The following is a 56,948-nucleotide window of genomic DNA, read 5'->3' on the forward strand; positions in this document are numbered from 1 at the left end:
GGCCGGTCCGCGGCGGGGTGTGGCCGTGGCATGCCCGGCTCGGCAACCTGGTGATCGCGCGGCGATTGCGTCGCCGATATGGGTTGCCCGTGCACGATATCGGGCCCATGCGGGTGGCGCGGCGGTCCGCACTGCTATCCCTCGGCCCGCTGCACAATCGCTCCGGATATCCGCTCGAGCTGCTGATCGGCGCGGCGGGTTCGGGGTGGCGCGTAGTGGAGCGCGATATCGCGTATCGACCACGGGCAGGCGGGGTTTCGAAGGTATCCGGTTCGTGGCTCGGCACGCTGCACGCCACCCGGGACTTCTTGGGAGTGCTGCGATGAGCCGCCTGTCCCCGGTGGCCGCGACACTGTTGGTGCTGGCCAAAGCGCCGGTCGCGGGATTCGCCAAGACCCGGTTGACGCCACCGCTCACGCCGCACGAAGCGGCCCGGATCGCGGCGGTTTCGTTGCTGGATACGCTCGATTCGATGTCGCGCAGCCCGGTCGCGCATCACGTCGTCGCGTGCACCGGAGCATTGGCGGAGGCCGAGTACGCCGATGAATTGGCCAGGGCACTTGGCGATTTCGAGGTGGTACCGCAACGCGGCGGGTCCTTCGGCGAGCGGCTCGCCAATGCCCACGCCGACGCCGCCCGCCACGGACTTCCGGTGCTGCAAATCGGCATGGATACCCCACAGATCGGCCCGGACGTACTCACCTGGGCCGCCCGCGAATTGGTACTGCGCGGCGACGCCCTCCTCGGCCCCGCCGACGACGGCGGTTGGTGGGCTCTCGGGCTCCCGACCCCGCAGGCGGCGCGCACGCTCGTCGATGTCCCGATGTCGACCGACCGCACTGGCGAACTCACTCGAAATGCCTTGCTGCACTGCAATCTTCGAGTCCGCTCACTGCCCCGCTACAACGACGTCGACACGTTCGCCGACGCACTCCAGGTGGCCGCCGAATCCGATGGACGTTTCGCCAGGATGATTCACCAGCTACGACGCGCGTCCCTGGCAACCCGATGAACAGCGCGGATCGGAGCCTCGGGTGAGTGGTATCGACATCTTCGACCTGGCGCTGGCGGGCGAAGACTGCTGGGTGCGGGACGCGGATGGACCTCGTCATCGGCTACGGACCCGGCGCTGGCTGGGTTTCGACGACGCCGATCGGCCGGCCGATATGGCGCTGACCTGCTGCTGCGACGGTCCCACGGTGGACTTGGGCTGCGGACCCGGACGGCTCGTGACGGCGCTGCTGCGACGCGGCATCATCGCGCTCGGCGTCGACATCTCGCCAATGGCCGTGGCAACCACCAGATTCCGCGGCGCGCCGGCACTCCAGCGGGACCTGTTCGGACCGCTGCCCGGCGACGGCCGCTGGTCCTACGCGATCCTGGCCGACGGCAATATCGGCATCGGCGGCGACCCGGTGCGCGTACTGGCCCGCACCGGCCAGCTGCTTACTCGCGATGGCATCGCAGTGGTCGAATTCGCGCGTCCCGGAAGCGGTTTCGTATCACAGCCGATTCGACTGGAGACGAAATCCCGAGTCGGCGACTGGTTTCCGTGGGCGCGCGTCGGCGTCGATCGCGCCGAAGAACTCGCCGCAGCAGCCGGATTCCGGCTGCTGGCCGCCACCGAGGTATCCGGCAGGCATATCGCTTGGCTGCGTTGGAGCGGACGTCAGACAGCTTCGATCGCCGAGTGGGCGTCATGAACGGCGCGCTGGTCTCGCGGATCACAGAGGGGCTCCGGCCGACACCCGCGCGCGGACCCGAGGTCGCCAGTCGCGTGGGGATCGCCCTCGGCACCGCGATCCTGATCTGCTTCCTGACCGGTCTACTGAGCCACTGGATTCAACACCCGCCGAGCTGGTTCTGGTGGCCCGCCCATCCTGTATGGCTGTACCGCGTCACCCAGGGCGCCCATGTCATTTTCGGAGTAGCCGCGATCCCGTTGCTACTGGTGAAGCTATGGGCCGTATACCCCAGGCTCTTTCAGCGCCCGATCATCGGTTCGCCCCTGCGCCTGCTCGAACGCGGTTCCATCGCAATCCTGGTGGGCGCGACGATCTTCCAGCTATCCACCGGGCTGCTCAATACCGCCCAGTACTACCCATGGAAATTCTTCTTCCCCACCGCTCACTACGCAATGGCCTATGTCGCTGTTGGCGCACTCGCCGTGCATCTGGCCGTCAAACTGCCCGTCATCCGCGATGCGCTACAGCGACCGCTGGCCGGGCCCGATATCTCGGCCCAGAGCCAGGCACGGCCCGGAGTCGGCTCCGGGGCCCAGCGCAACGCACCGCCCGCCGGCTCCGGAGCGGAGAGTGGGACGGAGCCCCAGATCCGCCCCCATGCCCAGGGCAGGACCGAGCCCAAATTTGATCCTCAGGCCCAGGCCGGGAACAGGGCGGGGCCCGGTATCGGCCCCGGGGCTCGAGGCGAGGCGAGGCCGGACGTCAGCTCGCGGGCACATGGCGGGACCGAGCCCAACTTCAACACCCGGCCCCAGCGCGAGACGGAGCCCAACGTCAACACCCGGCCCCAGCGCGCGACTGAGATTGAGATCGACAACCGGGGTCAAGGCGAGATAGCGCCTGCACTGATCGCCCAGTCCGAGGTCCATCCTGTGGCCAGGCATACGGAGAGCACCGGAGCCAGCACAGAACGCCGAGCTGCCAAAGCTGATGTTCGACCCCATGTTTCACGACGAACAGTCCTGACGGGCGCAGGCATCGCCGCCACAGTCGCGGGCTTATCCGTTGCCGGACAAACCATCCCATTCCTGCGCTGGGCCGCCGTCCTAGCACCCCGCAGCGGCCACGGGCCACAAGGGCTCCCAGTCAATCGCTCCGCCGTCGCGGCAGGTGTCGGCGACCTCGCGCGCGACCCCGCGTACCGACTGACCATGCTGGTAGGCGACCAGAAACACCAATTCACCAGGGCCGACCTACTTTCCCTCCCTCAGACACACGCCAGCCTGCCGATTGCCTGCGTCGAGGGCTGGAGCGCCGGAGCGGACTGGTCCGGAGTCCGCCTACTGGACCTGCTCGCGGCGGTCGGCGAATACCCCGGCGGCGACGTCCGATTCCGCTCCCTGGAACGCACCGGCATCTACGGCAGTTCCGTTCTCCCCCAACGCCATGCGGTCGACCGGAGCACCCTGATCGCCCTGACCCTCAACGGCGAAACCCTCGACCTCGACCACGGCTACCCCTGTCGCCTCATCGCCCCCAACCGCCCCGGTGTCCTACAAACCAAGTGGCTCTCCGAAATCGAGGTCCTGCCATGACCGCGGCCCGAGTCTTCCTACTCCTGACCGGCCTCTGGCTCGGCTGGCTGGGCATCACCGCCCTACTCGACCTTTCCCCCACCGACCTCGCGTCCATAGCCATCTGGTTCACCGGCGGAATCCTGCTCCACGACGCCCTTTTCGCCCCACTATCAGCCGCGGTCGGCCGCACCACCCGCCACCTCCTCCCACCCACCTGGTGGGCCCCCACCGCCTGCGCCGCCATCTGCACCACCGCCCTACTCCTCATCTCCCTCCCAGTCCTCAACCGCCACAACGCCATCCCCACCAACCCCACCGTCCTCGACCGCAACTACCCCCTAGCCCTGACCCTCACCCTCCTCCTCATCTGGACCGCAGTCCCCCTCGCCCACACCACACGCCGCATCAGCCGCGGAAGACACCCTGAACCCACAATCGCACGGCCACCGAAGGCCGAAGCACCAGAATCACCAAATTCCTGAATATTGCTATACCAACGATGCATCTACGCATCGCGTGCTTATTGCCGACGCGTGTCGAGCGCACGCCTGATCAATCCGCGCGCCTGCTCACCCGTTGCCGCCAGTTTGGCCAGCGCGTCGAATGTGCGCCCATAGATCGCGATTTCGCGAGGCTGCGTAATAGTGAGCTCTGCAGTTATGCCTTCTACCAGGACTGTTCGCGTGTCATACATGACGAAGTTCATCGACGGTGCCGGGCAATATGCATTTGCCGGTACTATTCCGAACGCGACTCTTGGCAATCCCATCACGGCCAGCAGCCTGTCCAGTTGGCCTACCATTACATCATCGTCCGCCACGTCGGTAGACAACACTTGCTCTGCGATGAGGATATGGAATCGGTGGCCACGCCGATAGAGAATCTGTTGCCGTTCCAGCCGCGCCGAAATTCCATCATCGAGATCATCGGGTATCGAATAGAATTCGATCGCTTGCCGGAGGATGGCTTCTGCATATTCGGCGGTTTGCAGAATCCCGGGGACAACATATGGCTGATATATCCGCATCAGTCGGGTTTCCGCTTCGAGTTTTGTCAAGCCGTGCTGCGCGCGTTTCGTACCGGCGCCGAGTAATCGTCGCCATTCAACGTAGGCGCTGTCGATATGACGGAGAGTGGCTAACAGGTCGGGGAGTTCGTTGCCTGCACCCAGGTGCTCACAATATGTCCTGACATCGGCTTCCGAGGGTGGCCGCCTCCCATATTCCAGTTTAGATATCTTGGATTCATGCCATCCGGCCAGCTCGGCGAGGTTGCGCCCGGATATACCTGCGGCTCGGCGGATCTCCCTGAGCCGCTGTCCGAGCGCTTCCCTTGCTTCCTGAATGCTACTGGTCACGGTCAGTTGTGCGTCGTCGCCTGGTCGACATAATCCGCATATGGTATCGCCAAGTCCCAGAGCCGTTGTTTGACAGTGCGGCAATAGGCTGCGATGTGGGGATCGGTGGTTATTGCCGCACCGACCGACCTCCCGTTCTCGTCAACAAGGTTGTAAGCCACTATTTCGCCATCGAAGAGCCACCAATCATCGGGCGGCACGTCCCCGGCGAGATGACGCGGTAAGTACCGAATATCTTCGCCAGCGTCGATATTGTGCGCGGTTACAGCAAAACCCCAACGTTGGTAGTCGGTGTGCGGAACGGTGACGATACGGACGCGACTCATTGTAACGCCACGTCTAGTTATTTCCCGCGTTTGCTCGTCCCATTCTTGGAACCACTCGTAATCATCGGGCTCATTGTCGAGGAAGCGTCGGAACGGCTCGGATTCCATAGGCACCGCGTAATCGTCTCTAACTTCGAGATGGAACGCTTCATACTTGCATTCACGGAACAAATTAGTCCATGTGTCGCCTGGCCGCAGCAGCACCGTAGAACGTCCTCTCTGACTTCGGTACCTCGATAGCCGTCTCATCGTCGGCTAGGTCCAACTGGGTGAGTGTTTCGTGGTCAACGATCGGTCGGCCTGTCAGTTCAAAGGTACCGCGTCCTGTATCGATCATCATGGCCCCGATGAATGTATCCGGCTCAGCGAACCCGAGTAACAGATGTGGAATTTCAACCGTCTCAGGTCGGCCAGTTCGCCAGCCCTGTATCAGAAAGCTGTCTTGGTCGGTGGCGTACAAGGTCGGGCAGTTATTGACTTGCGAGCCGCCCTTGCCGAGGAATGTCAGGTGCATGGTCTTACCCCCTGCCTAGCCGTTTTGCGCGGGTCTTCCCGTGCCGATCCATCGTCCTGCACGTTGCCACATTTTGGCTATCAGATGGCCGAACTTGGACAAGTTCAGCCAAACTGCTGGAGTCTCACGAGGCTCGATTCCTAGCGTTGACCTTGGCGCTTGGGACCGGCGCCAGCCGACCTGGTCCCGAGCTGCCACCCAACGCCGACGCCAGGGAGTCACCGTGCCGCTCACCGAGACACAGGTCAAGGTCTTGGCCGCTCTGGCTGGACTTCTACCCACGGAGGCGCTGACAGTGCAACAGCTGTCCAGCAGAACAGGTTTCGCCGCATCGACCGTGCGAGCAATACTCGGCTCGCATTCGTACGACGGGTTCGCGTCCGGCTCCCGTAGGCGCCCGGTGGTGTGGCGCATTACAGCGCGCGGACGGTCGCTGCTGTGCGCACCCGGATACCGCGACTTTCTGCCGTATCAGGTCACCACCACGAACGGGGCGAAGCGATGAGGCCACAGCCGACCGCAATCGGATACCTGCGCCGGGATGTTTCCGGCATCTCGCAGACGTGGGATGAGATTCAGATACGCAGCATCGCAAAGCGACTCGGATATGACCTTGCCAAGACAGTGGCGTTCGGTCCCGAAACCGACCATCCCCAGAGCCGCCTACTGAACGTGATTCGAACGATGGACGTAGATGCCGTGATCGTGCCGAGCGCCGCACATCTCGGCGGCGATATCCCCGATCCCTTGGTCCAGGCATGCGACGTGATCACGGTGTCGCCTGAGAACACATACGCGAGATGGGCGGTGCCGTTCCCCGGCATGCGTATCGACGGCGCGTAGGCCCCGCACAACAACGACGCTGGAAGGGAGGTGATCAATAATGAGACGTGGGCCGGACGGCAACAACCATGATCTCTGGAATCAAGACCCCTGCCACGAGCGAGACTGTCAAGCATGACCTGAAGCCCGGGTAGTTCGATGGGCTCGAGTGCGAGCAGGTTTCACGCGCCGCGGGAGAAGAGGCGGACTGGGGGTGGGATTCGGTAGCCGAAGGCTTTTATGAAGCGGGCGCCGACTCTGCTTTGGCGGTCTTCGAGGGCTTGGGCGCCGACCGTGTTCATTACTCGGTTGATGACGTTGAAAAGGGTTGCTACCCAGATGGCTTCGTCGAAGGCTGTGGCGGAGACGCCGGATGCGCGGAGTTTGTCGGCATCGCCGGGGGTCAGGGCGTCGGGGTCGCGGACCATTTTTCCGAGGAAGTCGAGCATGGCGCGGGCCTCGGGGCGCAGGGGTGAGCCGTCGGCCAGGGCTCGGTCGACGACGTCAGTGGCTACGTAGGCGCCGGCGATGCCGCGGTGGGCCGAATGGCAGAAGGGGCATTCGTTGGATTGCGATGCGCGGGTCGCGAAGATCTCGCGTTCGGCCACTGTCCAGAACGATGGGCCGCGCATCACTTCTTGGATGAGGTCGGAGAAGGGGGTGCCGAAGAAGTGGTGGCGGTAGCAGAGGACCTTCAGCACTGCGGGGACCTCGGTGCCACTGAGCCGTTCCATGCAGGCGAACATGATCCGGGCGGTGCGGCCCTGGCCGGATTCGAGTGTCTCGAGCCACATTTCAGAGCCCTTCCCAGGAACGGCGGGCCGCGCGATATCGCCTATCGGCCGCACCGTAGGCCGCGACAATGGCCGCCTCGAGGATCTCGTCGTCGCTGCGGCCCGCCTCGGCCAGCAGCGCGATGCTCTTCTCGGTGATCCGATACGAGCGGTCGGCGACCAGGTCGACGAAATTCGCGAGATCATCGGGCACTTCCTCGCCTCGCGTCGCATCGTCCTGGGCGGCCCGCTCCCGGATCAGCCGCCGCACCTCAGTCGGCAGTCGCCCCGGCGCACTCTCCAGATGCGCACCGAAGTCCCGCCATTTCTCGCCCATCGCACGGCGTCCCATGGGCTCATTCTTACCGAGCCACGCCGTCACCGCCGGGCAAACGTAGATCAGATTCCGCCCTCGCCGTTGAAATCTCGCCGGACGAAGTTGGGGCGCAGGTCGGGCTCGGGTTCGTCGTAGTAGCGATGGAAGGTCGGGGTCAGACCGGCGGAGATCGGGGGGTTGACCCAGCTCCAGTCGGTCGGGCAGGTGCGGCCGGCGGCCTGCTCCCGGTTGACGTGATCGCAGAACTGTTTGGCGACGGTGTGGTGGTCGACGATGTACACCCCGGACTTGCGATAGCTGTGCAGCACTGCGCGATTCAGTTCGACCAGCGCCCGGTCCCGCCAGAGCGAGCGCTCATGTCTGGTGTCCAGGCACATCATTTCGGCGATGAGCGGCAGCATGTTGTAGCGGGTGGTGTCGCTGAGGTTGCGCGCACCGATCTCGGCGCCCAGATACCAGCCGTTGAACGGCGCGAACGGGTAGGTGATGCCGCCGACCTCCAGGTTCATATTCGAAACGGCGGGCAGCGCATGCCATTTCAGGCCGAGTCCGGCGAACCAGTCGAACTCGGGATGCTCGAGTTCGACCTCGTGCGTCAGTTCGGCAGGCACGTCGAACCAGCGGATCGGCTCGTCCGGCGTACTGATGAGCACCGGCAGGATGTCGAACGGAGTGCCTGCGCCACGCCAGCCGAGTTTCATCGCGAATTCGGTGATCGCGATGTTGGCGGCGTCGCCGGTGACGGTGCCGTCGCCATTGCGGTAACCGGCGTAGCGGATGAGTTGTGGACTCACGATGCGGAATTCGCGACCGTCAGCCTGGCGGGGCGGCCCGACGGTGATCATCGATTGGATGGCGCCGCCGTTGGTCGCCATATGCATGTGCTGCCAGCAGACCTCGGCGAGGTCGCGGGCCGAGCGCACCCGCCGTGCGTCGAGCAATTTCAGTGATCGCCAGTGTTTTCGCCCGACGCAGCGGGCGTGGTTGCGCCACGCGAGCTTGGCGCCGATGAGGATCTCCTCGGCGGTCTGCACGTAGCTGCCGGTTTGTTGGAGTTGTTCCAATGCGGTGCGGCGGCGGTGCGGGGACAGGTGCGCGAGTTCGGGCAATCGGAAGAAGTCATCGCATTCACGCATCCGCCTTTTCAGATCGCTGCTGAAAGGCTTTGTGTCAGCGGTACTTTCGAGCGACACGACAGGTAACGCTTGATTCACGGTATTTCTCCGGTCGGGCATCAGGTACTGCGGCTAAACAGACAGGCATCGATCGAGCAGAGAATTTCGCGCGTGGAGCGCAGCTGACACCGGGCCGTGCCGGAGGTCCGCGAGTTAGCCTCTGCGTTGCGGGGGGACCGGAGACGGCAGCGATATCAGGGAATGGAGGTGAGCAGGCTGTCCGGTTGCCCTTCGCGCACACAGCGGCGTGACCTGGCTGCTGATGTTTGCTGTCACCGATCATGCTCGTCCCAATCGACGCCTGAAAACGCCCGTACAGAAGGGTAAGACCGGCGTGCTGGCCATGTGCCCGAATTCGACGTAATACCTGTTCGGAATCTGTTGGCGAGTGATCACTTAGCGAAATACGCACTGGTAACTGTTTGCTGGGCATTGAAATCCGACCGACCTGTATGTTGGCGCGGCAGTACGGTTGTTCGGTCGGTTCATCCAGAAAGTGGGGGTTGGCTCGTGCGCAGCGTTGTCGGTATGACGGTGACCGTTCTGGCACTGCATGGCCTCGGCTGGGGGACTCTGCTGTTGTTCGTGGTGCCGGGGCACCACGTTGTGCAGGGCGCGGTATTCGGTGTCGGCCGAGCACGGAAAGCGCAAGGTGCAGACCGTCGGCTGCTGGTTCGCCCTCGGCCATTCCAGTGTGGTGTTCGTCCTGGTCGCATTCTTGGCCTTCGGCGTGCGGGCGCTCGCGGCGAATCTGGATAACGAGGATTCGGGGCTGCAGCGGTGGACCGGACTGTGGGGAACCAGCGTTTCGGGCACCTTCCTCATCCTCATCGGCCTGCTGAATCTGGCATCGCTGCTCGGCATTTGGCGCGTCTTCCGCCGGATGCGCAAGGGCGACTTCGACGAGGCGCAGCTCGAGCGCGAACTGGACCGCCGCGGCGTGCTGAACCGGGTGCTCGCGCCGGTCCTGCGGCTGGTCCACAAGCCGTGGCAGATGTATCCGGTGGGCCTGCTGTTCGGGCTCGGGTTCGACACGGTGACCGAGGTCGGTCTGCTGGTGATCGCGGGCGGCGCGGCCGCCACCGGATTGCCCTGGTATTCGATTCTCGTACTGCCCGTGCTGTTTTCGGCGGGCATGGCGCTGTTCGACGAACTCGACGGTTCGTTCATGAGCTACGCCTACGACTGGGCTTTCGCAAAGCCGGTCCGCAAGATCTACTACAACCTGGTGATCACCGGGCTGTCGGTGGCGGTGGCGCTGCTGATCGGTGGGCAGGAGATCGTGTCGATCCTCGTCGACAGACTCGGGGTCGAATCCGGGATCGTCGCATGGATCGGGAACCTGGATCTAGGTGATCTGGGGTACATCGTAGTCGCGTTATTCGTGGTGACCTGGGCGATCGCGGCCGGGGTGTGGCGGTTCGGCGGAGTGGAACGCCGGTGGCAACGGGATCTCGCCGCCGAGTGACATAGTGGTGTCGCAGAACGCAAACCGACCGCCGTGTTTATCGCTGGCAAGCCTGGCATCGCTTTTCTGGCAGGATGGGCGACATGCTGTCTCGGCGCGAGGTGCGGCGTTGGGTCTCCAGCGCGATTGTGAGCGGCGCACTGATTGCCGGTGCGGCGGTGTTCGGGGCTCCGCAAGTAGTGGCAGCTCCCGGCCCGGGGCCTCGGCCGAATACTGGCTCGGCGGAGAGTCCTGATCCCGCGGCGCCGACCGTGCCCGGCGTGACGCGGGCGTCGATCGATCACATTGTTCCGATCAACGACCGCTGGCTGCGGGTGTGGGTGAACTCGCCCGCGATGCAGCGTGCCGTCGAGGTGCAGGTGCTGCTGCCGCGCGAGCAGAAACATTCGCGACCCACCGTCTACATGCTCGACGGGCGCAGCGCCGAAGCGGAGAGCAACAACTGGACCACACTCGGGCACGCGGACCGATTCTTCGAGGACAAAGACGTCAATGTGGTGCTGACGGTCGGCGGCCCGGCCAGCTTCTACACCGACTGGCAGCGCCCGGATCCGGTGCTCGGCACCAATATGTGGGAAACCTTCCTGACCCGCGAATTACCGCCGCTGATCGACGCCCAATTCAACGGCAACGGACGCAATGCCGTCATAGGAGTCTCGATGGGCGCCGAGGCCGCGATGATGCTGGCCTTCCGGCAACCGAACCTGTACACGGCGGTGGCTGTGCACAGCGGATGCTTCTCCATGGGAACCGATCTTGGGCAGGCGCAGGCCCGCGCGGTAGTGGCGACCTACAGCGGCGCGCCGAACAATATGTTCGGCGATCAGAAGGATCCGGCCTGGCTGGACCATGACGTGCTGCTGCATGCGGAAGCGTTGCGCGGCAAGGCGATCTATATGTCGGTCGGCAGCGGCCTGCCCGGCAAATACGACACCCCGGACACCCCGGATATCGTGAGCGTCATCGGTTTCGGCGGGCCGCTCGAGGCCGCGACCAACGTCTGCACCCGCCGCTTGGCCGACCGGCTCACCGCGCTGGGGATTCCGGTGACCGCGCACTTTCGGGCCACCGGGACCCACTCCTGGCCGTATTGGTCCGACGAGTTGAGCAGGTCGTGGCCGACGATCTCGCAAGCGTTGGTGTCTAGCCGCTGATCGCGAACCGCGCCAACACTTCCGGATCGGTCGCGAACCGCAGGAACTGCTCGTTCTCATGCGGATCACCGGTGGTCACCCGCACACCGTCGGTCCCGTACGGCCGCAGCAGCACCCCCGCCTCCGCGCTCACCTCGCCGTATTCGGCACTGCGCTCGCCCAGCGGCAGCCACAGGAAGTTCGATTCGCTCGGCGGCACCTCATAGCCTGCCGCGAGCAGCACGGCACGCACCCGATCGCGCTCGACGACGAGATTGTCGGTGCGGTCGAGCAGTTCGTGGTGCGCCTCCAGCGAGGCGATCGCGGCGGCCTGTGCGATCCGGTTCACGCTGAACGGGATGTGCACCTTCATCAGCGCGGTGATCACGGCCGGATCGCCGACCGCGTAGCCCACGCGCAGTCCCGCTAGACCGTAGGCCTTGGAAAAGGTCCGCAGCACAACGACATTGGGCCGATTCCGGCCGAACTCAACGCCGTTCGGGCGCTGCTCGGGGGTGAGCCGCAGGTACTCGAAGTAGGCCTCGTCGAGCACGATGAGCACATGTTCCGGGATCGCGTCCAGGAAGCGGATCAGTTCGGCCGCGCCGATCGCGGTGCCGGTCGGGTTGTTCGGATTGCAGACGAAGATCAGCTTGGTGCGCTCGGTGACCGCGGCCGCCATCGCGTCCAGATCGTGCACATGGTCCGGGGTGAGCGGCACTGGCACGGCCGTCGCATTGCCGACCTGGGTGACGATCGGATACGCCTCGAACGAGCGCCACGCGAACAGCACCTCATCGGTAAGTGCGTCACAGGTGATCTGCACCAACTCCTGGCACAGCGCGACGCTGCCGCAGCCGACCGCGACGTTCGCCGAAGAGACGCCCAGAAAGTCCGCGATGGCCGCACGCAGCTCGGTGACCTGATTGTCCGGATAGCGGTTCGCCAGTTCGGCGGCCTCGGCGATGGCCTTCGCGGCGGCCGGGAGCGGACCGAAGGTGGTCTCGTTGCTGGCGAGCTTGACCGCGCCCGGATGGTTGCGGCCGGGGACGTACGCCGGGATCGAATCGAGGTCCGGCCGGATGTGCGCTGTCACGCGTCAACCATATGCCGCGTACCGGAAATTCTGGCCGTCAGGGCCGCTCACGTGCAATTTCTCGCGAAGATCAGCAGATCCACATACCCTTGTTCCATGTCGGGCATTTACGACGATATTGCGCCGCTACGTAGTCGCGACGAGATCATTTCCGGTTCGCACCCACAACCATCGGTCGACGACCGGCGTCGGACCGCCAATACTCAGGTGCCCATCACGGTGGCCGAACCGGAGGGCAACGCGCGGGGCGGAATCGTGGTGCTGCACGAATCCCGGGAGTTCACCGGATCATTGCTGGAACTCATGAGAGCCCTGGCGACCGAGGGCTGGACGGTGGTCGCGCCCAATCTGTTCCATCGCATCAACGGCGAGCCCGTGCGCGAGGTCTTCGGCGACGAACTCTTCGACGACTTCGACGCCTGCTTCGACTGGCTCACCCGACGCGGCGTCTTCCCGGACTGCATCGGTGTGCTCGGCTTCGACCATGCGGGCACGGCGGCCTTCCTCGTCGCGACGAACCGCCCGGTCGGAGCCGCGGTCAGCGTCGCCGCACCCGGCATCGTGGAACCGCTCACCGACGAGGCCGACGCACTCATCCGCGCGGCCCCGAACCTACAGGCGCCATGGCTCGGCCTCTTCGGCGCCGATGACCCGGACACCCCGCCTGCCCAGATCGACCAACTGCGCGACGCCACCGCCCGCGCCGCGGTCGCCAGCCTCGTGGTGACCTACCCCGGCTTGCACCACCGCGCCGACCGATCCGGCAGCGACGACGACTTCGATCTCGTCGATTCCCAGACCCGGATCTTCGACTGGTTCGACAGCAATCTTCGGTGATTACCAGGCGTTTTGCGATCTGGACGTCGGCTACTGTAACCTTCCTGTTCGGCGGTTCGAAAGGACCGGTGCCCTCGAAGAGAAGGCTCCAGGAGGCGTGCCAGAGCGGCCGAATGGGACTCACTGCTAATGAGTTGTCCCTTCACGGGGACCGGAGGTTCAAATCCTCTCGCCTCCGCCACACCCCGGTTCGCCGGGTACAACTGAACACAGGCATGCGCCCGTAGCTCAACGGATAGAGCATCTGACTACGGATCAGAAGGTTAGGGGTTCGAATCCCTTCGGGCGCACATAGGTAGAAGGCCCCTTCCGGGATTTCGGGAGGGGCCTTCTCGCATCTTGACGACACTGGTCATCGGGACAGCCGGCTGCTCCAGGTGCCCGTGATGATGGCGGACCAGCAACGCCAAGAGCAAGGTCCGCTGCACTCGTCACGCCGCCATAGAACCGGACGTGCGACCCGCACCCGAATCGGCCGCAGCCGGCAGCGACGATGCCCATGGCGTGGAACCGATAGCCGAGGTGCTCGAACTCCCTTGCCTCCGTTGATATTTCGCATCTCGCCAGCCGAGCGGGCGACGACACCATCGTATACGTAATGGTGCACGCGCATGAGAATCTTGCGCATGCAGGCTTGTCGAGTTAGATAAAGCCACAGTTAGATGGCGTCGTTAGTCGCCAGCTCGATTTCACTCATTCGTATACTTATCTACGTATACGATGAATAATGCAACACTCCTCAACCGCGACGTCTCTCACGGATTCCTTTGCGGCGAGGAGACCGGAGCATGGACCAGGAGTATGCGATGAGATTCCGTCCAACCGCATTCGCATGGATAGACCTTGATGCCAGCCCGGCTCCGGAATGGGACCGCGCTCAGACGTGCCGGTTGGCAAGGCGTTTGGGATACACCCTCATTTGGCCGCCGGAGGTATCTCTGGTGTCGCTGGTCGATCAGGTGCGCGCCGCCGACGTGGACGCCGTGATCGTGCCATCGCTGGAGCATCTGGATGCGCTCGTACTCCATGCACTTATGGGTATCGCCGACGTGGAAGCCATCGTCCCGCGCATGTCGTTCGCTCGCTGGGCGACGGTACCTCCTACGACGAGGCTCGTATGAGCGGCCGGCCCGGTAGATTGCCTCTGACCTGCGCAGACCTCATTTACGTATACGAAGTTAGGTATATTGGAATGTGCTGGTCACTGTGATGGTGACGGGCGGATCGAAGGGATTGTGCTCAAATGGCGGAACCGGCTTACGTCTCGATTGCGGGCGAATACGCGCGGCGAATTCGCAGCGGCGAACTACCCCCGGGCATCCAACTTCCGAGCTATGCCGAGATCGCCACGCGCCACAACGTCTCGGACATAGTCGTTCGAAAGGCTGTGGAGTTGCTGCAGAGCCAGGGCCTCGTCCGGTCTGTTCGGCGGCGCGGTGTCTTCGTAGCCGACCGCCCCAACCTCGTCCGGATATCGCCGGAACGCCAGATGGAGGATCCCGAAGCGACCTTCGGAAACGAGTCCGACAGAAACATTCGAATCAGTCGAACAACCGAAAGGGTCACCGCTACCGAAGAACTCGCAGAAGCATTCGGAGTCTCGGCGGGTCAAGCAATCACGCACATCTTCACTTGTGCCAGCGACGACGGCCGTCCGATCTCCGTCTCCGATACCTTTCAGCCTCTCGATGTCACCGACACATCCAACGCAGCCGTCCTCGAGGAGACCGTCTCGGATCGGCTCCCGGCACCGTCTCATGCCACCTGGCTGCGGACTACGGCTGGAGATCTCGTGAAGACGATTCACCAGCGGTTCATCACCTCGGAAGGTCGAGTGATCATGGTGTCCGATGTTTCCTATCCACGGGATCGCTACGACGCGTTCGTCTTTCGGATGGCGTTGAATCCGGCGACAGACACCAGCACCGGGGCATAGCGGGCGATCTCGTTCCCCGCCAACCCAGCCCGCGCTATTCGGTCAGGTTGGCATTCATCACCGCCGAACCCAGCCCTGTGCACGGTCCGCCAGATTCCACCACGAAATAAACTGTGCGTCTTCAGTTTTCAGCTCCCAGCCAGCCAACAGCGCATCGAAGAACGCGTCATCACCGGTCTTCCCGCCTTTCGGCTCCCCGATGTAAACCACCCGCTCGCCACCCGCAGCCTCGAACACGGCAAGTGCATCCGACGCCATCGTGTTTCCCCAGCCGGGGGGCCAGCAGAGGAACAGCACATCCCCCGCTCCGCCCCTGGGCCGTGCAGCGAACTCATCAAGGTCACCGACGCTGTGCCACACATCAGTTTGCCCCGCTGCCTGGAGAAACGAGACGTTCTCGGTTCGGCCCGGAGGTTCCGAGTCGTACGCCTCGACACTCACACCCGCATTCGCCAACTGCGCCGCCCAATACCCCCGCCCGGCTCCCAGCTCGACCACCGCGCGGCCATCGCAAAACCGAGACACCCAGTCGATCGTCTCCGGCGACGGAATCGCATACGCGTAAGCCGCCTGCAAGATCGTCTGCGCAAAGCCAAGTCGCGCACTGCCGTTGACGCGGCCACCGTTCACCACCCGCCGGCCCTCATGCTCGACCACCGACGGCGCAACAATGTCCCAGTATGGATTCGAGCTGTCCGAGCGCCGCCCGGTCATGTAATGCACCAACCGCAGATCGAACGCGGCATCCGCATTCTCGTTCCCAGTCCCCGACAACATCGGCGCAGTATCCAGATACTCCGCCACCTGCGGATACTCAGCACGAAGACGCTGCTCATCCCCCAGCAACGCGGCCAGTTCATCACGACGGTCCGCCGTCAGCACAAGCTCAGCCATGTCTCCGATTCTGGTCGGACACATCCCGATTCGCGAACACTTCAGCCGAATCGTTGAAACACAAGCCCAGTTCGCCGCGACCAACCCCAGCCACTTCGCAGCCAACTCCGTGACGTGCACCGGAGGCGTGGGGCTTCCGACGTACCGCGCCTACGCGTTGATCTGCCGTGCCCGTGAAGTTCCTGAGCGCCAACCAGGTCGAGCGACCTTCGTGAATGGTAGGCGGTGACAGACCCTGCGTGATCGAGGGGTCTGATCTGGCTGGTTAGTCGGTCGTTGGTTAGTCGTTGGTGGGTCCGCACAGAGTTGGTGTCGAGCCGTCAAAAGGCTGACATCGATTCGCAAGATGGGAACCATCATGAAGATCACCTACCGGGCCAGTGCCATGCGTCGTCTGGTCCCGCTCGCCGCGGCCGTGTTGACGCTCGGCGCGGGCGCTGCTGTCACGATGATCTCGGCTGCCCCGGCATTGGCAGCACCGGGCTATGACTGCCCGGGCGGAGTGTTCTGCGGCTGGGACGGTCGGGACGGGACGGGCAGCATGATCGTGCAGGTCGATGCGAGCTGTGTGCTGCACGACATCGGTAATGGCGGCGTCGGCGACCGATTAACGTCGTACTGGAACCGCACCGGCCGGACCGTGGGGGTATACAACTGGACGGGCGAGCGCTGGCAACTGCTCGCGTCCGTCGCGAACGACGCTCGGGGCACCCTGCCGCCCGGCGCGGACAACAGGGCCGACGCGGTCAAGGTCTGCGACTGAGCCTCGCCCGCACCTAGTGGGTAGAGATGGGAACCAATGGATTTCGCCGTTGGTTCCCATCCCATATCGGTGGTGCGATCATCGACCGAACCTTCGACCCCACCGGGCAATACTCCCGGCCACGGAGATTTTCGTACACTCTAAAAGCGCGACAACCGCTCGCCGAATTCAGCGTGCCTGAGCCCTGTACCGCGGCCGAGCGGGTCGCGCACAGCTCGATGCCCGGAGATAACTGATACGGCGATTGACGGTAGCAACCGGCGTACCCTCCTCAGTATGGGCCGAATCGCCCTGGTCCGGCTCGTGACCTCGACGAGCAAGGAGACCACCATGACTGCTATGCACGGCTTCGATACCGAAGCACTGCGCCGGGGCATCGAGGGCCGGGATGCGACCGCATTGCTGTCGCTCTACGCGGATGACGCCGAGATCCGCATGGTCGATCATCAGACCCAGCCCAGCCACCCCAGGGTCATGCACGGACGGTCCGCCATCTCCGAGATGTTGAACGACGTCTACAACCGAGACATGACCCACAAACTGGAGAGCGTGGTGGTCGACGGCGACCACGTAGCCTTCATGGAATCCTGCCGATACCCCGACGGTGTCCGCGTACTGGCCAGCTCCGTCGCAGACCTACGCGACGGCCGCATCGTCGACCAGACCTCGATCCAGGCCTGGGACGAATAGGACCCGAAACCGTTGCGGAGACGGAGGGATTTGAACCCCCGGTCGCTCTCGCGACGCTCGCTTTCAAGGCGAGTGCATTCGGCCGCTCTGCCACGTCTCCAGATCCACGAGAGTACCTGCCGCAGCGACGCTCTTGCCGATCGGTAGGGGGTCGTGGGGTCAGGTGGCGCTGCCGTCGATCGCTCGGTCTACTCGGGTGAAGACGTCGCCGACGATCTCGAGTTGTGCGGGATCCAGCAGATCGATGAAGTTGCGGCGGACTGCCTCGACGTGGCCGGGGGCGGCGGCCTCGAGGCGGCGCATGCCTTCCTCGGTGAGTTCGGCGAGTACGCCGCGGCCGTCCTCGAGGCAGGTGTTGCGGCGGACCATTCGCTGGGTTTCCAAGCGGCGGATCTGGTGGGTGAGTCGACTGCGGGAGGACAGGACGCCGTCGGCCAGTTCGCTCATGCGCAGCGAACGATCGGGGGCCTCGGACAGCAGGACCAGGATCCGGTATTCGGCGAGGGTGAGGTCGGAGTCGCGTTGCAGCTGACGGTTGAGCGCCGCCGCCAATCGCTGATGCCCGTCCATATAGGCCCGCCAGGCACGCTGCTGCGACGGTGAGAGCCAGCTCGGCTCGACGGGCGCGCGACTGCTCGGTTCGGGATACACGTGCTCCATTCTAAGCTGGTCTGAACTGGGAAAACGCCGGGCCCAACCGGTCACAGCGGGACGCGGCCCGCGACTCAGCGAGCTATCGAGATGAGCGATCGGTCCAGTTCAGCTGGGCTCGCGCAGCCGGACAGTCCCAGTACGGAGTCGAAGTCGGCGAGCAGCACGCGCAAGGCGTGGCGCACGCCTTCGCGGCCCGCGATGCCGAGGCCATAGGCCCACGGTCGTCCGTACAGCACCGCCTTCGCGCCGAGTGCCAGCGCGATCAGCACGTCCGAGCCGGTGCGGATGCCGGAGTCGAACAGCACGTCGGCGCGGTCGCCGATGGTGGCGACCACGGCGGGCAGGGCGTCGAGGGCGGCGATCGCGCCGTCTACCTGACGGCCGCCGTGATTGCTCACCACCACCGCGTCGGCGCCCGCGTCCACCACCTGGCGGGCGTCGTCGGGGTGCAGGATGCCCTTCACCGCGATCGGCAGATCGGTCCACTCGCGCAGGTGGGCCAGGTCGGCGGGGCGCAGCGCGTGGTTGCCGAACAGACCGGACCAGGTGAGGATCGCGGCCCGCATCGCATCCGCGCTCTGCTCCGGCGGTGTCGAAAGCTTCGCGCGGAACACCGGATCCGACAGATAGTTGGCGATGCCCTTGCCGTGCAGGAACGGCAGATGCGCCACCGCGAGATCGCGGGGCCGCCAGCCCAGACTCGGGGTATCGACGGTGACGACGATCGCCGTGGCACCGGCACGCTCCGCACGCTCGACGAAGGATCTGGCCAACTCGTCGTCGGCGGGCCAGTACAGCTGATACCACCAGCTCCCGGCCGCCGCACCGACATCCTCGATGGTGGACGAGGCCGCCGTGGACAGCACCGTACCGACGCCGAGTTCCTTCGTGACCTCCGCGACGATCACCTCGCCGCCCGCACACAGCAACTCCAGCACCCCGACCGGCGCGGTCAGCACCGGCGCCGCCAGCCGCGTGCCGAGCACTTCCACCGACAGATCGCGCGCACCCGGCCCAGAAGTGCCGCGCAGCATCCGCGGCACGATCCGATACCGGTCGAACGCGGACCGATTCGCCGCCGCCGTCCGCTCACCCGACGCGCTCCCCGCCACATACGCGAAGGCCTGCGCATCCAGCACCTCGCGCGCCCGCTCTTCCAAACCCGCCGCCGTCAACGGCAATTCGGGCACGGCGCCACCCAGACCACCCAGGTAGATCTCGTTCTGGAAGTCGACAAAGCTGCTCACGCCCGGAACGCTAGTCCGCTCCCCCGCCTTTTGCGGGTCTTTGCCTGCCTGGATCGTCCGCCGGGTTCGCCAGGCTCCGACAGACCCAGGACGTGAGTTGGCGCAGGCCGGGGCGGTGTAACGGGCCGGGAGATGGGGTTCGGGTGCGGGCAGGTAGGGGGCGGGGGCAGGATGGAACGGTGCGCGCTATCAAGCTGAATGGTTTCGGTGGTCCCGAGGTGATGGAGTGGGGCGAGGTCGCGGACCCGGCGCCCGGGCACGGGGAGGTGCTGATCGAGGTTGCCGCGGCCGGGGTGAATCGCGCGGATCTGTTGCAGCGGCAGGGGTTCTATCCGCCGCCGGCCGGGGGCAGTGAGGTCTTGGGGTTGGAGTGTTCCGGTGTCATCGCCGAAGTCGGTGATGGTGTGCGGGATTGGCAGGTCGGGGATCGAGTGTGCGCGCTGCTGTCGGGCGGCGGGTACGCGGAGAAGGTCGTGGTGGCCGCGACCCAAGTGCTGCCGGTGCCCGACGGGCTCGACCTCGCGGCCGCGGCCGGGCTGCCCGAGGCGGCCGCGACGGTGTGGTCGAACCTCGTGATGACCGCCGGACTGCACGCGGGGCAACTGGTACTGATCCACGGCGGCGGCAGCGGAATCGGTACGCACGCCATTCAAGTCGCGGTGAGTCAGGGCGCGCGTGTCGCGGTCACCGCGGGCTCGGCGGACAAGCTGAAGCGGTGCCGCGAGTTGGGCGCGAGCGTACTGATCAATTACCGCGAGGACGATTTCGTGGCCGCGATCCGTGCCGAGGAATCCGGTGTGGGCGGTCCCGGCGCGGACATCATTCTCGACATCATGGGCGCCGCCTATCTCGCACGAAATGTGGAAGCGCTCGCGCAGCACGGCCAGCTGGTCGTGATCGGCATGCAGGGCGGTGTCACCGCCGAGCTGAATCTCGGTGCGCTGCTGTCCAAATGGGGCACCATCCACGCCAACAACGTGCGCAACCGCCCCGCCACCGGCGCCAACAGCAAGGCCGCGATCATCGCCGAGCTGCACCGCCACCTCTGGCCGCTGATCGCCGACGGCACCATCGTCCCGGTCATCCACGCCGAACTTCCGATCACCGAAGCCCCCGAGGCTCACCGCCTTCTGGACGCATCCGAAATCTTCGGCAAAGTAGTCCTGAATATCCACGACGCGTAACCCCCACGCGCCCAGGCACTTCGACCCGAGTCGAATGGTCGCTCGCGAGCAACCACCATTCGACTCGCCTCGACGATCCGAAGGCAGCGCTCATGGAGCATTGCCGCCTGCGCGATTCGGAACCCAGCGAGCGCCCGCCGCTCACTCCAAGGCGGCGAGGGCCCTACCCAGCTGGTCGATTTCGAAATTCGTTGTGTACGGGGCCAAGCCGACGGTTACGGCGCCGCCCTCGTCGTTGACACCGAGGGCGTCGAGTAGGCGGCTGCCGCCGTGGACGCCGCTGAGGGTACCGATGCGGGCGTCGGCGAGTTTGGCGGCGACCTTTTCGGCCTGCATACCCGCCATGGTGAAGCTGACGGTCGGGATGCGGGTGGAGGCGCGGCCGATCACGGTCAGGTTGGAGATCTTGTCGAGCACGTCCATCAGGTGCTCGAAGAGTTGATCATGGTAGTCCTGCAGCGAGGTGATCGAGATTTCCAGGCGCTCACGGCGGGTGCCCCTGGCCCGCTCATCCATACCCGCGAGGAAGTCGATGGAGGTGGTCAGCCCGGCGAGCAGTGCGTACTGATGGCCGCCGACCTCGAGGCGTTCGGCGCCTTTCGCGTACGGGTTCAACGACATCGACGGAATCCGGTCCAGGAAGGCCGGGTCGCGGAAGACCAGCGCGCCGATCTGTGGACCGCCCCATGCGGGCGCGCTCAACGCGATCACATCGGCATTGAGTTCGTCGATATCGATGAGCGCGTACGGCGCGGCGCCGAAGCAGTCGGCGACGAGTAGGCCGCCGACTTCGTGCACCCGATCCGCCGCGACCCGCACCGCGGGCGCGGAACCGACGATCGGCGACGCGGCGGTCAGCGCGACCAGCCGGGCGGTCGGGCCGATCAATTCCTCGAACTGCCACGACGGCATCTCACAGGTCTCGATCTCGACCTCGGCCCAGCGCACGTGTGCGCCGTAGCGGTTCGCGATCCGCAACCACGGCGCGACATTGGCCTCGTCGTCCAACCGCGACAGCACGATCCCGGTGCCGAGGCCCAGGCGCGAACTCAGCGACTCCGCCAACCAGGCCAACAAGACCGCACGGTCCGGTCCGAGTACGACGCCCGCCGGATCACCGCCGACCAGATCCGCGACGGCCTCCCGGGCCGCGTCCAGGATCGCGGCGCTGCGCACCGCGGCGCCATTGCGGCCGATATGAGAAAAGGAGGAGGTCCGGAAACCTGTTGATACGGCACGAGATACCGAATCCGGGACCAGCATTCCGGCCTGCGGGTCGAGATGGATCCAACCGTCGCCCAGGGACGGTATCAGGCCCCGAACCCTCGCGACGTCGTAAGTCATGTTGGCCACTCTAAGGGCAGCGGGCGAGCCTGTGTAACCGCGTTCCCCAACACCGGCGGGCGGGGGTGCAGTGAACTGGGACTCAGCATGGCAACCGACTTTCAACAAATCCGAACCACACGACCCGAACAGAATAGACGCCACCTCGTGGCCGTGGCAGCGGCCCGGTGACCTGAGCGATACGGCCGCACAGCGTCCCCTCGACTGCCCCGCGAAGGCCACCGACTTAGCGCGTTCGCGGCGGACGCGACATGATAGGGATCATGACGCAATCGGATGGTGCACCCGAATCCATTGTCGTGATCGGACCCGACGGCAGGCCGCTGTCCATCCCGGTGGAGTCCGGCTCGAACACGCCCTTCACGGCGCAGGTCGTCACCGACAGCGACCAGAAATCCGACAATGCGGACAGCAAGGACGACGTCGAGGAATCGCTGGCCGATATGGTCGAGCAGCCCGCGAAGGTCATGCGCATCGGCACCATGATCAAGCAGTTGCTCGAGGAGGTCCGCGCGGCGCCGCTGGACGATGCCAGCCGGACCCGGCTGCGCGAGATCCACAAGTCCTCGGTGCGTGAGCTCGAACAGGGACTCGCGCCGGAACTGCGCGACGAACTCGAGCGGCTCACGCTGCCGTTCACCGATGACGCCATCCCCTCCGATGGCGAACTGCGCATCGCCCAGGCCCAGCTCGTCGGCTGGTTGGAGGGTCTGTTCCACGGCATTCAGACCGCACTGTTCGCGCAGCAGATGGCGGCGCGGGCGCAGCTGGAGCAGATGCGTCAGGGTGCGCTGCCGCCCGGCATCCACGCGACCGACCCGCGTACGGGCCAGTCCAACTCGGCGACCGGCGGCTCCGGACAATATCTCTGAGTAGGAACCTGGTACGTGCCACCCGGGTCCATCGGAATTTGCGAGGGTAGTGTCGTGCACCGTGCCGTCCGCTGCCGCTCGCCCCGACTCGGTCTCCGATGTGACTACGGCGCGTCCCGAAGAGAGCCCAGATCGTCCTGAAGAGAGTTCAGTGCGTTCAGATACCAGCCATGCGCGTTCCGACGAGAGTTCCGAAGAGACCTCCGTGCGACCTGACGAGAACACCGCTCCAGCGGATGAAACCCCGGTCGACCAGCCGACCGAGCCCACCGTGACCCCGATTGTCTCGGACTCGCAGACCTTCGGGCGCGCGTTCAAGGACTTCCGCGGCGGCTTCGCCCAGCGCGAACTGTGGCTATCACTCGGCTGGCAGGACATCAAACAGCGCTACCGCCGCTCGGTGCTCGGTCCGTTCTGGATCACCATCGCGACCGGTGTGCAGGCCGCCGCGATCGGCATTCTGTACGCGGCGCTGCTGGATCAGTCGATCAAGGCCTATCTACCGTATGTAGCCGTCGGCATCATCGTCTGGAATGTGATCCAGGCCAGCATCCTCGAGGGCTCCGAAGTCTTCATCGCCAACGAGGGGTTGATCAAACAGCTGCCATCGGCGCTGAGCGTGCACGTTTATCGCCTGGTCTGGCGGCAGTTGCTGTTCTTCGCGCACAACATGCTGATCTATCTGGTGGTGCTGATCGCCTTCGGCGTCTGGGAAAAACTGCACTGGACCGCCATTTTCGCCATCCCCGCGCTCGGGCTGCTGTTCCTCAACTCGATGTGGGTTTCGATCGTGTTCGGCATCTTCAGCACGCGCTACCGGGATATCGCGCCGATCCTCGGCAGCCTCACGCTGATGCTGTTCGTGCTGACGCCGGTGATGTGGAATACGAAAAGTCTGGAATCGCAGGGTGGTCAGGTGAGCGAGCGCGCGAAGCTGGCCGAAATCATCCCGACCTTCCATTATTTGGAGATCGTCCGGGCACCGCTGCTCGGTGATGACCAGCATCTGTATCACTGGGTGATCGTCGGCGCCATCACCGTGGTCGGCTGGATCGTGGCGATCTTCGCGATGAAGCAGTACCGTTCGCGCGTGCCGTACTGGGTATAGGAGATCGGGCCGATGACCGACCATGTGAGTATCGAAACCCGCCAGGCGTGGGTCGAGTTCCCGATCTTCGACGCCAAATCGCGATCGCTGAAAAAGGCGTTCCTCGGTAAGGCGGGCGGCGCAATCGGCCGCAATCAATCCGATGTGGTGGTGGTCGAGGCATTGCGCGACATCACCCTTTCGCTGAAAGAGGGCGACCGGATCGGCCTGGTCGGACATAACGGCGCGGGCAAATCGACACTGCTGCGGCTGCTTTCGGGAATCTATGAACCCTCGCGCGGCAGTGCCCGCATCCGCGGTCGGGTGGCGCCGGTATTCGACCTCGGCGTCGGCATGGATCCGGAGATCTCCGGCTACGAGAACATCATCATCCGTGGGCTTTTCCTCGGGCAGACGCGTAAGCAGATGCTGTCGAAGATCGATGAGATCGCCGATTTCACCGAGCTCGGTGAATATCTGTCGATGCCGCTGCGCACCTATTCGACGGGTATGCGGGTGCGCCTGGCGATGGGCGTGGTGACCTCGATCGATCCGGAGATCCTGCTGCTCGACGAGGGTATCGGCGCGGTGGACGCCGAATTCATGAAGAAGGCGCGGATCCGGTTGCAATCACTGGTGGCGCGCTCGGGCATCCTGGTGTTCGCCAGCCATTCCAACGAATTTCTCGCTCAGCTCTGCGATACCGCCATGTGGATCGACCACGGGCAGATCCGATTACGCGGCGGTATCGAAGAAGTGGTGCGTGCCTACGAGGGTCCGGAGGCGGGCAATCACGTCGCCACCGTGCTGCGTGAATTGGAAGCGGAACGGACAATGGAAGCCGAGCGAGAATTGGAGACGAATCAGGCATGAGTGAGCCGACCGGGCACGACGCCCCGATCGCCGGCGGGCCCGCGGCCCCGATCGACCCCGCGGCCCCGATCGACGCAGGGCGGGAGGTTCCGATCGACTCGGCCGAGGACGACGGTCCGTCGCCCGCGCAGATCGCGGCCGCGCGCACCCCGGCGGGCACCGGACCCGATGCCAAGATCGTCGCCGTCGTGGTCACCCACAAGCGCCGCGAACTGCTCGCCGAATCCCTGAAGATCCTCGCCTCCCAATCTCGCCCGGTGGACCACCTGATCGTGGTCGATAACGCCAACGAAGCCGAGGTCGCCGACCTGGTCGCCGAGCAGCCGGTCGAATGCACCTACCTCGGCTCGGCCCACAATCTCGGCGGCGCGGGCGGTTTCGCACTCGGCATGCTGCACGCGCTGAGCCTCGGCGCGGACTGGGTCTGGCTGGCCGACGACGACGGCCGGCCCGATGGCCTGGAAGTGCTTGCCACCCTGCTCGATTGCGCGGGTAAGCACGGCCTGGTCGAGGTTTCGCCGGTGGTCTGCGATATCGAAGAACCCGATCGCCTCGCCTTCCCGCTGCGCCGCGGCGTGGTCTGGCGGCGGCTACGTTCCGAGCTGGGCGACGAGGATTTCCTGCCCGGCATCGCCTCGCTGTTCAACGGCGCGCTGATCTCCGCGAGGGCCGTCGACCTGATCGGCGTCCCGGATCTGCGCCTGTTCGTGCGCGGCGACGAGGTCGAGGTGCACCGCCGCCTGGTCCGCTCCGGCCTACCCTTCGGCACCTGCCTACAGACGGCCTATCTGCACCCCAACGGCGCCGCCGAATTCAAGCCGATCCTCGGCGGCCGCATGCACACCCAGTATCCGGACGACCCGGTCAAGCGCTACTTCACCTACCGCAACCGCGGCTATCTGATGTCGCAGCCCGGTATGCGCAAGCTGCTGCCCCAGGAATGGATCCGCTTCTCCTGGTTCTTCCTCGTCACCCGCCGCGACCCCGCCGGCCTGCGCGAATGGTTCCACCTGCGCAGCCTCGGCCGCAACGAGCAGTTCGGCAAGCCGACGCCCGACGAAAAATAGGTTGCGCGGGTTTTCCGCGGGATGGCAAAGTGGGCGAGCAACGTCGAGATGGAGTCAGGAGGTGGAGATCGTGACAAGGAATGCGCGGATTGTCGTGCCCATGTCAGCTGTGCGAACGCACGCTGCGGCACGAACCTCCACCTCGGATACCACTCGCTGAGTCCGGTTCGGGCTCGGCGCTCGACGAAGGATTCCTTCCACCATGGTCGACTACGACCTCCTCGTCCCTTACGGCTGGACCGAAGCCGTTGCCACTGAATACGACGCACTCATCGAGGATGGCTGCGTACCCGCGCGGGTGATCCGGATGGATCGCAGCGAATGCGATGTCGCGACACCGACCGGCCCCGCACGCGCCCGAGTACGGCGTTTGACTTGGCCTGACCGGGGGCCCTCCGTGGTTACCCAAGCTGCCTCCTCCAGGCCTGACCCGCTCAGGCCGGGCTCCGATTCCGAGATCAGCGGACTGTGCACCGGTGACTGGGTGAGCATCGATGCCGAACGCACTGTGCGCCAATTGCTGCCACGCCGCGGCGCGATCACGCGCTCGGCCGTCAACGGACGCTCACAAGGTCAGGTGCTCGCCGCGAACGTCGATACCGTGCTGATCTGCAGCGCGGCCGACGGCGATGTCGATCTCGGGCGGATCGAACGGATGCTCGCACTGGCCTGGGAGAGCAATGCGCAGCCGATCGTGCTGCTCACCAAAGCGGATGCGGCGCTGGAGGTTCCACTCGACGAGGTGCAGGCCGTCGCCCCCGGTGCGGTCGCGCTCGCGGTCAGCGCGAACGATGGGCGCGGGCTCGATGTGCTCACCGGGCTGCTCGATGGCACCGTCGCCCTGATCGGCCCGTCCGGCGCCGGGAAATCAACGCTGGCCAACGCGCTGCTCGGACAGGAAGTGTTCGCCACCAACGCCGTTCGCGCCGCGGACAAGAAGGGCAGGCACACCACGGTGCATCGGGAGCTGCGACCGCTGCCCGGCGGCGGCACGCTGATCGATACACCCGGCCTGCGCGGTATCGGACTGTGGGATGCGGCCGAGGGCATCGAGAAAACCTTCAGTGATATCGAATCCTTCGCCGCGCGCTGCCGATTCTTGGACTGCGCACATCACGGCGAACCCGGTTGCGCGGTACAGGAAGCTATCGACAATGGCGAGATCACCCAGCGCCGCTTCGACAGCTATCAGCAGCTCGAACGGGAAAACGCCTGGCAGGCAGCGCGAACCGATAAGCGGCTGCAAGCCGAGCGCAAACGGGTGTGGCGCGATATCAACAAGCAGCAGCGGCGGTTTTACCAGGAGCGAGGCTCGCGGCGCTGATTCTGGCGAATCACGGTAGGGTCGGCACGCACAAATCGCTACTTGGGAGGGTTCGATGAGTTACCCCGGCGGGTATCCGCCCCAGGGCCAGCCCGGGCAATGGCCCGGGCAGCCCGCATACGGCCAGCCTGTACCGCAGGGCGCGCCGAATCCGTACGGTGCGCCGCCGCAGTACGCACCGCCACCGGCCGGGCAGCCGCCCGTCAGTCAACCGCAGGTGCCGCAACCGCAGTACGGCAGCCAGCCGCACCTCGCGCAGCCGCAGTACGGTCAGCCCGCTCAGCCGTATGGCCAGCAGCCGTACGGTCAGCCCGCACCGTTCGGGCAACCGGCCTACGGGCAGCAACCCGGTCCGCAGCAGGCGCCGTACGGTGCGCCACCGGCCCCGCCCGGGATCACCGTCGAGGCCTCATATGAGTGGTTCGCCTTCCTGCTGGCGATCACCAAGCCGAAGATCCTGGTCAACGGTCAGCAGGTGCCGAATACGCGGTGGGGCCAGAACCATATTCCGGTCGGCCCGGGTCAGTACCACGTCAAAGTCACTACGCCCTGGCTGTTCGATATGGGTCCGGCGAATGTGACGGCGGCGATCCAGGAAGGTCAAGGCGCTCGGTTCTACTACAAGCCGCCGGCGATCATCTTCCTCAACGGCGCGATCGGACCGGTTCCGCAGAAGACGCCCGGTGTGGTGTTCATTTACATCACCTGGGCGTTCGCGGCGTTGATCATCCTGCTCAACATCCTGCTGATCGCGGGCGCGTCCTCGATCTGACGGGCAAGGACGGGTAGGGCGTCGAGACCTCGACGGGTCCCGGCGCCCTTTCCTCGCCCACCCTATGCAACTGGTTGCATAGGAACGTGGGTTACGCTTTATGCGCACAACACCCGCTTGCGACCGCACGCAGGTCGCTCGCAGGGGTCAGCGAGGCCGCGGGCGCACCCACCTGCGGCACAGACGACAGGAGCAGGTCATGACGGAACCGGGATCGAAGCCGCTCGCGGGCGCGACGATGATCATGTCGGGCGGTAGCCGTGGCATTGGTCTGGAGATCGCCAAGCGGGCCGCGGCCGACGGCGCGAACATCACCCTGATCGCGAAGACCGACCAGCCGCATCCGAAACTTCCCGGCACCATCCATACCGCGGCAGCCGAGCTCGAGGCGGCGGGCGGCACCGTCCTGCCGTTCGTCGGCGATGTGCGCATCGATGAGTCGGTCGCCGAGGCCGTGCGGCAGACCGTCGAGCGGTTCGGCGGCATCGATATCGTCGTCAACAACGCCTCGGCGATCGACCTTTCCCCGACCGACGCCATCTCCATGAAGAAATACGACCTCATGCAGGACATCAACTGCCGGGGCAGCTTCCTGCTGTCCAAGCTCAGCATTCCGGCGCTGCGCGAATCGGCCGCGGCGGGCCGCAACCCGCACATCCTGACCCTGTCCCCGCCACTCAACCTGGACCCGAAGTGGGCAGGCATGGCGCTGGGCTACACCATCGCCAAATACGGAATGTCGCTCACCACACTCGGTTTGGCCGAGGAACTCAAGGGCGACGGTATCGCCGTCAACTCGCTGTGGCCGCGCACCACCATCGCCACCGCCGCGGTCAAGAACCTGCTCGGCGGCGAGGAAATGGTCGCCACCTCGCGTACCCCCGACATCTACGCCGACGCCGCCTACCTGGTCCTCACCTCCCCTGCCAAGGAGACCAGCGGCAACTTCTTCCTCGACGATGAGGTCCTCGCCGCGCACGGCATCACCGACCTCGACAAATACCGCGTCGTCCCGGGCGACGCCGAACTGACCACCGACCTGTTCCTGTGACGGCCCGAGGCCACCTTCGGCAGCGACCCGGGGTGGCCTCTAGGCGGTTGGGCGGCCGCATGGCACGTCGTCGATGTCCGGGAGTCGGCCGATCCAGACGCGGACTACGGTCGGTGTGGTGACCGGAATCTCGAACTCGGCCGAAATCACCTTGGTCCGCGGCGATATCACCGAGCAGGTGGTCGACGCGATTGTGAATGCGGCCAACTCGTCGCTGCTCGGGGGTGGGGGTGTCGACGGCGCGATCCACCGCGCGGGTGGGCCCGCGATTCTGGAGGATTGCCGCAAGTTGCGCGCTTCCCATTACGGCAGGGGGCTGGGCACCGGACAGGCCGTCGCCACCACGGCGGGGCGGCTGTCCGCCGACTGGGTCATCCATACGGTCGGGCCCGTGTGGTCCGCGAGCGAGGACCGTTCGGAGCTGCTGGCGTCCTGCTACCGCGAATCACTGCGGGTGGCAGATGAATTGGGCGCGCGGGCCGTCGCCTTTCCCGCAATCTCCACCGGAATCTATCGCTGGCCGATCGATGATGGGGCACGCATCGCGATCGACACGGTGCGCAATGCCGATACCGACGTCACGGAAGTGCGGTTCGTCCTGTTCGATGAGCGCGCATACGCGACATTCGCCGCCGAGCTAGGACAGTAGCAATTGTTCTGAGCGTGCACTTCCACCAAATCTGGCAACTTCTGCTGGATTCGTGCGAAATATGCACGCTCAGAACAAGCCCGTCGAACTAGTTCTGCTCGATTCCGTACAGGCGTTCCCAGTTCTCGCGGCTGGTCAGCTCCGGCACAGCCGCTCGGTACTGCTCTTGGAGGGTCGGGAGCTCGCGGCGGAGACGGCGCAGGACGCGAATGGCGCGCAGCAACAGCGCACGGGCGCGAGCCTTGTCGCGCCGACGAACTCGCACACCGGACTGGGACGCGTCGGTCACCACCACATGGTCGAACAACGCGACGTGCCACCAGTGCGCGTCCTCGCGAGTCACGCCGATCAGGCCGTGCTGGGTGCGCCCGGTCCACTGCGCGATCGCGCGCTTGATCAACACCAGGGTGACGCGGCTGGGTTCGCCGCCGGCGCGGCGCAATTGGATATCGCCCGAGCGGACCGGCGGGGTGGCGGCCGGATGCTTGATGGTCTCGGCATAGTCGGCCCGGCTGGTGCGGGCGGCGGCCAGCGCGGCGATTCCACCGTCGCGCAGAACCTTCGGTCCCTGCAGGAAGTCCTCGATACCTTGCAGTGTGGTGTGCACGAGCCCGTATTGCATGGCGACCAGATGTTCGGCCAGGCTGCGGAACAGCTGGCGGGTAATGGCCTTGCCGTCCAGATCGGCGTGCAGCGAACCGACGATCAACGAGTTGCGCGTGCTGAAGTAGCGCGCCCAGTCGTCGTAGTCCTTCCAGTAGAAGTCCGCATGCCATACCGCCGCATTCGGCAGGGTGACGGTGACGAATCCGTTCTCGCGGGCCCGGACGCCGTATTCGACATCGTCCCACTGGAAGAAGATGGGCACCGGCAGGCCGATCTTGGCGACGACCTCGGCCGGGATCAGGCAGGTCCACCAGGCGTTGTAACCCGCGTCGACCCGGCGTTCCTGGTTGCGCTTGAGCATGCTGGTGTTGCGCAGCGCCTTGGGCACCTTCTGGCCGTGCTTGAGTTCGTGCAGATGCACTTCCTCCGCACCGACATTCAGATAATCCGGGTTGAGCAGGAACAGCATCTGCGCGCCGACCAGCGTCGGTTCCACCGTCATATTGGCGAAGGCGTTGAGCCGCAGCACCGTTTCCGGCTCGCAGAGGATGTCGTCGTCCATCAGGATGACGTCGGCGTGCTCGTTGACCGCGGATACCTCGTAGAGCCCGCGGGTGAATCCGCCTGCCCCACCGAGATTCGGCTGACGGATATAGCGCAGCTTGTCACCGAAGATCGGCAGGGTCTGCTGGAAGCGCGGCTGGTTCTCCACCAGATCGGTACCCTGGTCGACCACGTACACCGCATCGATGGCGTTGAGCACGGGCGCGTCGGAGGCGAGCGCGGCGACCGTCTCGGCGCAGTCCCCGGCCCGGTTGAAGGTGCAGATCGCGATGGCGACGGGCCGCATATGATCGGGCGCGGTCGAGGTCCAGGTCTGCTCGGAGATGGCGAGATCGCCGCCGATGGCATCGAATTCCAGCCACAACGCGCCGCCGTCCACGTACTGGTCCAGCGGGGCGGTCAGCGTCAGCGGGCCGCTCGCGGTGACCTCGGCGGTCTCGATGATCCGGCGGTGCCCGGCGATATCGGAGGCGACGATCCGGATCCGGGCCCGCTTGCCCACGTCGAGCACCATGGTCGCCCGCACCTCGGTGACGGTGGTCCAGCGCTGCCAGTAACTGGCTGCGAACCGCCCGAAATAGGTGTTGGTGTGTGCGGACGCGCCCTTCTCCAGTCGCAGTTCCAGGCGTTCCCGATGTGCACGGCCCTTGACGACTGCGTACAGTTCGTCGCTCACCTTGGCCGAGGGCCCGGTGAAGATGCCGCGCTGCAGTAACAGCCGATCGGGCGCCCGATGATCGGCACGCAGTGCAGCGGGCGCGGTCGACGGGCGGTCATTCGTTTCGGTAACGGCCTGGGTAGCCGACTGATCCATGAAGTCCTCTAAATCGTTTTTGTTGCCGACGGGACAAACCTGCCCCAGGACGGGTGTTCGCGGCGCGCCGAGGATATCAATCGGGCTCGTCCACTGCCTGTCCAGGAACCGGGGCGTGACGTCCTATTCATGTTGCTATCAATTAGCCGATTTGCTCGTCGAACCGACGAAGACAAATTTGTCGTAGGCCCAGTAGCGGAACGCAACCGCCACGATCTGGCCGATGAGCGTCCCGGAAATATTGTCCGAGAGCGGCGTCGAGAGGTCGAGCACATAGCGGGAGAAGCCGAGACATCCCAGTTGCAGGCCGATAGCGATCACATTGAAAGCGGCATACAACAGGTATTCGCGCCCGGGATTGTCGGTTTTCTTGTGCCCGAAGGTCCACCACTTGTTGCCGAAGTAGGTCACGACGGTGGCGACGGCGATCGCGATGATCTTGGCGGGCAGCGGCGCGTGGTAGAGCACGCCTTCGCCGCCCCAGAACACCAACAGGTTATAGGTGCCCGCGTCGACCAGGAAGCCGATCGCGCCGACCACCAGGAACGCCCCGCCGCGCCGCAGTGCGGCGATGATTTTCGCGGTCAGCGGCTCATCCACCGGATTCGCGGAGTCGTCGATCGGCATCGACTCCGCTGGGCCGGATCGCGCAGAGAATGACACGGGCTGCTCCGGATAAGGCACTCGGCGACGGTACCCCAGTACGCTCGGTGAACCGAGTGAGCACCGAGAAATACCGCCCTGTACCCTCCCGGTGTTCCCCATTCACAGCCGACATCGAGGATTGACCCGGGTGGACTCCACCGAGCTCCGAATTGCCGCAGTGGTGCCGTGCCATAACGAGGAGGCTTCGGTCGCCAAGGTCGTCGCCGACCTCCAGGCCGCCGTGCCGGGAATCGCCGTCTACGTCTACGACAACCTGAGCACCGACGCGACCGCCGAGCGGGCCCGCGCGGCCGGGGCGATCGTGCGCCACGAACACTCCAAGGGCAAGGGCAATGTGGTGCGCCGCGCCTTCGCCGATATCGAGGCCGATATCTATCTGATGATCGACGGTGACGACACCTATGAGGCGTCGGCCGCACCGCTGATGATCAAGACGCTGCTCGACGGCCCATACGACCATGTGCTCGGTGTCCGCAAACAGGACGAGGGCGCATCCGCGTACCGCTCGGGCCACGAGACCGGCAACAAGGTGCTCAACGGCGTTGTCGGAAAGGTGTTCGGCGAGAACGTCGAGGACATGCTCAGCGGATTCCGGGTGTTCTCGCGCCGGTTCGTGAAGAGCTTCCCGGCCGTCTCGCGCGAGTTCGAGATCGAGACCGAACTGACCGTGCACTCATTGCATCTGCGGGTGCCGCGGACGGCGGTTCCGGTCGGATTCCGCGATCGGCCCGCGGGCAGCGAGAGCAAACTGCGCACCTACCACGACGGATTCAAGATCCTGGCGCTGATCATCGGGTTGGCCAGACATGAGCGGCCGGTCGCGTTCTACGGCCTGGTCGGCGCGCTGAGCTGGTTGGTCTCGATCATCCTGACCATTCCGATCGTGGTCGAGTTCTACAACACGCACGAGGTGCCGCGGTTCCCGACGCTGTTCCTCGGCTTCACGCTGCTGCTACTCGGCAGCCTGGCGTGGACCGCCGGTCTGATCCTGGATGGCATCCGGCGCTCCCGGCACGAGGCCGCGCGGCTGGTCTACCTACGGTATTCGGCCGTCAGCGCGGACGACTCGCACGGTGTCGCGCGTGCAGTCGGCGGTGACGCGCGTTCCGGTGGAGCCGAGCGTTGACCACTTCGGCGGATCGAACCGCGACCGAATCGACCTCGGAACCAGCACCGACCGCGGATAGCGATGTCGCCGTTGGGAATTCGACGGCACGGCGCGCGAGCGCGCCCGAATCCGGTGCCACCGATCGGGATACGAGCAGCCCGGACACCAACGCGCCGGCCGCGAACAACGCGACACGCGATCTCGGACGTCGGATCGTGGCCCGCTTCGGCGCCGCCACAGTCGCCTTCACCATCGTCGTCGCGGTCTTCGGCGCGCTGTTCGCCTGGATCACCCCGCCGTTCTGGGGCCATGATGAGATCACCCAGTTCGGTCGCGCCTACCAGGTCGCGCACGGCGGCTTCCTGCCCGAGCGGATCCACGACGATCGCGGGATCTCCTACGGCGGCGATGTGTCCTCCAGCATCACCGTGCTGATGGGCTACGCGCTGCACGATTACACCACCAATCCGGAAGAACCGGATCCGATGGTTGCCGATCCCGGCAGCTACGCCCGACTCGAGGGCGCCGGAGTGTCGAAGACCGAGGAACCGGTCTGGTTCACCAATACCGCCGCCTACTCGCCGGTGCCGTATACCCCTGCCGCCGTTGGCATTCGGGTCGCGGAACTGTTCGGGCTCAATGTCGGCGCCATGATGCTGCTGACCCGCCTTGCGGGCCTGGCCGCCTATCTCGCCCTCGTCGGATTCGGCCTCTACGCCCTGCGCGCATATCGGGTGCAGTGGCTGGCGTTCACCGTCGCCGTGCTGCCGATCGCGGTCTTCCAGGCGGGCACCGTGACCGCCGATACGATGACCAACGCACTGGCCATTCTGGTCTCCGTGTTGTTGGTCAAGGCACTGTTCCTGGGCGACGGCCTCGGTCGCGTCGAGACCGCGGCGCTGCTGGCCGCGACCGTCGCGCTGCCGGTCAGCAAGCCGACCTACGTGCTACTTGCCATGCTGGTGGTGCTGGTGCCGACGAACCGGTTCGCCTTCGGCGGCGATGCCGGCTGGAAGCGTTTGCTCCCATGGGGTTTCGCGGCATTGGGTGCGGTGGCCTTCGCGGTCTGGATGAAGATCGCGGCGCCGACCACCGACGGTATGGGCCTGATGCGCCCACAGCACCAGTGGAATTCGGTGCGGCCGAGCGATCAGCTGCACGGAATCCTCAGCGACCCGGTGAATTTCGTGAACGTCTTCGGCGAGAGTATCGCGCTGCGCGACGAACGGTGGTTCAGCCAGTTCTTCGGTGAACTCGGCTTCGCCTATATCGACGTGCCCGCCCTGTCGATGCTGGCCTGCCTGCTCGCGTTCGCGGTGAGCATCGGCATCGCGGACCGGATGAACGCCGCGACCGCCACCTTCCGGCGCACGCTGATCGTGGCGCTGACCGTGCTCGCGAGCGTAGCGATGATCTATGTGACGCTCTACATGTCGTTCACCCCGGTCGACTACTACATCATCGACGGCGTCCAGGGCCGGTACTTCGTGCCGCTGGCGATCGTCGCGCTGGTGGTGCTGCTGCGCTGGATACCGTTGCGGCTCACCGATGTAGCGGGCAAGACCCCGACCAAGGGTCCCGCGATCACCATCATCGCGGCCACCCTGGTCGCGCTGATCGCGGCGCTGTGGAAGTACTACTCGATCGTCTGGGGCTGACCGAACCCGCACTGGGCCCGGCGAATTCGGACGGATTCGCCGGGCGTCGATTCAGGCGTTGATCGTTGTCTCGCCCGCGGCGGCGTAGGCTCGCTCGGTCGTGGCTTTGGCCGGGCGCCACCAGGATTCGTTATCGCGGTACCACTGGATCGTCGCGGCGAGTCCGGCACGGAAGTCCGCATAGCCCGGCGTCCAGCCGAGTTCGGTGCGCAGCAGCGACGCGTCGATCGCATAGCGCTGGTCATGGCCCGCGCGGTCGGTGACGTGATCGAAATCGTCCGGATCGCGGTCGAAGGCCTCGAGGATCATCCGCACCACGGCCTTGTTGTCGAGTTCCCCCTCCGCACCGATCAGGTACGTCTGGCCGATCCGCCCGCGCTCCAGGATGTCCCACACCGCCCGGTTGTGGTCGTCGACGTGGATCCAGTCGCGCACCTGATGCCCGGCACCGTAGAGCCGCGGCCGGACGCCGTCGATGAGATTGGTGATCTGGCGCGGGATGAACTTCTCCACATGCTGATACGGCCCATAGTTGTTGCTGCAGTTGGAGATTGTCGCGCGGACGCCGAACGAGCGGGTCCAGGCGCGCACCAGTAGGTCACTCGAGGCCTTGGTGGCCGAGTAGGGGCTGGACGGGTTGTAGGGGGTGTTCTCGTCGAACGCGGGCCCGTCGGGGGTGAGATCGCCGTAGACCTCGTCGGTGGAGACGTGGTGGTAGCGCACCTCATGGCGGCGCACCGCTTGCAGGAGTGAGTAGGTGCCGACGATATTGGTCTGCACGAACGGCCACGGTTCGGCGAGGGAGTTGTCGTTATGCGATTCGGCGGCGAAGTGCACCACGGCGTCGACACCGCTGACCAGCTCGTCGACCAGATCCAGATCGGCGATGTCACCGTGCACGAAGTCGATGCGGTCGGCCACCGGCGCGAGCGAGGCCCGATTTCCCGCGTAGGTCAAAGCGTCGAGGACGGTTACCGTGGCGTCGGGACGCTCGGTCACGGTCTGTTGGACGAAATTCGCACCGATGAACCCGGCCCCGCCGGTTACGAGCAGTCGCACACCCCGACCTTACGTCCCGCGCCGGTGACTGCTTGCAGGTCACTCGGAAAGGCACGCATCGGCGCGGCGCCGCCGAACACCGGCGCCGCGCCCATCCACGCGACCAGAGTTCTAATCTGTGATCCTCGTCACATTTTACAATTGCAAAGTTGGACGATTGGTTCAGTATTCTCTGGAAAACCACGGTCAGGGTGCAGATTTCAACAAACCCACCAAACCTGAAGTCTCGATGGTGAACAAAATTTGAATAAACGGTCACAAGCGGTTCACCATGCGTTAGCTGGTCTAGATTTCGATCGTCTAGTCCCCTCCGAACGCTTCACATCGAGGTCCAAAACAAAATGCTGATGAGGAAATTCGCCGCGACGTCGGCGCTGCTGATCGCCGCAATGGGCGTCACCGCAGGTACCGTCAACGCGGCTCCGGCGGACTCCGCCGAAGCCCCGATCAACTTCACCGCCAACGCCACCGACACCCAGTCGATCATCTCGATCGACTCCGGCTCGCTGGTGGTCGAGGACAACGCACTCAAGATCAAGGCGGCCAACGGCACCACCGTCGCCGGCACCCCGCTCACCTTCCGCGTCGACGACTTCGAATTCCCGATCGCCGCGGATATCGCCGACCACACCGCGACGCTCACCCCGCAACTCGACATGGCCAAGTCCACCTACAAGCCGGTCGCACTGCCCTACGAGGACAAGGCTCCGTTCAAGACCGAGTACGACCGTGAAGTGGCCGCCTTCAACCGCATGAAGGACACCATCGCCATGGGCGCCACCATCGGCACCCTGGTCGGCGGCCTCGGCGGCGGCGCTATCGGCTGCGTGCTCGGCGGTATCGCCGGTGCCACGGTCGCCTCGGCCACCATCGTCGGCCTGTTCGGCGCGTTCATCCCGGCCGCGGCCGTCGGCTGCGTCGCAGGCATCCTCGCCATCGGCGCCCTCGGCACCCTGCTCGGTCAGATCTTCATCACGGCTCCGGTCGCGATCGGTGCGGCGATCCAGTACTTCACCACCACCACCGCGCCGTTCGCTCCGGCCAAGTAGGTCGAACGACGGCTCGACACAACTGAACTCGCACAACTGAACTCGCACAACTGAAAACGAGCCTGGAGCCCCGCCCAGTTACCAATCGGGCGGGGTTCCTGCTGCCCGGCCGAGTTACTGACAGTTTGCGAACTCAGTTTCCGGTCACTACCACCTGCTAAATGCACCTGATAGAGGACCAAAAATCATGCGTATCAAGAAGTTTGCCGCCACCTCGGCGCTACTGATCTCCGCCATCGGCGTCACCGCGGGCACCGTCAACGCCGCCCCGGCCGCACCCGCAGCGGACGCCCCCATCAACTTCACCGCCCAGACCACCGACACCCAGTCGATCGTCACCACCGACTCCGGCTCGCTGGTCATCGAGGACGGCGCACTGAAGGTCAAGGCCGCCAACGGCACCATCGTCGCGGGCACCCCGCTCACCTTCCGCGTCGACGACTTCGAATTCCCGATCGCGGCCGATATCGCCGACCGCACCGCGACGCTCACCCCGCAACTCGATATGGCGCACGCTGCCTACAAGCCGGTCGCGCTGCCCTACGAGGACAAGGCGCCCTGGAAGACCGAGTACGACCGCGAGCAGGCCGCCTGGAACCGGTTGACCAGCACCATCAGCATGGGCGCCACCATCGGCACGCTGGTCGGCGGCCTCGGCGGTGGCGCGCTGGGCTGCGTGCTCGGTGGCATCGCCGGCGCCACCGTCGCCGCCGCCACCATCGTCGGCCTGTTCGGGGCGTTCCTCCCCGCCGCCGCCATCGGCTGCATCGGCGGCATCATCGCCGTCGGCGCGATCGGTACCCTGGCGGCCCAGATCTTCGTGACCGCCCCGGTCGCGATCGGCGCCGCTATCCAGTACTTCACCACCATCAACCAGCCGCCGGTCGCACCCGCGAAGTAACCCGCACCGCACGCCACCCCGCTCGGCCGTTTCGGCCGGGCGGGGTTTTGCGCATCAGCGGCCGGATCCATTCGGGCCACCTGCCTACACGAAATACCGCAGCAATTCGGCCTGAACAAAGATGAACAAAAGATGAATGTTACTGAACTAAATAGTGAATGCCGACTTATAGCCAATATTCGAATACGCACTGCGCGAATTCTCCGAGCCGCCAAGGGAATTCACCCGCCTGCGGTTTCAAGCAAAGGAACCCCGCCCCTGTCTGCCACGAAAGGCACAGTCCAGGGGCGGGGTTCGACTCGTCCGGCCGGTACAGGTCAAGCCGTCCGAGCCCGCTGTGACTGCTCGAGGCGGGCGCGCACGAACCGGGAGACCCGGGCCAGCGCCATCCTGCTCTCGGGCAGATTGGGAGCGATCGCCATGAAAGCGTGCACCTGACCGCGCCAGATCTCCAGCGCGTTCGGCACACCGGCCGCCGTCAGCCTGCGGGCCATCAGCTCGCAGTCATAGCGCAGCACCTCGTCTTCGGCGGCGATCAGCAGCACCGGCGGCAGACCCGCCAACGCACCGTTGACCGGTGACACCATCGGATCCAGCCGGCCGTCGACCTCGGCACCGATCCGGACCACCGCCTCCAGCGCGGACAATGGCAGGTAGGGATCACGCGCGACGTTCACGTAGTCCCGCTTGGCCGCATAATCCAGATCGAGCAGCGGGCTCAGCCCGACCAACCCACCCGGGGACGGCAGCCCGGTCTCGATCGCGCGCAGCGCGGTGGCGAAGGCGAGAAAGCCACCGGCCGAATCGCCCGCGAAGATGATCCGGGACGGATCCGCGCCGTGCCGCAGCAGCCAGCGGTAGGCGGTCAGACAGTCCTGGATCGCGTCGGAGATATTGCGTCCCGGCAATTGCCGGTAGTCGACGTTCACCACGGGCAACCCGGTGCGCCGGGCCAGGCTGGCCGCGATGGGACGATGGGTGCCGAGACCGCAGACGGCGAAGCCGCCACCGTGCATGTACAGCACGGCGCCGTGCCGCAGGGCGCGCGAACCACCGGACGGACGCAGGATCTCCATGCGGAAACCCTTCAGCGCCACCTGTTCTCGATCGACGCCGCGCGGAGTCGGCCGCAACCACGCCAGTCCATCGATCGCGGCGGCGCCGAAGGGGATGGTGGCCCGGCTGACCGGAAACGCGCGCAGCACCGGCCGCACCGCGCTGAGACAGGTCGCCATGAGCAGGCGGGCGGATGCGCTCGGTCCATCCGGATTCATCAACAGACCGGGCTCGCGCACATCAAGTTCCGTCACGTCGATCGCCGACATCGCGCACCTACTTCACCACTGGCGCGCCGAGCCCGACCGAACGGCTCTCCAGGCGAGTGTCGACGCTGACATCTCACACGTTGATGTTTCACTGCACCATAACGTGACCTATGCAACATTTATTTCCCGCCGCGCCGAGTTACTAAACGTTGGTAATCATTTTGTGGAGATGTCGGAACCTCGGCGAAGCCGGGCGCGACGCGCCTGGCAGACTCGGGGACCATGCGCGGAATCATCTTGGCCGGTGGCACCGGATCCCGGTTGCACCCGATCACGCGCGGGGTGAGCAAGCAGCTGGTCCCGGTCTACGACAAGCCGATGGTCTACTACCCGCTGTCCACTCTCATGTTGGCGGGCATCAGGGACATCCTGGTCATCACCACTCCGGAGGACGCTGAGGCGTTCGCCCGACTGCTCGGCGACGGTTCGCAATTCGGCATAGCGATCAGCTATGTGGTGCAACCGGAACCGGACGGGCTCGCCAAGGCGTTCGTACTCGGCGCCGATCACATCGGCGGCGACAGCGCGGCATTGGTGCTCGGCGACAATATCTTCCATGGACCCGGTCTCGGCACCAGCCTCGAGCGCTTCGCCGGGATCGACGGCGGCGCGGTCTTCGCGTACTGGGTCTCGGATCCGACCGCCTACGGTGTCGTCGAATTCACCGATGGCCGTGCGGTATCGATCGAGGAGAAGCCCAAGACGCCGCGGTCCAACTACGCCATCCCCGGGCTGTACTTCTACGATAACGATGTCGTGGAGATCGCCCGCGGGCTGCGGCCGTCGGCGCGTGGTGAATACGAGATCACCGATATCAATCGCGCCTACCTGGAACAGGATCGGCTGCGCGTCGATGTGCTGGCTCGTGGCACCGCCTGGTTGGACACCGGCACCTTCGATTCACTACTGGACGCCGCCAACTACGTTCGCACCATCGAACAGCGGCAGGGCCTGAAAATCGCGGTGCCGGAAGAGGTCGCGTGGCGGCAGGGCTTCATCGACGACGAACAGCTGTGCACGCTGGCCGAACCGCTGGTTCGCTCCGGCTACGGGAGTTATCTGCTCGATCTGCTCGAGCGCGGACGGGATTGGTGAGGATGGAGATCCGAGAGCTCGCGGTGCCCGGTGCCTGGGTGATCACCCCGCGCCAGTTCCGGGATGAGCGCGGCACATTCGTCGAATCGTTCAAGGCCTCGGAGTTCGAGAAGGTGACCGGGCGGCCGTTCGAGCTGCTCCAGGTCAACTGCTCGGTCTCGGCGGCCGGGGTGCTGCGCGGCATCCACTACACCGAGGATCCGCCGGGTCAGGCGAAGTACGTGACCTGTGTGCGCGGCGCGTTCCTCGATGTCGTCGTGGATCTGCGTCCCGGATCGCCGACCTATGGGCGGTGGGACAGTGTGGTGCTCGACGACCTCGACCGGCGGTCGATGTTCCTGTCCGAGGGGCTCGGGCACGCCATCCTGTCGCTGGAAGACGAGTCGACGGTCACCTACCTGTGCTCACTCGAGTACACGCCCGAATTCGACCGGGATATCGATGCCTTCGATCCGCGGTTGGCGATCGAATGGCCGAAGATCGGGCGCGACGGCACCGCGCTGACCTACCTGCAGTCGCCCAAAGACGCTGCCGCGCCGCCCTTCTCCTGAGCAACGCCGAACGTCACCGCGCCCGATGAGGGAGGGCAGCGGTGACGTTCGGCTTACTGTCGGCCGGAAGGGGATTCAGCCGACCAGCTCCAGCTCCGGCTCCTGCGCCTTGGCGCGCTTGGGCCAGTAAGCCGTCAGCGCCCCAGAGACGGGCAGACCATCTGATCGGATCGGTCGCCGTGGCGGCCGAAAGAGTTGCTGCAGAAGTCATGGGCGGAACATTACATGCGTGGTCATTAAATGCCAACACATTTAATGCGCTTGCATCAGCCCGCGTGGAGCACTAGGATGGGGCCATGTCGAAGCTGTCGACAACAGAATTGTCGGGGCGCACCGTAGCGCCCACCGGGTTGGTCGCCGAGTGGCGTGAGCTGCTCGACCGCCACGCCGCCGTGAGTTGCGCACTCGAAAAGGCACTGCAGGGCCAGCACGACATCGGACTCAGCGAGTTCGAGACGTTGGACCGGCTGATCGACGCCGACTGCGGCAACTACCGGATGAGCGACCTCGCCAACGACATCTACCTGAGCCAGAGCGCACTCTCGCGCGCGGTGGCGCGCCTCGAGCGCGACGGACTGGTCTCGCGCAGCATGTGCGCCGATGACCGCCGCGCTATTTTCGTCTGTCTCACCGAGAAGGGCCGCGAGGTCTACGAATCGGCACTGCCGACCCATCGCGACATCCTCACGCGCACCTGGGACAGCGGCCGGCAGTGCTGAGCTAGATACTCTCGCGGGCTTCTTCGATACCGGCGCGCCCGTCCACCGCGGCGGCCTTGATACTCGCGAAAGCCTTTCGGTACCGCTCGATTTCGTGTTCCTTGTCCAGGTACACCGGGCCGGTGAACGCCTCGACGTAGACCACCGGCGGCTCGCGCAGCTCACCTTGCGACTCGGCGAATTCGAGCAGTACGAACCGGCCCGAATCCATGCCGTCGTGATAGCCGGCGTCCGAGGGCACCAACTGAATTCGCACATTCGGCAGATCACACATGCGCCGCAGGTGGTCGAGTTGCTCGGCGGTCACCTCGGCGCCGCCGACGCGCCGCCACAGCAGCGCCTCGCTGATCACCACATCCAACTGCAGCGGTGCATCTTTGCGCGTGATCAACGCCTGCCTGGCCGAGCGCAGCCGCACTCGGCGATCGATCTCGGTCTCGGATTGCTCGGGTCGCGCGGAGCTCAGCAGCGCGCGGGTATAGGCCTCGGTCTGCAACAGTCCGGGGATCAGCTCGTTTTCATAGGTGGACAGGACGCGGGCGGCTTCCTCCAACCCGATGTACACCTCGAAACCCTCGGCGATCACATCGCTGTACCCGGTCCACCAGCCCCTGGCCTTGGTCTCCTTGGCCAGTGCGGTCAACGGTTCGACGAGATCGGTTGGCGCGCCATAGATCTTGCACATGGCCTCGACGTCCAGGCTGCGCAGCGAGGTCTGTCCGGTTTCGATGCGCCAGATCTTCGCCTCGGACCACTCGAGCTGCTGGGCCGCCATCCGGGTGGTCATCCTGGCTCGATTGCGCAGATCACGCAGATGCCGGCCGAGCTGCCTGCGCGGCATGGTCGATCCGGTGGTCCCCTGCGGTAAAGCCATGCTTCCCCCTCGCGCCGTGCGCCGACTCCATCCGGTTGACCTCCCGCGTCCGCCGGTCCGACGCATCTCCTACCGGATACCCGAAGTCGCTATCTGGACATCCGAACAGCATTGTTTCACAGCAAAACTGGCACAGGTCACGCTGGGTGTCCCTGATACGTCAATGGCGTATCGACGCCGAAGAGGGTTCCCGCTGGGGATGATCCGGCAATTAAGCCTAGTTTTCTACTTCCGTGTACCGCGTTTGCGGAAGCGCCAGAACTGCACGGCGCGAACGTCTTCGGAGAGCTGGTTGACCGGCTCCGCGACATCGGCGAGCGCCTGGAACAGATCGTCGGCGAGTTCGCTGATGTGCGCGACCCTGGTCGCCAGCTTGGACGCGTTCTCCAGGAATTCGAGCAGCAGGCGCACGACGGCCGCGATGGTCAGGCCGAGTGGGATCGCGATCACGCCGGTCAGCACGCCGAGGACTGCCGAGACCTGCCACATCAGCACCGTCAGCGCGATCGGGATACCGATCGCGAAGGCCAGGCCGAGTATGTAGGCCAGCGGCAGCAGTGTGCGAGTCGCCGGGCGGTGGAACTGCACATCGAGCAGACCGCGGGCCGCGTCGATACTCCACCGCCGGAACGCCTTCGGGCTCTCGAAGGGCTCGGCCGGTTCCTCGTCGGTGGACGCGGTGCGCGCGAACCGCTTCTCCTTCCAAGCGATCCAGCGTGATTCGGTTTCGTAGTCGTCCGAATTCGGCACGCCGACGTTCGGCACCCCGGCTCCGTTGGACTCATCGGGCCCACCCGTCGCCGGACCGCCACCGCCCACCGAATCGCTACGCGATGCATTCATATTCGCGATCCTTCCCCCAATTCGACCCCCCGCCAATAGGAGCGATCACACCTGCGGACCGCACCGCGAGTAGGGGCCGGCCGACGCGCGCGGCAGTGCCGAAAGGCACCGGCGTGGCTCGATCCGAGAGGTGTCTCGGTGATAGCCGACACATATCGGGTGAGACGAACCCGACACTCACCAAGATCTTTTGTACAACCCGTAACGCGCACCCCACCCCGCCCCGATACCACCCACGTATGCAGGACCCAGATCTTATCGGGGAATGGAGAAAGACAGTGCGCACCACGTTTCCGACTTCCGCATCGGCGGCAGAGATGACTGCCGCGGCGCAGGACTACATCCAGCGCGGGTGGACGATCGCTGAAACGGCCAACGGGATCTGCCTGATCACGGACGAGGACCTGTCGGGTATCGAGATCAGCGGTGAGCTGGCCGGTGAAGTTCGCCGGTTCCTGCGCGCGAACGACCTGTCCGGTCCGGTGATCGAGATCCCGGGTGCCGAGCGTCGCGAGATCCACCTGGTCACCGGCCTGCGCAAGGCCGCAATGGCGCTCGAGGCGCTGCGCGAGGCCGGCGCCACCGTCCACACCGGCGGCGAGGGCATCCCGCTGCCGCCCACCACACTGATGGCCGGCTCGGCCTCCTGGGGCGTCGCCCCGGGCGAGGCTCGCTGGATTCCGCCGGTAGTCGCGATCGGCGCGGCCGTGCGCTCGGCGCTCGCTCGTCGTGGCGCGACCGTCACCACGGTCGCCTGCTGAGCTCACGCACCAACCCGGGCGGGGTCGCACTGCCCTGACCGACAGTGACCGGTATCCGCTGATCGCGGATACCGGTCATTCTTGTTTCTTCGTCCGGGTCGACGGGGCGGGTATCGGTCGTTCGCGTTTCACATTCCGCGCCGACGCGCAATGATGGCTTTATGGCCCAGATCACTGCCGACTCCCGGACGCTGTTGCGGACCTGCCCGCTCTGTGAGGCCGTCTGCGGACTCGAAATCACCCTCGACTCGAATGACCATGTGACCTCGGTCCGCGGTGATCGGCAGGATCCGTTCAGCAAGGGGTTCATCTGCCCGAAAGGGGCCAGCTTCGGGCACCTCGACGAGGATCCGGATCGGCTGACCGAACCGATGATTCGAGACCGGGCGACCGATACCTGGCGGACCGCGTCCTGGACCGAGGCCTTCGAGCTGATTGCCGCGCGTTTCCCGGCGATCGTGGCCGAGCACGGAAATCAGTCCGCGGCACTGTATCTCGGTAACCCGAATGCGCATACCGTGGCGGGGGCGCTGTATGTTCCGGTGCTGATCCGTGCGCTCGGGACCAAGAATCTGTACTCGGCGAGCACTGCCGACCAGATGCCCAAGCAGGTGGCGAGCGGGCTGATGTTCGGCGATCCGCTGACCGTGCCGGTGCCGGATCTGGATCGCACCGACTATCTGCTCATGCTCGGCGCGAACCCGCTGGAGTCGAACGGATCGCTGTGCACCGCGCCGGATTTCCCGGGTCGGTTGAAGGCGTTGCGCAAGCGTGGCGGCAAGTTCGTGGTGGTCGATCCGCGGGTCACGCGGACCGCCAAGCTCGCCGACGAACACCTGTTCATTCGGCCGGGTAGCGATGCGTATCTGTTGTTCGGGATCGTGCATACGCTGTTCGAGCATGGGTTGACCGATGTGCGCGTCGAGGTCGCCGGGCTGGATGACGTGCGCACGGCCGCCGCGGATTTCACACCCGAGGTGGTCGCGGCGCGGACCGGAGTTTCCGCCGAGACCGTGATCCGGATCGCGCGGGAGTTGGCGGCAGCGCCGACCGCGGCGGTGTACGCGCGCATCGGTACCTGTACGGCCGAATTCGGCACGCTCACGCAGTGGCTGGTCGAGGTCGTCAATGTGCTGACCGGCAATTTGGACTCCCCCGGCGGCGCGATGTTCGCCGACGCCGCGGCGGGCGGCATCGTGCGCAGCAAGCCGTTCCGCACCGGACGCTGGGCCAGCCGAGTGCGCGGGTTGCCCGAGGCAATGGGTGAACTGCCGGTGGCCACGCTGGCCGACGAGATCGGCACACCGGGTGAAGGGCAGGTGCGCGCGCTGGTGACCGTCGCGGGTAACCCGGTGCTGTCCGCGCCGAGCGGTGCCCGGTTGGCTACTGCCTTCGCGCAGCTGGATTTCATGGTCAGCGTGGACCGGTACCTCAACGAGACCACCCGGCACGCGGACGTGATCCTGCCGCCGCCGCGGCCGGTGCAGTCGCCGCATTACGATTTCGCGTTGCTGCAGTTCGCGGTTCGCAACTACGCGCGGTACTCGCCGCCGCTGGTGCCGCTCGGGGATCGCCCTTCGGAGCCGGAGATCCTGGCGCGGCTCGGCTCGGCGCTGACCGGGCAGCCGCATTCGGCGGCCGACGAGCCGCTGGCCGCGGTGGACGAGCTGATCATCGCGGGCATGCTGCACAAGGCAGGCATACCGGAGCGGCGGCCCGAACTGATCGGCGCCAACAGCACCGAGCAGCGGATCGATCTGATGTTGCGGCTCGGACCCTACGGCGAATGGAACGGCGGCACGCTGAACCTGCGAGTGCTGCTGGACAATCCGCACGGTCTCGATCTCGGTCCGCTGCGGCCTCGGCTGCCGGGCGCATTGCGGACGGCGTCGAAGAAGGTGGAGTTGGCACCGCGGCCGTTGCTGGACGATATCGCGCGGATGCGGGCTCGGCTCGCGGACCCGGCACCGGATGTGGTGTTGATCGGTCGGCGTCAGCTGCGCTCCAACAATAGTTGGATGCACAATATCCCGACGCTGGTCAGCGGGTCGAATACCTGCACGCTGCAGATCAATCCGGCGGATGTGGCGCGGTTGGGGCTCGGCGATGCCGCGGTGGTGAAGTCTGCCGCAGGGACGCTGACGGTGCCGCTGGAGCCGACCGACACCATCATGGCGGGGGTGGTGAGTCTGCCGCACGGGTGGGGCCACGGTGACAGCACGCAGACCGTGGCTCGGGCGCATGCCGGGGTGAATGCCAATGTGCTGACCGATGATTCGGTGGTCGATGTGCCGTCGGGGAATGCGGTCTTCAATGGCGTTCCGGTGACTTTGACGCCTGCCTGAGGTCTGGTGGATCCGATCGGCCGTGGCTAAAGATTCCGGCCGGTCGGATTGTAGCTAATTCATGGAAACCCTTGTGGCAACCAAATATTCAGTGCATTCTCAACATGGATTTTGCAGCTTCGCCAGACTAAAATGGACGGGATTTCGGTTTAATCGCGGCTCGGCGTCGAGCCTCGCATGCGTGCGGATTCCAGCTACCAGAGGGGGCGAGATGCCCGGTACGAGTTGTGGCGGTGACGGTGAGCACGAACTACAGGATCGGTACGGTACGCAGGACCGGGCACAGCGCTTCTACCAGGACCAAGTACTCGATCAACTGAACCGGATGATGATCGAATTCATCGGCCGGATGGATATGGCGTTCATCGCCACCGCGGACAAACACGGTGAATGCGACGCCAGCTTCCGGGCCGGGTTGCCCGGTTTCGTACACGTCATCGATGAACGCACTATTGCCTATCCGGAATTCCGCGGCAACGGCGTGCTGGCCAGTCTCGGCAACATCCTGGAGAACCCGCACGTAGGCATCCTGCTAATCGATTTCGTCCAGGACCTGATCGGATTGCATATCAACGGGTCGGCCCGGATCGAGGACGATTCGGTGCTGCGCCGGACGGTGACCGACCTGCCCGCGAACTTCAAGGGCCGGGCCGCGCAGCGCTGGGTGGTGGTCGACGTGGAAGAGGCCTACATCCACTGCCGCAAGCACATCCCGCATCTGGTGCCCGCCGAGCGGGAGCAACGGCAGTGGGGGACGGACAATATGCGGGCGAAGGGCGGGGACTACTTCGGGGCGAAGGCGGAGCGGGAGTCGGCGGAGGTGTTGGCTCGGCGCTGATCCCCGGACCGGACCGGGTCAGCGGATCTTGAAGATGACCAGGCGTTGGACCACGAAGTTGATGACGGTGGCCGTGCCCTGGGCGATGACGAAAGCCAGGGGTTGACGCCACCAGTCGCCGGGGAGGGTGGCGTAGAGGACGGCGTTGATGCCTACCTGGACGGCGAAGGTGACCGCGTACAGGATCACCACGGCGATGAAGCGGGCGCGGCTGGGTGGGGCTTGGAAGGTCCAGCGGCGGTTGATCAGGTAGGCGGTGGTGGTGCCCGCGATGAAGCTGATCGACTTGGCGACGCTGACCGGCAGACCGATCAGGTTCAGCAGGAAGCTGTAGATCCCGTAGTCGACGATGGCCGAGAGGCCGCCGGTGAGGGTGAAGCGGACGATCTGGGTTTTCAGGTCGACCTCGGTACTGTTTTCGATTCGGCTCTCCCGGGGCCCTACGTGGTTACGCAGGCTACCTCCTTCGGGCCCGTCGCTCGAGCCGGCCGGCTCGTCGACCAGCGGCAGTTCGGCCGGGAGCGGCAGGTGGGGTTCGGCTTGCACGCGGACGAGCGTAGCGCCGGTGGCGGGGACGTGCGGATCGCAGCATCGATTGGACGGTTGTCCGGCGGACGGACGGGGATGTCGAGCCTCACATACTGAGGAGTACGGCGACGCCGACCGGAGATCGGCTCATGCATGTAGCCTCTATCCCGATGTCCACGAAAGCTCCGACCGCCACCACTACCGGTAACTCCGGCAATGTCGCCGACGGCACCTTCACGCTGCCGACGCGGACCAAGACATTGACCGGGTGGGGTCGCACCGCACCAACATCTTCCGAAGTGCTCTCGACGAGCGATCCCGAACTGATCGCCAAGGCCGTCGCCATGGTCGCCGAGGACAACGACTCCAAACCGGCTCATCTGCGTCGCGGCGTCATCGCGCGCGGACTCGGCCGATCCTATGGCGATCACGCGCAGAACGCGGGCGGCCTCGTCGTCGATATGACGGCGCTGAACAACATCCACCGGATCGATCGCGATACCCGGATGGTCGATGTCGACGGCGGCGTCAGCCTGGATCAGCTCATGAAGGCGGCGCTGCCGTTCGGGCTGTGGGTTCCGGTGCTGCCCGGCACCCGTCAGGTGACGATCGGCGGCGCCATCGCCTCCGATATCCACGGCAAGAACCACCACAGCGAAGGCAGCTTCGGCAACCACGTGCGCTCGATCGACCTGCTCACCGCCGATGGGCAGGTGCAGCACATCACGCCGAAGCGCAACGCCAAGCTGTTCTGGGCGACCGTCGGCGGCAACGGACTCACCGGCATCATCCTGCGCGCGACCATCGAAATGGTGGCCACCGAAAGCGCGTACTTCCTCAACGACGGCGTGAAGACCACGACCCTCGATGAGACCATCGCCGCGCACAGCGACGGCAGCGAGGCGAACTACACCTACTCGAGCGCGTGGTTCGACGTGATCAGCCCGCAGCCGAAGCTCGGCCGGGCCACCATCACCCGCGGCCGCCTGGCCAAGGTCGACGAACTCCCGAAGCGCCTGCGCGACAAGCCGCTGAAGTTCGATGCGCCGCAGCTGATGACGGTGCCGGATATCTTCCCGAACTGGACGATGAACAAGTTCACGCTCAAGTCCATCGGTGAGGCGTACTACGCCATGGGCGGCAACTACACCGGCAAGGTCCAGAACCTGACGCAGTTCTATCACCCGCTCGACATGATCGCGGAGTGGAACCGCGGCTATGGATCCAACGGCTTCCTGCAGTACCAGTTCGTGGTCCCGACCGAGGCGGTCGAGGAGTTCAAGCGGATCATCATCGATATCCAGGCCTCGGGGCACTACTCCGCGCTGAACGTTTTCAAGCTGTTCGGACCGGGTAATCCGGCACCGCTGAGCTTCCCGATGCCGGGCTGGAACATCTGCGTCGACTTCCCGATCAAGCCGGGTCTGAACGAGCTGGTGAGCGAGCTGGACCGCCGCGTCATGGAGTTCGGCGGACGGCTGTACACCGCGAAGGATTCGCGCACCACCGCCGAGACCTTCCACACGATGTACCCCCGGATCGAAGAGTGGATCAAGATCCGCCGAAGTGTCGATCCCACAGGCGTTTTCATGTCCGATATGGCGAGAAGGCTGGAGCTCCAGTGATTAATGCCGTAGGCAATCCGCAGACCATTCTGCTGCTGGGCGGAACCTCGGAGATCGGTTTGGCGATCTGCGCCGAATACCTGCGCAAGGGTGCGGCCCGCATCATCCTGGCCACACTGCCGGGTGATCCGCTGCGCGAGGACGCGGTATCGCAAATGAAGTCGGCGGGCGCGACCCAGGTCGATGTGATCGACTTCGACGCGCTCGATACCGAGAGTCATCCGAAGGTCATCGAGGCGGCCTGGGACGGCGGCGATGTGGATGTCGCGATCGTCGCCTTCGCCCTCGACGGCGATCCGGAAGAGCTGTGGCAGAACCAGCGCAAGGCCGTGCAGGTCGCCGGAATCAATTACACCGCGGCGGTTTCCGTCGGCGTGCTGGTCGGCGAGAAGTTGAAGACGCAGGGCTTCGGGCGGATCATCGCCATGTCCTCGGTCGCCGGTGAGCGGGTACGTCGCTCGAACTTCGTCTACGGGTCGACCAAGGCCGGCCTGGACGGTTTCTACCTCGGACTCGGCGAGGCGCTGCGCCCGTACGGCCCGCGCGTGCTGGTGATCCGGCCCGGCATGGTGCGGACCAGGTTCTCGGCGCACGTCAAGGAGGCTCCGCTCACCGTCAATAAGGAAGATATTGCGGCACTGGCGGTTTCGGCCTCGCAGAAGGGTAAGGAGCTGGTCTGGGCGCCCGGCGCCTTCCGCCTGGTGATGATGATCCTGCGCCATATTCCGCGCCCGATCTTCCGCAGGCTGCCCATCTGATTTCGTCGAGCCGCACCTCGTCGACCGCGCACCTTTTGCGCGGCACGGGTGCGGCTCGTCTGTATCCGCGACACGCGGCGCCGTGGACCCGGCGGCGAACTCGCGATAGCGGGTCCGGCAGCACCACGGGTCACCGCACCGTTTCGGTGGATACCATCGTCGCGGTTCGACCTTGATCTCAGCGGACCCGGAGACGGAGGCGTAGTGCGCGGGAACGAGCGCCGTCGGACAAATCGTCGCAGCGAGCGTGGCCTCGCCGCCGCGCGCCGGTACCGTGGCCGGGCATCGCTGCCAATCCGTCGCATCGTCGAAGGAGCACCCCGTTGAGCACAGTCACGGCAGAACGTGCCGAGCACTCCACACCGGAGCGCGGCCGGGGTGCGCTGTTGATCGGGCATATCGGGTCCGGGGTGGGCGAGGCGGTGCTGGCAGCTGTGGTCGCGGCGATTGTGGCCGCGGTTGGGCTCCTCGCGTTCTCGATGGTGCAGTGGCCCGCGTTCAACTCCTCGAATGTGACTCGCGCGTTGACTACGGTCGGGCAGCTCGGGGCCGCGGTCATTATCGTGGCGGCGATCTGGCTGGTGCGGGCGCGGCGGTGGCCGTGGGTGGCGAAAGCGCTGTCGTGGGTGGGGATTTCGACGTTCGTCACGGTTACCTTGGGGATGCCGCTGGCCGCGACCAAGCTGTATCTGTTCGGTGTCTCGGTGGATCAGGAATTTCGCACCGAGTATCTGACGCGGCTGACCGACAGTGCGGCGCTGCACGATATGACCTACGCCGACCTGCCGCCGTTCTATCCGGCCGGGTGGTTCTGGATCGGCGGGCGCGTGGCGAATGTGCTCGGCATGGACGGCTGGGAAGCCTTCAAGCCGTACGCGATCGGATCGCTCGCGGTGATCGCGGTGATCGCGCTCGTGTTGTGGTCCAACTTGATTCGCGCCGATTGGGCGATCGGGGTCGCCGCGGCGACGACCGCGGTGACGGTGGCCTACGCGTCACCGGAGGCCTACAGCGCCGTCATCGTGCTACTGCTGCCGCCCGCCCTGGTGCTGGCCTGGGGCGCGCTGTACCGGCCGCTCGAGGTGAGCGTCTGGACCGAACCGGCTGCCGAGCGCGCGCAAGCCGGCGGCGGGGTGTCCGCCTCCGCGGCGCGTCGTGAAAACGCGATCGATGACCTCCAGCGTGCGGACAGCGCGGCCGGGGGCAGCGCGGCGGGCACCGACCAAGCGACGGGCGATAGCGACCGCACGGCGGCGACCATCGCACCGAGTGGCGGCAACACGGCCGGGGGTTGGGGGGCGGTGATCGGGGCCGGGCTGTTCCTCGGGATGGCGGCGTCGTTCTATACGTTGTATTTCGCGGTCGCGGCGTTCGCGGTTGGGCTGATGGGTCTGGTTTCGGCCGGGCTCGCGGTGCGGGCGGCGAATCGTTCGGGTGGCGCGGGCTCCCGGTGGCGGGCCGCGGTGCCGCCGCTGGTGCGACTGGTTGTCATCGGGGCGATCGCCGGCGTGGTGGCGCTGATCGTGTGGCTGCCGTTCGTGTTGAAGATGCTCGGCGGGACGATGCCGGGTTCGGGGACGGCGTTCCACTATCTGCCCGAGGGTGGGGCCGAGTTGCCGTTGCCGATGGCGGAGATCTCGCTGTCGGGGGCGTTCTTCCTGATCGGGACGGCATGGCTGGTGGTGCGGGCCGCGTCGTCGCGGCGGGCGCAGGCACTCGGCATCGGCGTGCTGGCGATCTATCTGTGGTGCCTGCTGTCGATGGCGGCGACCGCGGCGGGGACGACATTGCTGTCGTTCCGGTTGACGCCCGTGCTCGAGGTGCTGCTGGCCGCGGCGGGGGCGTTCGGTTTCGTCGAGGGTGCGCGGGCGGTGTACCAGGCGTTCAACGAGCCGGGCCGGTTCCGGCTGGCCGTCGTCGTGGTGGCGATCGTCGGCGCGCTCGCGTTCACGCAGGACATCCCCCGCGTACTGAAGCCCGAGATCACCACCGCCTACACCGATACCGACGGCAACGGCGAGCGCGCCGACAAGCGCGCACCTGGTGCGGCGGCGTACTACCGCGAGATCGATGCGGCGCTCACCGCGCAGACCGGTAGGCCGCGGTCGGATACGGTGCTGCTCACCGCCGACACCAGCTTCCTTTCCTTCTATCCCTACTACGGTTTCCAGGCGCTGACCTCGCACTATGCCAACCCGCTCGCCGATTTCGCGGGCCGCGCCGCGACCATCGAGGCATGGAGCAAACTGGACTCCGCCGAAGCACTGGTCGACGCGCTCGACAAGTGCCCGTGGCGCGCACCGGACGCCTTCCTCTTCCGCAGCAGCGGCGACAACTACACACTGCGCCTGGCCAAGGACGTCTACCCCAACGACCCCAATGTGAAGCGCTACACCGTGGCGTTCCCGAAGAAGCTGTTCGCGGACCCGCACTTCACCACCACCGACATCGGCCCCTTCACCCTGGTGGTGGTCAACCGCTGACGTTCCTCGCATATGTGGTGAACGTCGCGCACAGGTTGTACCTTGTGCGGGCACTCACTCGGTCTGCGCCAACCCGATCGCTATCGGTTGCCAGGGTGCTCACGGGGTGGTTGGGTACGGTGGACGGCTGATCTGATCATCAATAGGGGAAGTTTCGTTTTGCAGGTCGAGGCACGAGAAGCAGTAGGCGTCGTTTCAAGCGGATCAGCACCGGCTGGCGTGTCTCTGGATCAGCTCGCACCGGAAAGAAAGCGGCGGCGGCCGCGCCTGCGGGTCGACCCCAGCGATCTGGTCGTTTCGGTGGGCTATCTGGCGTTGGCGGTCGCGGTGCTCTCGGGGCAGTGGCGCGATACGCAGAGCGGGTACCTGATCAAGAGTGGTCAGGACCAGACGATGTGGGAGTGGTTCTTCGCGGTCACCGCGCATTCGGTGGCGCATCTGGAGAATCCGCTCGGCACGAATCTGCAGAATTTCCCGGCCGGGGTGAACATGATGGCCAATACCGCCATGTTCGGGGTCGGGGTGCCATTGACGCCGGTCACACTGTTGTTCGGACCTACCGTCACCTTCGTGCTCGTGCTGACGCTCGGGCTCGCCTCCACCGCCTTCGCTTGGTATTGGCTGTTCTCCCGGGAGTTGGTGGGGTCCCGGCTGGCCGCCGCGATCGGCGGACTCTTCTGCGGCTTCGCGCCCGCGATGATCTCCCATGCCAACGCGCACCCGAATTTCGTCCTGCTCGTGCTACTTCCGGTAATCGCCCTGCTGCTGATCCGGATCGCGCGGCGAGTAACAGCTGTCGATGCGGAAAAGGTCAAGCCGCGCAGGCGAGTTCGGGACGCGGTCACGCTCGGCCTGCTCGTCGCAACGCAGATCGCACTCGGCGAAGAACCACTGCTGATCTTCGCGCTCTCCTTCGGACTGTTCGCCGTCGTGTACTACCTGCACACACCGCGCATGGGCTGGCGGGTGCTGCGGGCGCTGGCCCCGACTGTCGCACTGGCGACGGTCATCACGTTGATGCTCACCGAGATTCCGCTGTGGTGGCAGTTCTTCGGCCCGCAGAGTTACCGCTCGATCGACCACGGGCCGATGGGCAACGATCTGAAGGCGATCGTGCAGTTCCCCTCCGAATCGCTGGGCGGGATATTCCAGCCGGGACAGTACGTGGCGATCAACGACACCGAGCAGAACGCCTACTTCGGCTGGCCGCTGCTGCTGTTGCTCATCGTCACGGTGGCGCTGCTGTGGCGCGATCGGGTGGTCCGGGCCGCGGGTGTGGTGATCGCGGTCTTCGGTGTGCTGTCGCTGGGTGCCGAGGCCATGCTCGGCAAGCAGCCCACCGGAATCGAATTGCCATGGCAGTGGGCCGAAAAGATCCCGTTGCTCAATACCGTGCTGGAGACCCGGCTCACCATGGCGGCGATCCCGGCCATCGCGGCGGTGCTGGCGCTGGCGACCCAGCGGGCGGTCACGGCGTGGCGGCAGTCGCCGGTCGATTGGCGGCCGCTGGCGTGGTTCGCGGTACTCGCCCTGGCCGTGGTTCCGCTGGCCCCGACCGTGCTGCCGGTGATCGAGCGCGCGCCGACGCCGCAGTTCTTCGCCGATGGAACTGTCCGGAAGTACGTGAGCGGCGGCTCGGTCGTCCTGGTGCCGCCGCCGCGGCCCTTCGAGGCGCAGGCGTTGCGCTGGCAGGCCGACGCGAACTTCGACTTCCCGCTTGCCGGAGGCTATTTCGTCGGCCCGACCGGCGCCAAGAAGAAGGGCATCTACGGGCCGGACTTCCGCCCGACCACCGCCCTGCTGGTCGGTGCCCAGGACTCCGGCGTCATCCCGCCGATCGACGACGAGACGCGGGCGCAAGCGCTGGACGATCTGCGATTCTGGGAGGCCGATGTGGTCGTGCTGCCCGCGACCAAGAACTCCGACGTGCTGCGCACGACCGTGAGTCAGCTGCTCGGCGTCGCGCCGCGCCAAGTCGATGACGTGTGGCTCTGGGATGTCCGGCCGCTGCGCGAGGACAGCCAACCGCCGCAGTAGCCGCAGTGGCATGGGCCGTGGGTCATCTCGGTGGCGGGGATCACCGGCACGGGTGGCTAGCATGGTCCCTCGTGCGACCGGACCGAACTTCTGCAGCGTTCACCCGCAACCGCCTGATCGCCCTCGTCTCCGGACTTCTCGGATTCGTGCTGGCGCTGCTGACACCGTTGCTGCCGGTGAAACAGGACCAGGCCGCGCTCGACTGGCCGCAAGCGGGCCGCACCAATGTCGAAGCGCCGCTGGTGTCGTATGTGCCGCTGCGACTGGATGCGACGCTGCCGTGCACGGTGATCGGCGCCGCCGGATCGGGCACGGTGGTGTCGACCATTCCGGTCGCCTCGGGTCAGGCCAGTGCCAAGGGGCTGATCGTCTCGGTCGCCGATGGCACGCTCTCGGTGCTGCAACGCGATGTCCCGCTGCTGTCCGCGCCGGTCGCGGAGATCGCCGGATGCGAGTCCGTCACCATCAGCTCCACGGCGGCCGCGACCTCGGTCGAATTCGTCGGCGCGAAGCGGCAGGACGGCACGCCCTTCCGCAACACCATCACCCGCGATATCCGCCCGCAGATGGTCGGTGTGTTCACCGACCTCGACGCCGCGCAACTCGACGGTGTGAAACTGCACGCCGATATCGATTCACGCTTCTCCTCGACCCCGTCCGTGCTGAAGCTCGGGGCGATGATCGCGGCGGCGGTCCTCACGATCGTCGCGCTGATCGCACTGCATCTACTCGACAACGCCGACGGCAGGCGGGCCCGGCGCTTCCTGCCCGCGCACTGGTGGCGATTCACGCTGGCCGATGCGGCCATCCTCGGCATCCTGGTGCTGTGGCACTTCATCGGGGCGAACACCTCCGACGACGGTTACATCCTGAATATGGCTCGCGCCTCCGAGCATTCGGGGTACATGGCCAACTACTACCGGTGGTTCGCGGTGCCCGAGGCGCCGTTCGGCTGGTCCTACGAGGTGCTGGCCTGGATGACCAAGGTCTCCGACGCCAGCCCCTGGATGCGGCTGCCGACACTGGCCGCCGGGATCGTGTGCTGGCTGGTGATCAGCCGAGAGGTGCTGCCCCGCTTGGGCGCTCGCGTGCGCAGGCACAAGGTGGCGCTGTGGACGGCCGGGCTGGTCTTCCTCGCGTTCTGGCTGCCCTATGACAACGGACTGCGGCCCGAGCCGCTCATCGCCGCCGGTGCGCTGCTGACCTGGTGCTCGATCGAGCGGGCCATCGCGACCGGGCGGCTGCTGCCCGCCGCGGTCGGTGTGCTGATCGCGGCGTTCTCGCTGGCGGCCGGTCCGACGGGGCTCATCTGTGTCGCGGCAATGATCGCCGGCTCGCGACCGGTGCTGCAGATCATCATTCGACGAGCACGCGATGCCGCGGGCACGCTGGCTGGGAATGCGGCCCCCTCCGCTACCGAGCCGGGGGCGGCGGATGACGAGCCTGCCGACCACAGCACCTCGCGTCTGGCCACCTTCTTCCGGTACGGGGCGCTGCTCGCGCCGGGACTCGCGGCCGGAACTCTCGTGCTGGTCGTGGTTTTCGCCGATCAGACACTGGCAACGGTCATGGAGGCGACCCGGGTGCGCACGCTGGTCGGGCCGAATGTGGCCTGGTTCGATGAGCGGACGCGGTGGGATTCGCTGTTGATGCTCTCACCGGACGGTTCGCTGGCGCGGCGCTTCGGTGTGCTGATCATGCTGCTGTGCCTGCTGGTCTGCGTGCTGCAGGTGCTGCGCAAGGGGCGGATTCCCGGTACCTCGCGTGGGCCGTCGGTGCGGATTCTCGGCATCGTCTTCGCCTCGCTGCTGCTGATGATGTTCACGCCGACCAAGTGGACCCATCACTTCGGCGTGTACGCCGGACTGGCCGGGTCACTGGCGGCGCTGGCGGCGGTCGCGGTGAGCACCAACGGGATTCGCTCGCCGCGTAACCGGGCGCTGTTCGCGGCGGCGGTGCTGTTCCTGCTGGCGATCACCTTCACCGGATCCAACGGCTGGTGGTATGTCTCCAGTTACGGTGTGCCGTGGTGGGATAAGGCGCCACTGATCGCAGGCAAGGGCCTGTCGACGCTGTTCCTCGGGCTCAGCGGGGTGGCACTGGTGGTGGCGGTATGGCTGCACTATCGCGAGCCGTACCGCGCGAAGACCGACGCGCAAGGGCGTTTCGAGCGTTACGCCTCGGCACCGTTGACGATCGCGGCCGCACTGCTCGTGCTGTTCGAGGTCGCCTCG

55 protein-coding genes, 3 tRNA genes and 2 pseudogenes (2 of these 60 cut by a window edge) are annotated in these 56,948 nt (G+C 65.5%); 41 read left to right on the top strand and 19 right to left on the bottom strand.

All coding sequences use genetic code 11. The features are described 5' to 3' along the window. From OG874_RS34185 to OG874_RS34210, 6 genes and pseudogenes are all read left to right on the top strand, one after another. Positions 1-326 carry the 3' end of a glycosyltransferase family 2 protein gene (locus OG874_RS34185; RefSeq protein WP_330251187.1) on the top strand. The gene continues 346 nt to the left of window position 1, outside the view, so only the last 326 of its 672 coding nucleotides appear in the window; its start codon lies beyond the left edge, outside the window; it ends in the stop codon at positions 324-326. A gap of 5 nt (positions 327-331) precedes the next feature. Continuing rightward, the gene (locus OG874_RS34190) at positions 332-1,012 is read left to right on the top strand and encodes a TIGR04282 family arsenosugar biosynthesis glycosyltransferase (RefSeq protein ID WP_442943456.1); all 681 of its coding nucleotides are present in this window, start codon (positions 332-334) and stop codon (positions 1,010-1,012) included. Positions 1,013-1,034: 22 nt separating this feature from the next. Next, a complete protein-coding gene (locus tag OG874_RS34195) occupies positions 1,035-1,703 on the top strand; it encodes a class I SAM-dependent methyltransferase (protein ID WP_330251189.1) in 669 nt (222 codons plus the stop codon). Then, positions 1,700-2,221: pseudogene (locus OG874_RS34200) on the top strand (molybdopterin-dependent oxidoreductase); the annotation flags it as partial. The gene OG874_RS34195 and the pseudogene OG874_RS34200, both read left to right, overlap by 4 nt. Before the next feature lie 675 nt (positions 2,222-2,896). Further along, positions 2,897-3,280 carry a molybdopterin-dependent oxidoreductase gene (locus OG874_RS34205; RefSeq protein WP_330257546.1) on the top strand — a complete coding sequence of 128 codons (384 nt, stop codon included), beginning with the start codon at positions 2,897-2,899 and terminating at the stop codon, positions 3,278-3,280. Further along, entirely contained in the window at positions 3,277-3,744 is a 468-nt protein-coding gene (locus tag OG874_RS34210) for a hypothetical protein (protein ID WP_330251190.1), read from the top strand. The genes OG874_RS34205 and OG874_RS34210 overlap by 4 nt, the downstream gene beginning before the upstream one ends. Before the next feature lie 38 nt (positions 3,745-3,782). Here the strand turns inward: OG874_RS34210 and OG874_RS34215 are convergent, their stop codons facing one another. From OG874_RS34215 to OG874_RS34225, 3 genes are read right to left on the bottom strand one after another with little or no spacing between them, the layout of a single operon-like run. Further along, a complete protein-coding gene (locus OG874_RS34215; protein WP_330251191.1) occupies positions 3,783-4,619 on the bottom strand; it encodes a helix-turn-helix domain-containing protein in 837 nt (278 codons plus the stop codon). A 2-nt stretch (positions 4,620-4,621) separates the two neighbouring features. Beyond that, positions 4,622-5,149: a DUF6879 family protein gene (locus OG874_RS34220; protein ID WP_330251192.1), complete on the bottom strand. Its 528-nt coding sequence runs from the start codon at positions 5,147-5,149 to the stop codon at positions 4,622-4,624. Then, a complete protein-coding gene (locus OG874_RS34225) occupies positions 5,118-5,459 on the bottom strand; it encodes a hypothetical protein (protein WP_330251193.1) in 342 nt (113 codons plus the stop codon). The genes OG874_RS34220 and OG874_RS34225 overlap by 32 nt, the downstream gene beginning before the upstream one ends. A gap of 223 nt (positions 5,460-5,682) precedes the next feature. On the opposite strand from OG874_RS34225, the gene OG874_RS34230 reads away from it, so the two are divergent. Together OG874_RS34230 and OG874_RS34235 are read left to right on the top strand one after the other, a co-directional pair. Next, complete coding sequence (locus OG874_RS34230; RefSeq protein ID WP_330251194.1) at positions 5,683-5,964, top strand: MarR family winged helix-turn-helix transcriptional regulator; 282 nt, start codon at positions 5,683-5,685, stop codon at positions 5,962-5,964. Continuing rightward, a complete protein-coding gene (locus OG874_RS34235; protein ID WP_330251195.1) occupies positions 5,961-6,302 on the top strand; it encodes a hypothetical protein in 342 nt (113 codons plus the stop codon). Before OG874_RS34230 ends, OG874_RS34235 begins: the two co-directional genes overlap by 4 nt. A 161-nt stretch (positions 6,303-6,463) precedes the next feature. On the opposite strand, the gene OG874_RS34240 is transcribed toward OG874_RS34235, so the two are convergent. Genes OG874_RS34240 through OG874_RS34250 form a run of 3 tightly spaced genes read right to left on the bottom strand, consistent with a single transcriptional unit; the run spans position 6,464 to position 8,527 of the window. Further along, positions 6,464-7,075, bottom strand: coding sequence for a carboxymuconolactone decarboxylase family protein (locus OG874_RS34240; protein WP_330251196.1), 612 nt, complete (start codon positions 7,073-7,075; stop codon positions 6,464-6,466). A gap of 1 nt (position 7,076) precedes the next feature. Then, positions 7,077-7,406 carry a hypothetical protein gene (locus OG874_RS34245; RefSeq protein ID WP_330251197.1) on the bottom strand — a complete coding sequence of 110 codons (330 nt, stop codon included), beginning with the start codon at positions 7,404-7,406 and terminating at the stop codon, positions 7,077-7,079. 47 nt (positions 7,407-7,453) lie between these two features. Then, the gene (locus OG874_RS34250; RefSeq protein WP_330251198.1) at positions 7,454-8,527 is read right to left on the bottom strand and encodes a nitric oxide synthase oxygenase; all 1,074 of its coding nucleotides are present in this window, start codon (positions 8,525-8,527) and stop codon (positions 7,454-7,456) included. A gap of 567 nt (positions 8,528-9,094) precedes the next feature. Here OG874_RS34250 and OG874_RS34255 point away from each other — a divergent pair. After that, positions 9,095-10,034, top strand: a pseudogene (locus tag OG874_RS34255) (HoxN/HupN/NixA family nickel/cobalt transporter). An 83-nt stretch (positions 10,035-10,117) separates the two neighbouring features. Continuing rightward, on the top strand, positions 10,118-11,188 hold the full coding sequence (locus tag OG874_RS34260) for an alpha/beta hydrolase (protein WP_442943166.1): 1,071 nt from the start codon (positions 10,118-10,120) through the stop codon (positions 11,186-11,188). Here the strand turns inward: OG874_RS34260 and hisC are convergent. Beyond that, positions 11,178-12,263 carry a histidinol-phosphate transaminase gene (hisC, locus tag OG874_RS34265; protein ID WP_330251200.1) on the bottom strand — a complete coding sequence of 362 codons (1,086 nt, stop codon included), beginning with the start codon at positions 12,261-12,263 and terminating at the stop codon, positions 11,178-11,180. The genes OG874_RS34260 and hisC overlap by 11 nt on opposite strands. 96 nt (positions 12,264-12,359) lie before the next feature. On the opposite strand from hisC, the gene OG874_RS34270 reads away from it, so the two are divergent. From OG874_RS34270 to OG874_RS34290, 5 genes are all read left to right on the top strand, one after another. Then, on the top strand, positions 12,360-13,100 hold the full coding sequence (locus OG874_RS34270) for a dienelactone hydrolase family protein (protein WP_330251201.1): 741 nt from the start codon (positions 12,360-12,362) through the stop codon (positions 13,098-13,100). Between the two features lie 91 nt (positions 13,101-13,191). Continuing rightward, positions 13,192-13,281, top strand: a tRNA-Ser gene (locus tag OG874_RS34275). 36 nt (positions 13,282-13,317) lie between these two features. Beyond that, a tRNA-Arg gene (locus tag OG874_RS34280) sits at positions 13,318-13,390 on the top strand. 498 nt (positions 13,391-13,888) lie between these two features. After that, positions 13,889-14,221, top strand: a complete 333-nt coding sequence (locus OG874_RS34285; RefSeq protein ID WP_330251202.1) for a hypothetical protein — start codon at positions 13,889-13,891, stop codon at positions 14,219-14,221. 122 nt (positions 14,222-14,343) lie between these two features. Continuing rightward, a complete protein-coding gene (locus tag OG874_RS34290) occupies positions 14,344-15,036 on the top strand; it encodes a GntR family transcriptional regulator (protein ID WP_330251203.1) in 693 nt (230 codons plus the stop codon). 57 nt (positions 15,037-15,093) lie between these two features. Here OG874_RS34290 and OG874_RS34295 read toward each other — a convergent pair whose 3' ends face one another. Then, positions 15,094-15,930 (bottom strand): hypothetical protein, encoded by an 837-nt coding sequence (locus tag OG874_RS34295; RefSeq protein WP_330251204.1) that lies wholly within the window; start codon positions 15,928-15,930, stop codon positions 15,094-15,096. A gap of 358 nt (positions 15,931-16,288) precedes the next feature. On the opposite strand from OG874_RS34295, the gene OG874_RS34300 reads away from it, so the two are divergent. Together OG874_RS34300 and OG874_RS34305 are read left to right on the top strand one after the other, a co-directional pair. Then, positions 16,289-16,693: a peptidase inhibitor family I36 protein gene (locus OG874_RS34300; RefSeq protein ID WP_330251205.1), complete on the top strand. Its 405-nt coding sequence runs from the start codon at positions 16,289-16,291 to the stop codon at positions 16,691-16,693. Positions 16,694-16,969: 276 nt separating this feature from the next. Further along, positions 16,970-17,383, top strand: a complete 414-nt coding sequence (locus OG874_RS34305) for a nuclear transport factor 2 family protein (protein ID WP_330251206.1) — start codon at positions 16,970-16,972, stop codon at positions 17,381-17,383. 15 nt (positions 17,384-17,398) lie between these two features. Here the strand turns inward: OG874_RS34305 and OG874_RS34310 are convergent. From OG874_RS34310 to OG874_RS34320, 3 genes are all read right to left on the bottom strand, one after another. Next, positions 17,399-17,483: transfer RNA gene (locus OG874_RS34310), tRNA-Ser, on the bottom strand. 59 nt (positions 17,484-17,542) lie between these two features. After that, positions 17,543-18,043, bottom strand: a complete 501-nt coding sequence (locus tag OG874_RS34315; protein WP_442943167.1) for a MarR family winged helix-turn-helix transcriptional regulator — start codon at positions 18,041-18,043, stop codon at positions 17,543-17,545. A 65-nt stretch (positions 18,044-18,108) separates the two neighbouring features. Beyond that, positions 18,109-19,284 (bottom strand): lactate 2-monooxygenase, encoded by a 1,176-nt coding sequence (locus tag OG874_RS34320; protein ID WP_330251207.1) that lies wholly within the window; start codon positions 19,282-19,284, stop codon positions 18,109-18,111. A gap of 179 nt (positions 19,285-19,463) precedes the next feature. Between OG874_RS34320 and OG874_RS34325 the strand changes: the two genes are divergently transcribed. Continuing rightward, positions 19,464-20,468, top strand: coding sequence for an NAD(P)H-quinone oxidoreductase (locus OG874_RS34325; protein WP_330251208.1), 1,005 nt, complete (start codon positions 19,464-19,466; stop codon positions 20,466-20,468). 141 nt (positions 20,469-20,609) lie between these two features. Here OG874_RS34325 and OG874_RS34330 read toward each other — a convergent pair whose 3' ends face one another. After that, entirely contained in the window at positions 20,610-21,812 is a 1,203-nt protein-coding gene (locus tag OG874_RS34330; protein WP_330251209.1) for a cysteine desulfurase-like protein, read from the bottom strand. A 263-nt stretch (positions 21,813-22,075) separates the two neighbouring features. Between OG874_RS34330 and OG874_RS34335 the strand changes: the two genes are divergently transcribed. The 8 genes from OG874_RS34335 (at position 22,076) to OG874_RS34370 (ending at position 29,507) form a co-directional block, all read left to right on the top strand. Beyond that, entirely contained in the window at positions 22,076-22,684 is a 609-nt protein-coding gene (locus tag OG874_RS34335; protein WP_330251210.1) for a bacterial proteasome activator family protein, read from the top strand. 271 nt (positions 22,685-22,955) lie between these two features. Then, the gene (gene wzm, locus OG874_RS34340) at positions 22,956-23,792 is read left to right on the top strand and encodes a galactan export ABC transporter permease subunit Wzm/RfbD (RefSeq protein ID WP_442943457.1); all 837 of its coding nucleotides are present in this window, start codon (positions 22,956-22,958) and stop codon (positions 23,790-23,792) included. A 12-nt stretch (positions 23,793-23,804) separates the two neighbouring features. After that, entirely contained in the window at positions 23,805-24,644 is an 840-nt protein-coding gene (gene wzt / locus OG874_RS34345; RefSeq protein ID WP_330251211.1) for a galactan export ABC transporter ATP-binding subunit Wzt/RfbE, read from the top strand. Beyond that, a complete protein-coding gene (glfT1, locus tag OG874_RS34350; protein WP_330251212.1) occupies positions 24,641-25,711 on the top strand; it encodes a galactofuranosyltransferase GlfT1 in 1,071 nt (356 codons plus the stop codon). Before wzt ends, glfT1 begins: the two co-directional genes overlap by 4 nt. Positions 25,712-25,913: 202 nt before the next feature. Further along, a complete protein-coding gene (gene rsgA, locus OG874_RS34355) occupies positions 25,914-27,035 on the top strand; it encodes a ribosome small subunit-dependent GTPase A (protein WP_330251213.1) in 1,122 nt (373 codons plus the stop codon). Positions 27,036-27,090: 55 nt separating this feature from the next. Then, positions 27,091-27,807: a hypothetical protein gene (locus OG874_RS34360; RefSeq protein WP_330251214.1), complete on the top strand. Its 717-nt coding sequence runs from the start codon at positions 27,091-27,093 to the stop codon at positions 27,805-27,807. 199 nt (positions 27,808-28,006) lie between these two features. Continuing rightward, positions 28,007-28,858, top strand: a complete 852-nt coding sequence (locus OG874_RS34365; protein ID WP_330251215.1) for an SDR family oxidoreductase — start codon at positions 28,007-28,009, stop codon at positions 28,856-28,858. Between the two features lie 118 nt (positions 28,859-28,976). After that, on the top strand, positions 28,977-29,507 hold the full coding sequence (locus tag OG874_RS34370; protein ID WP_330251216.1) for an O-acetyl-ADP-ribose deacetylase: 531 nt from the start codon (positions 28,977-28,979) through the stop codon (positions 29,505-29,507). Between the two features lie 88 nt (positions 29,508-29,595). On the opposite strand, the gene OG874_RS34375 is transcribed toward OG874_RS34370, so the two are convergent. After that, positions 29,596-31,491: a glycosyltransferase gene (locus OG874_RS34375; RefSeq protein WP_330251217.1), complete on the bottom strand. Its 1,896-nt coding sequence runs from the start codon at positions 31,489-31,491 to the stop codon at positions 29,596-29,598. Between the two features lie 138 nt (positions 31,492-31,629). Continuing rightward, the gene (locus tag OG874_RS34380; RefSeq protein ID WP_330251218.1) at positions 31,630-32,154 is read right to left on the bottom strand and encodes a GtrA family protein; all 525 of its coding nucleotides are present in this window, start codon (positions 32,152-32,154) and stop codon (positions 31,630-31,632) included. A 130-nt stretch (positions 32,155-32,284) separates the two neighbouring features. Here OG874_RS34380 and OG874_RS34385 point away from each other — a divergent pair, with 130 nt between their 5' ends. Both OG874_RS34385 and OG874_RS34390 read left to right on the top strand, forming a co-directional pair. Next, positions 32,285-33,283 carry a glycosyltransferase gene (locus OG874_RS34385; protein ID WP_330251219.1) on the top strand — a complete coding sequence of 333 codons (999 nt, stop codon included), beginning with the start codon at positions 32,285-32,287 and terminating at the stop codon, positions 33,281-33,283. Continuing rightward, positions 33,280-34,923 carry a DUF2142 domain-containing protein gene (locus OG874_RS34390; RefSeq protein WP_330251220.1) on the top strand — a complete coding sequence of 548 codons (1,644 nt, stop codon included), beginning with the start codon at positions 33,280-33,282 and terminating at the stop codon, positions 34,921-34,923. The genes OG874_RS34385 and OG874_RS34390 overlap by 4 nt, the downstream gene beginning before the upstream one ends. A 51-nt stretch (positions 34,924-34,974) precedes the next feature. Here the strand turns inward: OG874_RS34390 and rfbB are convergent, their stop codons facing one another. After that, positions 34,975-35,982: a dTDP-glucose 4,6-dehydratase gene (rfbB, locus tag OG874_RS34395; protein ID WP_330251221.1), complete on the bottom strand. Its 1,008-nt coding sequence runs from the start codon at positions 35,980-35,982 to the stop codon at positions 34,975-34,977. Positions 35,983-36,323: 341 nt separating this feature from the next. Here rfbB and OG874_RS34400 point away from each other — a divergent pair, with 341 nt between their 5' ends. Continuing rightward, positions 36,324-37,031 (top strand): hypothetical protein, encoded by a 708-nt coding sequence (locus OG874_RS34400; protein ID WP_330251222.1) that lies wholly within the window; start codon positions 36,324-36,326, stop codon positions 37,029-37,031. Between the two features lie 187 nt (positions 37,032-37,218). Next, positions 37,219-37,932, top strand: a complete 714-nt coding sequence (locus tag OG874_RS34405; protein ID WP_330251223.1) for a hypothetical protein — start codon at positions 37,219-37,221, stop codon at positions 37,930-37,932. 317 nt (positions 37,933-38,249) lie between these two features. On the opposite strand, the gene OG874_RS34410 is transcribed toward OG874_RS34405, so the two are convergent. Further along, complete coding sequence (locus OG874_RS34410) at positions 38,250-39,257, bottom strand: alpha/beta hydrolase (RefSeq protein ID WP_330251224.1); 1,008 nt, start codon at positions 39,255-39,257, stop codon at positions 38,250-38,252. A gap of 222 nt (positions 39,258-39,479) precedes the next feature. Between OG874_RS34410 and rfbA the strand changes: the two genes are divergently transcribed. From rfbA to OG874_RS34425, 3 genes are all read left to right on the top strand, one after another. Beyond that, positions 39,480-40,352 (top strand): glucose-1-phosphate thymidylyltransferase RfbA, encoded by an 873-nt coding sequence (gene rfbA / locus OG874_RS34415; protein ID WP_330251225.1) that lies wholly within the window; start codon positions 39,480-39,482, stop codon positions 40,350-40,352. A 2-nt stretch (positions 40,353-40,354) separates the two neighbouring features. Next, entirely contained in the window at positions 40,355-40,903 is a 549-nt protein-coding gene (locus OG874_RS34420; protein ID WP_330251226.1) for a dTDP-4-dehydrorhamnose 3,5-epimerase family protein, read from the top strand. Positions 40,904-41,199: 296 nt separating this feature from the next. Continuing rightward, entirely contained in the window at positions 41,200-41,622 is a 423-nt protein-coding gene (locus OG874_RS34425; protein ID WP_330251227.1) for a MarR family winged helix-turn-helix transcriptional regulator, read from the top strand. A gap of 1 nt (position 41,623) precedes the next feature. Here the strand turns inward: OG874_RS34425 and OG874_RS34430 are convergent, their stop codons facing one another. Both OG874_RS34430 and OG874_RS34435 read right to left on the bottom strand, forming a co-directional pair. After that, positions 41,624-42,496, bottom strand: coding sequence for a helix-turn-helix domain-containing protein (locus OG874_RS34430; RefSeq protein ID WP_330251228.1), 873 nt, complete (start codon positions 42,494-42,496; stop codon positions 41,624-41,626). Positions 42,497-42,721: 225 nt separating this feature from the next. Next, entirely contained in the window at positions 42,722-43,339 is a 618-nt protein-coding gene (locus OG874_RS34435; RefSeq protein ID WP_330251229.1) for a DUF4282 domain-containing protein, read from the bottom strand. Positions 43,340-43,617: 278 nt separating this feature from the next. On the opposite strand from OG874_RS34435, the gene OG874_RS34440 reads away from it, so the two are divergent. The 3 genes from OG874_RS34440 to OG874_RS34450 all read left to right on the top strand — a co-directional run bounded on the left by OG874_RS34440 (position 43,618) and on the right by OG874_RS34450 (position 47,283). Continuing rightward, entirely contained in the window at positions 43,618-44,100 is a 483-nt protein-coding gene (locus tag OG874_RS34440) for a hypothetical protein (RefSeq protein WP_330251230.1), read from the top strand. A gap of 161 nt (positions 44,101-44,261) precedes the next feature. Then, the gene (locus OG874_RS34445) at positions 44,262-46,445 is read left to right on the top strand and encodes a molybdopterin-dependent oxidoreductase (RefSeq protein WP_330251231.1); all 2,184 of its coding nucleotides are present in this window, start codon (positions 44,262-44,264) and stop codon (positions 46,443-46,445) included. 211 nt (positions 46,446-46,656) lie between these two features. Next, positions 46,657-47,283: a pyridoxamine 5'-phosphate oxidase family protein gene (locus OG874_RS34450; protein WP_330251232.1), complete on the top strand. Its 627-nt coding sequence runs from the start codon at positions 46,657-46,659 to the stop codon at positions 47,281-47,283. Between the two features lie 18 nt (positions 47,284-47,301). On the opposite strand, the gene OG874_RS34455 is transcribed toward OG874_RS34450, so the two are convergent. Further along, complete coding sequence (locus OG874_RS34455; protein WP_330251233.1) at positions 47,302-47,829, bottom strand: GtrA family protein; 528 nt, start codon at positions 47,827-47,829, stop codon at positions 47,302-47,304. 152 nt (positions 47,830-47,981) lie between these two features. Here OG874_RS34455 and OG874_RS34460 point away from each other — a divergent pair, with 152 nt between their 5' ends. The 5 genes from OG874_RS34460 to OG874_RS34480 form a co-directional block, all read left to right on the top strand. After that, on the top strand, positions 47,982-49,436 hold the full coding sequence (locus OG874_RS34460; RefSeq protein WP_330251234.1) for an FAD-binding oxidoreductase: 1,455 nt from the start codon (positions 47,982-47,984) through the stop codon (positions 49,434-49,436). Beyond that, complete coding sequence (locus OG874_RS34465; RefSeq protein ID WP_330251235.1) at positions 49,433-50,194, top strand: decaprenylphospho-beta-D-erythro-pentofuranosid-2-ulose 2-reductase; 762 nt, start codon at positions 49,433-49,435, stop codon at positions 50,192-50,194. The genes OG874_RS34460 and OG874_RS34465 overlap by 4 nt, the downstream gene beginning before the upstream one ends. 383 nt (positions 50,195-50,577) lie before the next feature. Further along, positions 50,578-52,677: a galactan 5-O-arabinofuranosyltransferase gene (locus OG874_RS34470; protein WP_442943458.1), complete on the top strand. Its 2,100-nt coding sequence runs from the start codon at positions 50,578-50,580 to the stop codon at positions 52,675-52,677. A 225-nt stretch (positions 52,678-52,902) separates the two neighbouring features. Next, positions 52,903-54,714, top strand: coding sequence for a glycosyl transferase (locus tag OG874_RS34475; RefSeq protein WP_442943459.1), 1,812 nt, complete (start codon positions 52,903-52,905; stop codon positions 54,712-54,714). Between the two features lie 71 nt (positions 54,715-54,785). After that, positions 54,786-56,948, top strand: the 5' portion of a protein-coding gene (locus OG874_RS34480; RefSeq protein WP_330251237.1) for an arabinosyltransferase domain-containing protein. 1,164 nt of this gene lie beyond the right edge of the window; the window shows 2,163 of its 3,327 coding nt (coding positions 1-2,163); its start codon is at positions 54,786-54,788; its stop codon lies beyond the right edge, outside the window.

Source organism: Nocardia sp. NBC_00565 (assembly GCF_036345915.1).
In the GTDB taxonomy this organism is placed as follows: Bacteria; Actinomycetota; Actinomycetes; order Mycobacteriales; family Mycobacteriaceae; genus Nocardia.

What these genes read in the sequence shown, in the direction of transcription:
- OG874_RS34400 (WP_330251222.1), top strand. Translation starts at nt 36,324, where the DNA reads ATGCTGATGAGGAAATTCGCCGCGACGTCGGCGCTGCTGATCGCCGCA.
- OG874_RS34210 (WP_330251190.1), top strand. Translation starts at nt 3,277, where the DNA reads ATGACCGCGGCCCGAGTCTTCCTACTCCTGACCGGCCTCTGGCTCGGC.
- OG874_RS34290 (WP_330251203.1), top strand. Translation starts at nt 14,344, where the DNA reads ATGGCGGAACCGGCTTACGTCTCGATTGCGGGCGAATACGCGCGGCGA.
- OG874_RS34300 (WP_330251205.1), top strand. Translation starts at nt 16,289, where the DNA reads ATGAAGATCACCTACCGGGCCAGTGCCATGCGTCGTCTGGTCCCGCTC.
- OG874_RS34335 (WP_330251210.1), top strand. Translation starts at nt 22,076, where the DNA reads ATGACGCAATCGGATGGTGCACCCGAATCCATTGTCGTGATCGGACCC.
- OG874_RS34205 (WP_330257546.1), top strand. Translation starts at nt 2,897, where the DNA reads ATGCTGGTAGGCGACCAGAAACACCAATTCACCAGGGCCGACCTACTT.
- OG874_RS34250 (WP_330251198.1), bottom strand. Translation starts at nt 8,527, where the DNA reads ATGCGTGAATGCGATGACTTCTTCCGATTGCCCGAACTCGCGCACCTG.
- OG874_RS34270 (WP_330251201.1), top strand. Translation starts at nt 12,360, where the DNA reads ATGTCGGGCATTTACGACGATATTGCGCCGCTACGTAGTCGCGACGAG.
- OG874_RS34375 (WP_330251217.1), bottom strand. Translation starts at nt 31,491, where the DNA reads ATGGATCAGTCGGCTACCCAGGCCGTTACCGAAACGAATGACCGCCCG.
- rsgA (WP_330251213.1), top strand. Translation starts at nt 25,914, where the DNA reads ATGGTCGACTACGACCTCCTCGTCCCTTACGGCTGGACCGAAGCCGTT.
- glfT1 (WP_330251212.1), top strand. Translation starts at nt 24,641, where the DNA reads ATGAGTGAGCCGACCGGGCACGACGCCCCGATCGCCGGCGGGCCCGCG.
- OG874_RS34420 (WP_330251226.1), top strand. Translation starts at nt 40,355, where the DNA reads ATGGAGATCCGAGAGCTCGCGGTGCCCGGTGCCTGGGTGATCACCCCG.
- OG874_RS34315 (WP_442943167.1), bottom strand. Translation starts at nt 18,043, where the DNA reads ATGGAGCACGTGTATCCCGAACCGAGCAGTCGCGCGCCCGTCGAGCCG.
- OG874_RS34365 (WP_330251215.1), top strand. Translation starts at nt 28,007, where the DNA reads ATGACGGAACCGGGATCGAAGCCGCTCGCGGGCGCGACGATGATCATG.
- OG874_RS34460 (WP_330251234.1), top strand. Translation starts at nt 47,982, where the DNA reads ATGTCCACGAAAGCTCCGACCGCCACCACTACCGGTAACTCCGGCAAT.
- wzt (WP_330251211.1), top strand. Translation starts at nt 23,805, where the DNA reads ATGACCGACCATGTGAGTATCGAAACCCGCCAGGCGTGGGTCGAGTTC.
- OG874_RS34295 (WP_330251204.1), bottom strand. Translation starts at nt 15,930, where the DNA reads ATGGCTGAGCTTGTGCTGACGGCGGACCGTCGTGATGAACTGGCCGCG.
- OG874_RS34430 (WP_330251228.1), bottom strand. Translation starts at nt 42,496, where the DNA reads ATGGCTTTACCGCAGGGGACCACCGGATCGACCATGCCGCGCAGGCAG.
- rfbA (WP_330251225.1), top strand. Translation starts at nt 39,480, where the DNA reads ATGCGCGGAATCATCTTGGCCGGTGGCACCGGATCCCGGTTGCACCCG.
- OG874_RS34225 (WP_330251193.1), bottom strand. Translation starts at nt 5,459, where the DNA reads ATGCACCTGACATTCCTCGGCAAGGGCGGCTCGCAAGTCAATAACTGC.
- OG874_RS34285 (WP_330251202.1), top strand. Translation starts at nt 13,889, where the DNA reads ATGGACCAGGAGTATGCGATGAGATTCCGTCCAACCGCATTCGCATGG.
- OG874_RS34305 (WP_330251206.1), top strand. Translation starts at nt 16,970, where the DNA reads ATGGGCCGAATCGCCCTGGTCCGGCTCGTGACCTCGACGAGCAAGGAG.
- OG874_RS34425 (WP_330251227.1), top strand. Translation starts at nt 41,200, where the DNA reads ATGTCGAAGCTGTCGACAACAGAATTGTCGGGGCGCACCGTAGCGCCC.
- OG874_RS34360 (WP_330251214.1), top strand. Translation starts at nt 27,091, where the DNA reads ATGAGTTACCCCGGCGGGTATCCGCCCCAGGGCCAGCCCGGGCAATGG.
- OG874_RS34410 (WP_330251224.1), bottom strand. Translation starts at nt 39,257, where the DNA reads ATGTCGGCGATCGACGTGACGGAACTTGATGTGCGCGAGCCCGGTCTG.
- OG874_RS34445 (WP_330251231.1), top strand. Translation starts at nt 44,262, where the DNA reads ATGGCCCAGATCACTGCCGACTCCCGGACGCTGTTGCGGACCTGCCCG.
- OG874_RS34260 (WP_442943166.1), top strand. Translation starts at nt 10,118, where the DNA reads ATGCTGTCTCGGCGCGAGGTGCGGCGTTGGGTCTCCAGCGCGATTGTG.
- OG874_RS34435 (WP_330251229.1), bottom strand. Translation starts at nt 43,339, where the DNA reads ATGAATGCATCGCGTAGCGATTCGGTGGGCGGTGGCGGTCCGGCGACG.
- OG874_RS34405 (WP_330251223.1), top strand. Translation starts at nt 37,219, where the DNA reads ATGCGTATCAAGAAGTTTGCCGCCACCTCGGCGCTACTGATCTCCGCC.
- OG874_RS34450 (WP_330251232.1), top strand. Translation starts at nt 46,657, where the DNA reads ATGCCCGGTACGAGTTGTGGCGGTGACGGTGAGCACGAACTACAGGAT.
- OG874_RS34245 (WP_330251197.1), bottom strand. Translation starts at nt 7,406, where the DNA reads ATGGGACGCCGTGCGATGGGCGAGAAATGGCGGGACTTCGGTGCGCAT.
- OG874_RS34240 (WP_330251196.1), bottom strand. Translation starts at nt 7,075, where the DNA reads ATGTGGCTCGAGACACTCGAATCCGGCCAGGGCCGCACCGCCCGGATC.
- OG874_RS34235 (WP_330251195.1), top strand. Translation starts at nt 5,961, where the DNA reads ATGAGGCCACAGCCGACCGCAATCGGATACCTGCGCCGGGATGTTTCC.
- OG874_RS34330 (WP_330251209.1), bottom strand. Translation starts at nt 21,812, where the DNA reads ATGACTTACGACGTCGCGAGGGTTCGGGGCCTGATACCGTCCCTGGGC.